Genomic DNA, 40414 nt, shown 5'->3' on the forward strand with positions numbered 1-40414 from the left:
GAGGAGTGACACTCCCCCTCGATGGACGATCCGTCCGGTAGTACCTGCGCCGCCTCGCTTCCCGATCCCGGAAGGCAGGCGGCACTGTGATCACCGCTTGGCTGCTGTTGCTCGCGGCCGTTCTCCTGATCCTCGCCAACGGCCTCTTCGTCGCCGCCGAGTTCGCCTTCGTGACCGTGGAGCGCGGGGAGGTCGACCGGTCCGCCGAGGCGGGCGACGCCAAGTCCCGCCGCGTCGCCGGGGCCCTGCGGCACCTCTCCTTCGAACTCTCCGGTGCCCAGCTCGGCATCACCGTCACCTCGCTGGTGGTCGGCATGCTCGCCGAGCCGGCGCTGTCCACCCTGCTCGCACCCGTGATGTCCGCCATCGGCGTGCCCGACTCGGCCGCCCGCGGCGTCTCCGTGATCGTCGGCATGGTGCTGGCCACCGTCGTCCAGATGGTGATCGGCGAGCTGGTGCCGAAGAACTGGGCGATCTCCCGCCCGCTCCAGGTGGCCCGCGCGGTCGCCGCCCCGCACATGGCCTTCTCCTTCGCCTGCCGCCCGCTGATCAGCTTCCTGAACGGCGCCGCCGACCGGACCGTCCGGGCCTTCGGCATCGAGCCGCAGGAGGAGCTGGCGCACGCCCGCACCCCGGACGAGCTGGTCTCGCTGGCCCGCCACTCGGCCAGGGCCGGCGCCATAGACGAGGAGTCGGCGACCCTGTTCGTCCGGACCCTGGGCCTGCGCGAGCTGACCGCGGAGTCCGTGATGACCCCGCGCGTCGACGTGGCCGCGCTCCAGCGCGACGCCACCGCCTCCGACGTCATCAACCTGACCCGGGCCACCGGCCTGTCCCGCTTCCCGGTCTACACCGACAGCCTGGACGAGGTCACCGGCACCGTCACGCTCAAGGACGCCCTGGCCGTCCCGGCCGCCCGGCGCGGCCTGGTGCGGGTCGGCGAGCTGGCCTCGCCGCCGCTGCTGGTGCCCGAGACGCTGCCCGCCGAGCGGCTGCTCGACCAGCTGCGCCGCCTCCAGCCGATGGCCATCGTGGTCGACGAGTACGGCGGCACCGCCGGCGTCGTCACCGTCGAGGACATCGTCGAGGAGATCGTCGGCGAGGTGCAGGACGAGCACGACCCGGACGACCACCCCGAGCTGCTCCCGCTGCCGCCGGTCAACGGCCTGCCGGTCTGGGAGGCCGACGGCCGCGCCCGGACCGACCAGCTGGAGCGGATCGGCCTGAACGCCCCGGACGGCCCGTACGAGACCCTGGCCGGTCTGGTCTCCGACCTGCTCGGCAAGCTCCCCGAGGTGGGCGAGCAGGCCGAGCTGCCCGGCTGGCGGTTCACCGTCACCGGTGTCGACCGCCACCGCACCACCGAGGTCCGGGTGGAGCGCACCACCGCGCCCGCGCAGTTCGACGAGGACCGGGAGGAGGGCCGATGACCGCCCTGCAACTGGCCGTCGCGCTGCTGCTCCTGCTCGGCAACGCCTTCTTCGTCGGCGCCGAGTTCGCCGTGGTGTCGGTGCGCCGCAGCCAGATCGAACCGCTCGCCGAGGCCGGGCACAAGCGCGCCCGCACCGTGCTGCACGCGCTGTCCAACGTCTCCGCGATGCTGGCCGCCGCCCAGCTCGGCATCACGGTCTGCTCGCTGGGCCTCGGCGCCCTCGCCGAGCCGACCATCGCCTCCCTGCTGGAGGGCCCGTTCCACGCGATCGGCGTCCCGTCCACGCTGATGCACCCGCTCTCGTACGGGATCTCGCTCGCCGTCGTGGTCTTCCTGCACATGGTGATGGGCGAGATGGTGCCGAAGAACATGGCCATGGCCGGCCCGGAGCGGGCCGCGCTCTGGCTCGGCCCGCCGCTGGACCGGCTGGCCCGCTGGCTCGCCCCGGTGATCCGGGTGCTGAACGCCCTCGCCAACGGCATCCTCAAGCTGTTCCGGGTGGACGCCAAGGACGAGGTCGAGTCGGTCTTCACCACCGAGCAGCTGATGTACCTGCTGGCGGACTCCCGGGACGCCGGGCTGCTCGACGAGGGCCGCCAGGAGCGCCTGGAGGACGCGCTGGAGCTGGGCCACCGCCCGGTCACCGAGGTGCTGCTCAAGCCCGAGCAGCTGGTCACCGTGGACACCAAGGCGACCGCCGCCGAGGTTGAGGAGCTGGCGCTGCGCACCGGCTTCTCGCGCTTCCCGGTCACCGACGGCGACCCGGCCGGCCACGGCTACCTCGGCTACATCCACCTCAAGGACGTCCTCGACGTGGAGGACACCTCTGCGCCCGTCCCGGCCCGCCTGTGGCGGCCGATCACGGTGCTGCGCGGCAGCCTCCCGCTGGACGACGCCCTCGGCGCGATGCGCCGGGCCACCTGCCACCTGGCCGCCGTGCTGGACCAGGACGGGCGCACGCTCGGCGTGGTCATGCTGGAGGACGTGCTGGAGGAGCTGGTCGGCGAGGTGCACGACCCGGACCACCGCGCCACGGCCTGACGCCCGCCCGGCAGGTCCGGGCCCCGCTGACGGTGTGTTCGCTCCCGGCGATTTCGCCCAGAGCATGCAGCCGTTCCATGCCGGCCACCCTGGGAGCAGGGTGGTCGGCATGAGACTTCTCCTGCTGGGTGGAACCGAGTTCGTCGGACGGGTCGTCGCCGAAGAGGCGCTGGCCAGGGGATGGGAGGTGACGGCCCTCAACCGCGGCACGCGGCCCGCGCCCGAGGGCGTCCGCACACTGCTGGGCGACCGCACCGCCGAGGGCGGCCTCGCGGCGCTCGGCACCGGGGAGTGGGACGCCGTGGTGGACACCTGGTCCTGGGCCCCCGCGGCGGTGCGCGACAGCGCCCGCCTGCTGAACGGCCGGGTCGGCCACTACGCGTACGTCTCCAGCCGGTCGGTGTACGACTATCCGCTGCGGGCCGGGGCCGGCGAGGCCTCGCCGGTGGTCGCCTCCTCCCCGGACCTCACCGGCGAGGTGCCCTACGCCGAGGCCAAGCGCGGCGCCGAACTGGCGCTGGAGGCGGAGTTCGGCGGGCGGGCGCTGCTGGCCAGGGCCGGGCTGATCCTCGGCCCGCACGAGAACATCGGCCGGCTGCCGTGGTGGCTCAACCGGATCGCCGAGGGCGGCCCGGTGCTCGCCCCGGGGCCGCGCGGGCTGGCCCTGCAGTACATCGACGTCCGCGACCTCGCGGCCTGGACCCTGGACGCCGCGGCGGCCCGCCTCGCCGGCCCGTACAACCTGGTCGGCCCGTCCGGCCACGCCACCATGGGCGAGCTGCTGGAGGCCTGCGTACGGGCCACCGGTTCGGACGCCGAACTGCGCTGGACGGACCCGGAGCGGATCCTCGCGGCGGGCGTCGAGCCATGGACCGAGCTGCCGATCTGGCTGGCGCCCGGCGAGCTGTACGACTTCCTGCACACCGGCTCGGTCGAGCGCGCGCTCGGCGCGGGGCTGCGCTGCCGCCCGGTCGCCGAGACCGTGGCGGACACCTGGGCCTGGCTGCGGTCGATCGGCGGCAGCGCGCCGCGGCGGTCCGACCGGGTCAGGGTGGGGCTGGACCGGGAGCGGGAGGCGGCGCTCCTCAACGGCTGAACGGGCGGGCGGGCCGGTCCCCGGGCGGGCGGGGGCCGGCCCGCCCGGTCAGCTCCGGCCGTCGATCAGCTCCCCGTACGCCTGGACCAGGTCCGGCAGCCGCAGGGTGGCCAGGTCCTCCCGGCCCGGCGGCTCGCGCAGCAGCGACAGCCGCAGGTCCCGGTAGGCGCAGGACTTCTCGTACAGGGTGCGGATGAACCGGCCGTTGCCCAGCTCGTCGATCCAGCCCTCGCGGACAACGTGGGTGCAGATGCTGGCCAGCTCCTCGGCGGCGTCCTCGTCCCAGCCGTCGCCGTCCCGGCCGGCCAGCGAGGCGCCGATCGCGGTCAGTTCGCCCGGGCGGTAGCTGGGGAAGTCGACCCGGGTGGTGAAGCGGGAGTTGAGGCCGGGGTTGGTGGCGAGCAGCCGGTTCATGCCCTCGGGGTAGCCGGCGAGGATCACCACCAGCCGGTCGCGGTTGTCCTCGGCACGCTTGAGCAGGACCTGGAGCGCCTCGTCGCCGTACGCGTCGCCCTTGGTGTAGCCGGAGTTGGAGAGGCTGTACGCCTCGTCGATGAAGAGCACGCCGTCCAGCGCGGAGTCGATCAGCTCGTTCGCCTTCACGGCGGTCTGGCCGAGGAACTCGCCCACCAGGTCGGCGCGTTGGGCCTCCACCAGGTGGTCGCCGGAGAGCAGCCCGAGGGCGTGGAAGACCCGGCCGAGGATGCGGGCCACGGTGGTCTTCCCGGTGCCCGAGGGGCCGGAGAAGACGAAGTGGCGCTTCGGCGGCTGGACGGGCAGGCCCTGCTCGGCCCGCAGCCGAGACATCCTCAACTGCGCGGACAGTGCCCGCACCTGGCGCTTGACCGGCTCCAGGCCGACCATCAGCGAGAGTTCGGCCAGGGCCGCGTCCAGCTCCCGTTCGTCGCCGGCGGACCGGGGCTCGGGCACGGCGGCGGTCCGGGGCTGCGCCCGGCCGAGGGCGGGCAGCGGCGGGGGTGCGGCGGAGGCCGGCGGCGCGCCGGAGCCGGAGCGTTCCCCGGCGGCCTGCGCGGCGCCGTCGGCCGCACCGCCGTCCAGCAGGGCGCCGCCGGCGGTGAGGGCGCCGTCCGCCGGGGGCACGTCCACCAGTCCGGCGTCCACCAGTCCGGCGTCCACCAGCCCGGCGTCCACCGAGGGCCCGCCGCCCGACGGGAAGCCGCCGGGCAGGGCGCCGGTCGACACCCCGTCGCCGGAGACGGTCGGCCCGCTCGGCCCGCCCGCGTCCCCGAACTCCTCGCCGTACCCGGTCAGCTCGCCGTACCCGGGCAACCCGGCGAACCCGGCCTCGTCCGGGTACTCGGTGTCGAAGCCGGGGGCGTCCGGCAGGGCGGCGTCGGCCGCTCCCGGGCGCCCGCCGGCCGGCAGTCCGTCCGCGAGTCCGTCCGTGAGCCCGTCCGCGAGCGCGTCCTCGGCGGCGATGGCCGTCAGCCGGGTCGCGGTGTCCATGAACGCCGGGTCCGCCCGGTGCACCGCCCGGTAGAGCGGCAGCGCCGCGGCGCTGCGTCCGGCGCCCTCGTACGCCCGGGCCAGCCAGTACCGCAGCTCCTTGCGCTGGGGCTGTTCGGAGCGGCAGCGGGCCAGCGAGACGGCCAGCGGCGCCTGCGCCTGGGCGCACATGTCGAGGCGCACCCGCGCCATGCCGGCGAACAGCCCGGCCTCGATGCCGAGCAGCGGGTCGTCCAGCAGGCGGTCGGTGTCCCTGATCAGCTGCTCCCAGTCCTTGAGCAGGTAGGACCGGCAGGCGTACAGGAAGCGGGCGCAGGGGTCCTCGCCGGGTGCCGGGCACTGTTCCAGCGCCCGGTCCAGCTCGGCCAGGTGGCGGCCGTCCAGCCAGTGCGAGGCGTGCGCCAGCGCGAGGTCGCGGGCGTCCTCCAGCACCGGCTGCACCCACCAGCCCAGCCAGTACCAGGAACTGAGCGGCCGTCGGTGCAGCCGCCGCTGTTCGCCGAACCGCTTCTGGTGGCGGTACATGGCCAGCAGCGCGGCCGAGGTGTCGCTGCGCAGCGCGTGCAGTCCGAGCCAGGCGTCGGCCATGCCCGGGTCCAGCCGGACGGCGGCCCGGAACTCCTCCTCGGCCCGGGTGTACGCACCGGCCGTGTAGGCGTCCATGGCGCGCAGCCAGGCGCGGTCGGCGAGCCGGTCGGGCCCGCCCGCCGTGCTGTCGGAACTGTCCACCGTCGTCACTCACGCCCCCCGCGGTGCGGCCCGGGGCTCGGCCGGCGGGTTGCCTGCGCCTAGCCTGGCCGGTGGTCGTCGACCCCCTTGCGGCGCATCTGCGCCTGCCAGGAATCGTACCGGCGCGGCGCTGATCCGGAAGGGTGCCGAACAGGGTCAAATGCGATCGCGCGAGCGGCCGTTGAGCGGCCGGGCGACGAAACGGGCTGCCGGGGAGCGAGTTTCGGAAGGGGACCGGACGGCGTCCCCGGCTCACGGGGGAACAAGCCGGGGGCGCCGGGTCCGAGGCAACCGGAAGCTTTCGTTCCGGCGGCTGAGGAGAACCTAGATCCTGGCGATGTCGCAGGTCAAGGCGATGGTTGAAGTTTCACCGACGGTGCCCGGGGCGATCCGGCCGGTCACCCCGTCGACCCGCGTCGCGGCGTACGGACGGCTCGGATCGGCGGCGAAATGCGCCGATTCGGCCCGGGCCCAGCCCGCCCAGAACTCGGCCAGTTCCGGACCGTCCCGCTCCTCCCCGCGCCGCCGGGCCGAAGCGGCGTCCAGCTCCATCCAGATCACCCGGGCCAGCCACGGCCGCACCGCCCGCCGGCCCGCGCCGACCCCCTCGACCAGCACCACCGGGGCGGCCGGCACCGCGGCCGTGCCCGCGAAGCGGCGCAGCGTCCAGTCGTACACCCGGTACTCGGCGTCCCGCCCGGCCGCCAGCGGCTCCAGCACCTGCCCGCGCAGCCGTCCGGTCCACCCGAACGGCTCGCGGTGGGTGGCCAGGTCGTCGAGGTGGACCACCGGGGCCCCGCCGAGCGCCGCCGCCAGCCGTCCGGCGAAGGTGGTCTTGCCGGACCCCGCGTGCCCGTCCACCGCGACCAGCCGCACCGGCCCGCAGGAGGGCGGCAGCGCGCGCAGCTCCGCCGCGAGCGCGGCCGGAAGGTCGTCCGGAGCGGGCCGGAGCGGGGGCGGGAACGGTTCGGATGCAGCCACAACGTCAACCCTACGGTGCCGTAGCCCGCCACTGCGGACAGTTCATCTGTGCAGGTCGTGACGGCAGCGCGGGTTTCGGGCATACTCGCCTTCGCCACGACTGTGAACGGCCGTTCACCGCAACCCGGTGCCGGTCGGTCCGACAAGCCGCACCCCCGCCGGGTCAGCCGACACCTCGGTCCGGCGCCCGATCGAGGAGGCGACCACCGCCATGACCCCCTCCCCTGTGAAAGCCGTGGAGCGCCAGCTGCCGAGCGAGGAGGCCCGCGAGCTGCTGAGCCTCACCCGTGACCTGGTCCAGCGCGAGCTCCAGCCGCGTGCGGCGGAGGACGAGGCCGCCGACCGCTTCCCGCGCGACGTCTTCCGCACCCTCGGCGAGGCCGGCCTGCTCTCCCTCCCGTACGACGAGAAGTACGGCGGCGGCGAACAGCCCTACGAGGTGTACCTGCAGGTGCTGGAGGAGCTCGCGGCCGGCTGGCTGGCCATCGGCCTCGGTGTCAGCGTGCACACCCTCTCCTGCCACGCGCTGGCCACCTTCGGCACCGACGAGCAGCGCGACGCGTGGCTGCCCGCCATGCTCTCCGGCGAGCAGCTCGGCGCCTACTGCCTCTCCGAGCCGCAGTCCGGCTCGGACGCGGCCGCGCTGCGCACCCGCGCCGACCTCGACGGCGAGGCGTACGTGGTGAACGGCACCAAGGCCTGGATCACCCACGGCGGCCAGGCCGACTTCTACAGCGCCCTGGTGCGCACCGGCGTCGACGGCCCCAAGGGCATCAGCTGCCTGCTTGTCCCCGGCACCCAGCAGGGCCTGTCCGCGGCCCCGCCGGAGCACAAGATGGGCATGCGCTCCTCGCCGACCGCGCAGCTGCACTTCGACGGCGCGCGCGTCCCGCGCGAGCGGCTGATCGGCGAGGAGGGGCAGGGCTTCCAGATCGCGCTCGCCGCGCTGGACTCCGGCCGCCTCGGCATCGCCGCCTGCGCGATAGGCGTGGCCCAGGCCGCGCTCGACCTCGCGGTCGACTACGCCCGCACCCGGCGCCAGTTCGGCCGCCCGATCGCCGAGTTCCAGGGCCTGTCCTTCATGCTCGCCGACATGGCCACCCAGATCGAGGCCGGGCGCTCGCTCTACCTGTCCGCCGCCCGGCTGCGGGACGCCGGCCGGCCGTTCTCCAAGGAGGCGGCGATGGCGAAGCTGTTCTGCACCGACGCGGCGATGCGGGTGACCACCGACGCCGTCCAGGTGCTCGGCGGCTACGGCTACACCCAGGACTTCCCGGCCGAGCGCTACATGCGCGAGGCCAAGGTGCTGCAGATCGTCGAGGGCACCAACCAGATCCAGCGCCTGGTGATCGGCCGCCACCTCACCAAGGGCTGACGCCCGGGGGCCGTCCGGCGGGGGAGCCGCCGGACCGCCCCGGTCCCCCCGTACGGCCTCCGGCCGTCACTCCAGGGTGCGGAGTGACGGCCGGAGGCGTTCCCGGCGGAGCGTCAGCTCGCCTTGGCGGTGCGGCCGGTCAGCGCCGGACGACGGCGGCGCTGCTCCGGGATGGCGGCCCGCAGCGCCGCGACGGCCGGGACGGCGGGCGCCACCGGGGCGGCCCCGGGGACCGCGGCGAGCCGTACCGGGCAGTGCGCGACGGCGTGCGAGAACGGCTGGGTGCGCCAGTCCAGCCCGCTCGGAAGCTTGAACAGCGCGTCGAAGCCGGCCGGTTCGGCGTCCTCCTGGGCCTCGACCTCGGCCAGGTCGTCCGTCGGCGTGCCCGAACCCGGGCAGATCGCGGGGGAGAAGGGGTTCCAGGCGGTCGGCAGCAGCGCGTGTTGCGGCAGCCGCTCCTCGTCCGCCACCAGGGCGATCGGGCGGCGGCACTCGGGGCAGTCGACCCGGAAGATGTCCCAGGTCTCCGCCTCGCCGGGGTCGGTGCCCGGCAGGTGGCCGACCGCGAGGTCCTCGCGGTCGGCCATATCGTCGGTCTCGTCGGAGCCCAGCACACGCTGGTCGGTAGCAGGCATGAGGATCCCCCTAGGATCGGGCCCGGCGTGGTCGTCCAGGGCCACAACCAGCACTTCCCTGTGATCCGGACTCATAATCCTGCGGTCCCGTGCACCGTGATGCACCGGGTGTGTCCTTGGCCACACCGGATGCCACATTCGCCCGGCATGTGCCCGCCCGGCACCTGCGAACCCGTCCTGTGCCACCGCGTGCGCCCCCCGTGCTCCCGACCGGGTAGGTTTGCGCACTGTGGAGGATCTCGACCAACGCATCGTCCAGCTGCTCCTCGAAGACGGCCGGATGAGCTACACGGACCTGGGCAAGGCCACCGGCCTGTCCACCTCGGCGGTGCACCAGCGGGTGCGCCGCCTCGAACAGCGCGGGGTGATCCGCGGCTACACCGCGATCATCGACCCCGACTCCGTCGACCTGGCGCTGACCGCGTTCATCTCGGTCAAACCCTTCGACCCGAGCGCCCCGGACGACACCCCCGAGCGGCTGGCCGGCCTGCCCGAGATCGAGGCCTGCCACAGCGTCGCCGGCGACGAGAACTACATCCTCAAGGTCCGCGTCGGCGCCCCCGGCGACCTGGAGGACCTGCTCGCGCGCATCCGCAGCGCCGCCGGCGTCTCCACCCGCACCACCGTCGTCCTGTCCACCCCGTACGAGGCACGCCCCCCGAAGCTCTGACCGCGAACCGGTGGGGTGCAGACTTGGCGGCATGACCGAACGCACCTCCTGGACCGTCCTGCTGCGCGGCGGCGCCGTCTACAGCCCCGCCGACCCCTTCGCCACCGCGATGCTCGTGGAAGGCGGGCACGTCGCCTGGGTCGGCAGCGACGGCGCCGCCGAGGCGTACACCGCGACCGTCGACGAGATCGTCGAGCTGGACGGCGCCCTGGTCACCCCCGCCTTCGTGGACGCCCACGTGCACGCCACCGCCACCGGCCTGGCGCTCACCGGCCTCGACCTCACCGGCAGCCCCTCGCTCGCCGCCGCCCTGGCCGCCGTCACCGCCTTCGTCGACGCCCGGCCCGAGCCCGGCGGGGTGCTGATCGGCCACGGCTGGGACGAGACCGGCTGGCCCGAGCGCCGCCCGCCCACGCTCGCCGAACTCGACGCCGCCGCCCGTGGCGCCGCGCTCTACCTCTCCCGCACCGACGTGCACTCCGCGCTCGCCACCACCGCGCTGCGCACCCTCACCGAGGGCCTGGCCGAGGCGCCCGGCTTCGACCCCGAGGGCCCGCTCACCAAGGACGCCCACCACGCCGTGCGGCAGACCGCGCTGGCCCGCCTCACCCCCGAGCAGCGCCGCCGGGCCCAGCGCGCCACCCTGGCCCGCGCCGCCGAACTCGGCATCGGCGCCCTGCACGAGTGCGCCGGCCCGGAGATCTCCTCGGAGGCCGACCTGGCCGCCCTGCTGGCCCTGGCCGCCGAGGGGGACGGGCCCGAAGTATTCGGCTACTGGGGCGAGTTGGGCGGTGTCGAGACCGCCCGCAGGCTCGGTGCGGTGGGCGCCGGAGGCGACCTCTTCGTGGACGGCGCGCTCGGCTCGCACACCGCCTGCCTGCACGCCCCGTACGACGACGCGGAGCACACCGGCACCGCCTACCTGACCGCCGAGCAGGTCGCCGACCACGTCGCCGCCTGCACCGAGGCCGGGATCCAGGCCGGGTTCCACGCCATCGGCGACGCGGCGGTCACGGCGGTCCTCGACGGCGTCCGGGAGGCCGGCGCCCGGGTCGGCGCCGCCCGGGTCAAGGCCCTGCGCCACCGCGTCGAGCACGCCGAGGCCCTGGACGACAAGGCCGTCGCCGCCTTCGCCGAACTCGGCCTGACCGCCTCCGTCCAGCCCGCCTTCGACGCCGCCTGGGGCGGCCCGGAGGGCATGTACGTCCAGCGCCTGGGCGCCGAGCGGGCGGCCGCCCTCAACCCCTTCGCCGCGCTGCTGCGGGCCGGCGTCCCGCTGGCCTTCGGCTCGGACGCCCCGGTCACCCCGCTCGACCCCTGGGGCACCGTCCGCGCGGCCGCCTTCCACCGGACCCCGGAACACCGGATCTCGGTCCGCGCGGCCTTCACCGCCCACACCCGCGGCGGCTGGCGCGCGATCGGCCGCGACCAGGACGGCGTGCTCGTCCCCGGCGCCGTCGCCAGCTACGCGATCTGGGCGGCCGGCGAGCTGGTCGTCCAGGCCCCCGACTCCCGGGTGGCGGGCTGGTCCACCGACCCGCGCTCCGGCACCCCCGGGCTGCCCGACCTCACCCCGGGCCACCCGCTGCCGACCTGCCTGCGCACCGTGGTCCGCGGCCGCACGGTGCACCAGCGGTAAACCCCGTGGAACGTCGGGCGGGCACGCCCTAGGTTGATCGGCATGATCGAACTGGTGCCCGCCGACTTCACCGTCCCGCGCGAGCTGCTCGCCCCGGAGTTCCGACTGGAGCCCCTGGGCGAGCGGCACAACGCCTCCGACCACGCCGCCTGGACGAGCAGCATCGACCACATCCGCGCCACCCCCGGCTGGGCCGGCCGCGGCTGGCCGCCCGCCGACGGGATGCCCCCGGAGCGCAACCTCGACGACCTGCGCCGCCACGCCGCCGACTTCGAGGCCCGCACCGGCTTCACCTACACCGTCCTGGAGCCGGACCGCGACGAGGTGATCGGCTGCGTCTACATCTACCCGGACCGCGAGGACCCCTCGGTGGTCTCGGTCAGCTCCTGGGTCCGGGCCGACCGCGCCCACCTGGACGAGCCGCTGCACCGCGCCGTCTCCGACTGGCTCACCGCGCACTGGCCGCTGCGGGATTTCCGCTACGCCCCGCGCTGACCCCGCCGTCACCCCTCACCTCACGGGCCACCGACGTTCCGGGGTACCTTCTTCGCACAGCGTCCGAACAGCAAGCCCCAGGAAGATGGTGCGCCGGTGGCCACTCCCGTCACCCAGGAACGGCCCGAGGCCGTACCCGAGCCGCAGGAGCCGGCGCCCCGACCGAGCCGCGGAGCCCGCGCGCTCGCCAGGATCCGCGCCGGGCTCCCCCGCACCGGCCTCGCCGTCCTGGCCGGCCTGCTGCTGGCCCTCGCCTTCCCGCCGTACGACCTGTGGCCGCTGTCGCTGCTCGGCGTCGCCGCGCTCTCGCTGCTGACCCGGGGCCGCACCTTCCGTCAGGGCCTCTGGACCGGCTTCGCGTTCGGCCTGCCGTTCTTCCTGATGCTGCTCAGCTGGCTGCGGGTGGTCGGCTGGGACGCCACGGTCGGCCTGTCCGTCGTGGAGGCGCTGTTCCTGGCCCTGCTGGGCGGCGCCCTGGCCGTCACCTCCCGGCTGCCGGGGTGGGCGCTCTGGGCGGCCTGCCTGTGGGTCACCCAGGAGTGGGCCCGCGACCGGCTGCCGCTCGGCGGTTTCCCCTGGGGCCGGCTCGCCTTCGCCAACACCGCCAGCCCGTTCACCCCGCTGGCCGCGCTCGGCGGCGCACCGCTGGTGACCTTCGCGGTCGCCCTCTGCGGCGCCCTGCTGGGCTGGGCCGCGCTGCGGGTGCGCGGGCCCGGCAGGGCTCCGAGGGCGGCCGCGCTGGCGGCGCTCGGCGCGGTGGCCGCGCTGCTGGCCGGCTACCTCGTCCCGGTGCCCACGGCCGCGGACGACACCGTCAAGGTCGCCATCGTCCAGGGCAACGTGCCCAACCCGGGCATGGACTTCCTGGGCCGCCCGATGATGGTCCTCAACAACCACGCCTCGGCCACCGAGCGGCTCGCCGCCGACATCAGGGCCGGCAAGGTCGAGCGCCCCGACATCGTGATCTGGCCGGAGAACTCCTCCGACCTCGACCCGTTCAGCGATCCGCTGGCCCGCCAGCGGATCGACCAGGCGGTCAAGGCGGTCGGGGTGCCGACCCTGGTCGGCACCCTGGTGGACGGCCCGGACGCGCAGCACGTCCAGAACGAGGGCATCGTCTGGGACCCGGTCACCGGCCCCGGCGCCTCCTACACCAAGCAGCACCCCGTCCCGTTCGGCGAGTACGTGCCCTTCCGCGCCCAGCTGATGACGGTGATCACCCGCCTCCAGCGGGTCGCCCGGGACTTCTACCCCGGCGACCACAACGGCGTGATGCAGCTCGGCCCGGCCAGGATCGGCGACGTGATCTGCTTCGAGGTCGCGTACGACGAGATCGTCCGCGACACCGTGGACAGCGGCGCCCGGGTCCTGGTCGTCCAGACCAACAACGCGACCTACGCGAAGACCGGGCAGCCCGAGCAGCAGCTGGCGATGAGCCGGCTGCGGGCCGTCGAGCACGGCCGGGCGGTGCTGATCGCCGCCACCAGCGGCATCAGCGCGGTGATCGCCCCGGACGGCAGCGTCCAGCAGCGCACCGAGGAGCTGACCGCGGCCGAGCTGTCGGCGACGGTCCCGCTGCGCGACGGCACCACCGTCGCCGACCGGGTCGGCGCCGCCCCGGAGTGGACGCTGGCCGTCGGCGGCCTGCTGGCCTGCGGCGCGGCCCTGCTGGTCGGACGGCGCCGGAAGGCGTAGGGCGCGGCAGCCGAGCCCGGCCGCCGGAACACCGGCGGCGCGGGAATCGTTGGAGCAGGTGGTGCCGTAGCCGGCCCGGACCTCCCGTGCGGCGCGCAGAGCACCGCTTGGAGTGGATTCGTACCGTGACCCAGCAAGCTACCCCCACCCGTCCGGCCCCGCGCAGCAGGCTCCGCCGGGTGCTGCCGCTGCTGATCACCGCCTGGCTGGTGCTGGAGATCTGGCTGCTGGTCCAGGTCGGCTCCTGGCTGGGCGGCTTCACCGTCGTGCTGCTGCTCGTCGCGGGCGCCCTGATCGGCGGCTCGCTGATCAAGCGGGCCGGGCTGAAGGCGCTGTCGGCGGCGATCGAGCAGAGCAAGAACCCGCAGTCCCAGCAGCCGCAGACCGGCACCAGCATGACCGTGCTGGGCGGCCTGCTGCTGATCGTCCCCGGCTTCCTGTCCGACCTGCTGGCGCTGACCCTGCTCCTCCCGCCCACCCGGGCCCTGTGGCGGGTGCTCGGCCGCCGCGTCGCGGACAAGGCGCTGCGCAGTGCCTCCGTGGCCGGCGCCGACCCGTTCGCGGACGCGATGCGGCTGCAGGAGCAGCTGCGCATCCACCGCCCGGACGGCAAGGTGATCCAGGGCGAGGTCGTGGACCCGGAGGCCGGCCCGCGCGGCCCGCAGGGCCCGGACACCACCTACCGCCCGCCGATCGCCGGCTGACCCGCCCGTTCCGACGGGAGCCCCCGGGGGCGCGGAGAACCCGCCCCCGGGGGCTCCTCGCGTGCACGGCACGGTCCGGCGGACGGCGCCGGGAAGGCGGACGGCGCCGGACAACGCGAAAGGGACCCTGGTGACCAGGGTCCCTTTTCGCGTCCTCCCGCTCGGGGCGGGAGCGAGGTGTCAGGCGCTCTTGCGGGTGTCTCGCGGGTGCACCGCGAGGTTCATCCCACCGGAGCGGAGCACGGCCAGCCGTTCGGCCAGCACCTCCTCCAACTCCTCGCGCGTCCGGCGCTCCATCAGCATGTCCCAATGGGTGCGCGTCGGCTTGATCTTCTTCTCCTCCGGCTCGTCGCCGTCGAGAAGTGCCGCCTCCTGGCCGCAGAAGCGGCATTCCCAGGTCGCGGGGATCTCCGCCTCGACCGAGAAAGGAACCTCGAAACGGTGTCCGTTCTGACATGCGTACTCGACGGTCTGGCGGGGAGCCAGATCGATACCACGGTCGGTCTCGTAGCTAGTGGCCCCGAGTCGCGTGCCGCGGAGAGCTCGCTCGCTCATGAATCGTGCCTCCCGGGCTTATGGCCCACAGGACTAGTGGTCGCTGTTCTTCGTCGTTCGGTCAACGCTCGGCTTCCGACGAAGATTCCCGTCCCGGGACATGCGTCGTCTTGTAGTGCCGCCCCTGTTTGTACCCACCCGCGCCCGATTTGTCACATCTGGCCGGTGATATCACCCCAGGTGTCACCTATTTCACATCTGGTGATCGTGCGGACTTTCTGTGACGAGCGTACCGGGACGGGATTCGGCGCCGGGCGCCGACCCCTGCCGGGAGCCGAGAACCGGCCGGGGGAGGCGGCCCGGGGAGGCGGCCCGGCCCTGCCGTCAGGAGATCGGCCGTGAACGGATCATCGGCTCACCCTTGGCCAGGTCGACCGGACGGGCCGGATCGGCCGCGGGTACCACCGGCGGGCGGTCCGGGCGGGGCGGCTCGGCGGCGGCCGCCTCGGTGCGGGTGTCCCGGTGCGGCAGCAGGGCGATCACCGCGTCCCGCAGCGCGGCCGGGGCCTCGTCGTCCAGCGGATCGACGGTGGCCGGCACCTGGAGCCGGAGCGGGGCGCCGTTGCCGATCCGGGCGTAGCCGCGCCCGATCGGGGCCTGGGCGGCGGGCACGATGTCCAGCGGCGCGCCGAGCGCTTCGCGCCCCTCGTCCGGGCCGGCCGGGCCGAGCACCACGCGGGCCCGGGTGGTGGCGCGGACGGTGGCGGTGATCCGGTCCCGGGCCTCCAGGTCGTCGGCGACCACCACGGTGACCCGGGCGGCCCGGCCGTGGCGCAGCGGGAGCTCCAGGAGGTCCTGCGGGTCGGGGCGGCCCTCGGCCCGGGCGAGCTCGCTCAGCTCGGTCGGGTGGTCCAGCAGCAGCCACAGCGGCCGGGTGACGTCCTCGGGCGGGGCGGTTCCGGCGTGCCGGGCGGCGTTGAGCGCGGCGAGCCTGCGCTCGGTCTCGCCGACGGCCCAGTCCAGGGCGGCCAGCGCGCCGTGCAGGCTGGTCTCCACGGTGTGCACGCCGGGCCGGTTCACCAGGCAGGCGTGCTCGCCGGTGCCCGCACCGTCGACCACCACCAGGTCGGCGTACGGGAGGGCCTGGAGCGCCACCGAGCGCAGCAGGCTGGAGGTGCCGTAGCCGGTGACGCCGAGCACCAGCAGGTGCGGCTCGGCGGAGCGCGGGCCGGTGCGCCAGACCACCGGCGGCTGCTGGACGGTGGTGCCGCCCCGGACGACCGGGATGGTCCGGGCGGTGCCGCCCTCGTCGGTGAAGCCCAGCACGATCTCGCCGGGGGCCGCCACGAAGCGCTGGGCGGCGATGTCGGCGGCCAGCGGGGCGAGGGCGGTGATCCGCAGCCGGTTGGACTCCTCGTCCCAGTCGAAGCGGTACTCGCGGGCCCGGCCGGCCTTGCCCTGGACGACCTGCTCGATCCGGGCCCGGGCGGCGGGCTCGGTGTCGGTGAAGTAGGCGGGGTAGGTCATCTCCAGCCGGGAGAGCCGGCCCTCGCCGTCGAAGTCCCACGCACTGAAGGCGTTCTTGTGGCTGCCCTCGAAGTGGTACAGCGGGTTGGCGTCCTCGGGTCCGCACAGGTACGGGGTGAGCGCCGCGTAGAGGGCCGCGAGCTTGACGTCGGCGACGTCCGGTGCGGGCGGTGCGGGCGTCGCCCGGGGGGCCCGGCCGGCCCAGGCGGCGCTGGCCATCAGGGTGATCAGGGCGAACAGCAGGCCGTGCGGCAGCAGGTAGACGCCGATCAGCAGGGCGGCGGTCAGGAACAGCGTCGGCCCGCGGCGGTCCTTGGGGGTGGCCTGCCAGCGGGACTTCGCCCAGTCCGCGTGGTGGCGCAGGCCGCGGCCGATCACGGAGAGCGGGGCGAACATGTCCGAGGCGTGGTCCCCGGCGGTCCGGGCGATCGCGCGGCCCTTGGTGAGGTGGCGGTGGAGCGGCATTCCTTGACTCCCCAAACGGTGGGACGGGTGGGGTGGCGCGGGTGGGCAACGACGGGGCCCGGGGCGGTGGGATCCGCGCCCGGGCCGGTACGGAGGAGATCTGGACGCGGTCAGAACTTGATGCCGCTGAGCAGGCTGGCGAGGCTCGCGCCGCCCGCGGTGATGCTCGGTGCGATCGAGGAGCCTGCGATGTAGAAGCCGAAGAGGGCGCAGACGATGGCGTGGGAGACCTTTAGTCCGTCCCGGCGGAAGAAGAGAAAGGCGATGGTGCCGAACAGGACGATGCCGGAAATCGAGAGGATCACGTTCCGCTCCTCAGGAAGGGGGGACAAGCGGGGGTGTTACGGAAAGTGCACCAATCGTGACAAAAAGTAATAGATGATGGAACGGTGCAAATGGGTGGTTCTGCCGTCCAATACCGTTCCGGTGGCCGGGTGGCGGTATGCGACCCGGCCGGGGTGGGGCCGGGTGCCGAGGGGATTCGATGCGCCGAGGCATTCCCGGGCGGAGGGCGGGAAGTTTCCGGGGGGTCCGGGAAGTTCGCTCGAATGGCTGCGCAACGCGCGCGGCCGTGTGTCGTGGCGGGCGCGGGCCGTCATCCGGATTCCGGACGCCCGCTGGCCCGTTCCGGCGCCGGCCGCTACCGTGCCCTGGGCGCAGCCCCGAGACCGCCCGACGACCCGACCGGAAAGGCCGCCCGTCATGACCGACGCCGCCAGCCAGCAGCCCGCCGACGCCCCCGACGCCGAGGTGATCGCGCTCGCCGGGAAGCTCTTCGACGCCGCCCGGACCGGGGAGACCGAGACCCTGTCCGCCTACCTGGACGCCGGGGCCCCGGCCGACCTCACCAACGGCCGCGGCGACACCCTGGTGATGCTCGCCGCCTACCACGGCCACGCCGCGACGGTGGCGGAGCTGCTCCGGTACGGCGCCGACCCGAACCTCGCCAACGACCACGGGCAGACCCCGCTGGCCGGGGCCGTCTTCAAGGGCGCCACGGACGTGCTGGACGTCCTGCTGGCCGGCGGCGCCGACCCGCAGGCCGGCGCCCCGAGCGCCGTGGACACCGCCCGGATGTTCGGCAAGGACGACCTGGTCGCCCGGTTCGAGGCCCGCTGAGCGGGGATCGTAGGCTTTTCGGCATGAGCACCAGCACCGCCCGGGACACCGGCACCGTCGAGTTCCGCATCACCGGCTACGCCCACCCCGACGCCCAGACCCTGTCGGCCGAGGTGCAGCAGGAGTACGTGCGCCGCTACGGCGACCCGGACGAGACCGTCATGCGCCCCGAGGACTTCGAGGCGCCGGCCGGCCTGTTCATGATCGCCTACCTGGACGGCCGTCCGGTCGCCTGCGGCGGCTGGCGGGCCAAGCAGGCCGGTCCGGACGGCCTGCGCGACGGCGACGCGGAGCTGAAGCGGATGTTCGTGATCCCCGCGGCCCGCGGCCGCGGCCTGGCCCGCGCGGTGCTGGGCCGCCTGGAGCGGACCGCGATCGAGGCCGGGCGGACCCGCTTCATCCTGGAGACCGGCACCGAGCAGCCCGAGGCCGTCGCGCTGTACCGGTCCGAGGGCTACGACGCGATCCGGAAGTTCGGCATCTACAAGGAGCACGCGCAGAGCATCTGCCTCGGCAAGGAGCTGGCCGCGGCGGTCTGAGCGACCGCTGCGCGGGGAAGGCTCCCGTCGGCCCGAAGGGGGAGACGGATGAGTCACCGAGCACCCGGAGCCGACCGGCTCCCCGACCCGGCCGCGCCCGGCGGGGAGCTGGACCGGCTGGTCGGGGAGGGCGCGCGCACCGTCGGGGCGGGCGCCGTCTGGGCCGTCGGCGACGCCGGCGGCACACTCGGCGGCGGCAGCCACGGCGTGCTCGGGCAGGGGCCGTACGCGCGGCTGCGGCCCGGGCCCGACACGCTGTACGACCTCGCCAGCCTCACCAAGGTCGTCGCGCTCTGGCCCTGCGCGGGGGTGCTGCGGCAATCCGGGCGGCTTCCGCTGGACGAGCCGCTCGGCCGCTGGTGGCCACCGGCCGCCGGGCACCCCGCCGGCGAGGTGACGGTCCGTCAACTCCTCGCCCACACCGCGGGGATGCTCCCGTACACCCGCTTCGAGCAGCTCTACGGACGCGACCCCGCGGCGATCCGGGCCGGGGTGCTCGCCGCCCCGCTGCACCGCCCGCCGGGCACGGCCGTCGAGTACACCGACCGCGCCGCCGTCCTGCTCGCCCACCTGGTCGAGGACCTCGGCGGCGCGCCGCTGGACGAGCTCGCCGCACGCTGGGTCTGGGGGCCGCTCGGCATGACCGACACCCGGTACGGCCCGCTCGACGGCGCGCTCGCCGCCCGCACCGCGCCCACCGAGTACGAGGAGGGCGCCGGCACCCACCTGTGCGGCGTCGTCCACGACCCCTCCGCCCGGCTGCTCGGCGGGGTCTCCGGCAACGCCGGGGCCTTCTCCACCGCCCGCGACCTGGCCCGCTTCCTCACCGCGCTGCTCGCCCCGCCGCCCGGGGCGCCCTGGGGCGAGCCGTGGATCGACGAATCGCTGCGCGAGCACACCGGCGGCCTCGCCCCCGCCCGCGGCCTGTCCTGGCTGCACGCTCCCGGCACCGACCCGGCCGAGGGCACCTTCGTCCACTACGGCTTCACCGGCACCGGCTTCTGGGTCTCCCGCAGGCTCGGCCGCTGGGCCCTGCTGCTCACCAACAAGGTGCACTACGACCGGGGGATCCAGCAGCTCACCGACCTGCGCAACGCCTTCCGGCGGGCCGTGTTCGGGCAGGCGGGGCCACCGGCACTCATTCGGGTGGATTAGGGGCCGATCGGCTCTCCCGGGGCCGTGATCGCGGCAGAGTGGCCGCGAGGACGGGAACCCGGCGGAGGAGGCGCGATGACGGACACCTGGGCACTCTCGGAGGAGGAGTGGCTCGCCGGGATGGTGCGCGCCTACGTCGGCTGCAGCGTCCTGCTCACCGACGAAGCGGGCCGGGTCCTGCTGCTGAAGGCCAGCTACCGCGACCAGTGGCAGTTCCCCGGCGGCGGGATGGACCGGGGGGAGGGGCCCGCCGAGTGCGCGGCCCGCGAACTGTACGAGGAGACCGGGCTGTTGGCCGGGCCGCTGCGGCTGCTCGTCGTGGAGTGGCGCGACTCGATCCCCGACCAGGGCGAACACGCCCACCCCGCCGTGCAGTTCATGTTCGACGGCGGGACGGTCGCGGACGGCACGGCGGTCCGGGCGCAGGCCGAGGAGGTCGCCGACCACGGCTGGTTCACCCCGGCCCGGGCGGCCGTCCTGCTGCAGCCCGGTGCGGCGCGCCGGCTCACCGCGGCCCTGGAGGCCCGGCGGACCGGCGCCGCCGCACTGCTGCACTCGGACGGGTACGTGGGGTGACGGACGGTCAGAGCAGCGTGCTCCAGTAGGACCAGAACCGGTTGAGGACCAGCAGCGCGATCACCGCCGCCCACAGCACCGGCAGCGCCCAGTGGTAGCGTGCCGCCTCCCGGACGACCACCGCCGACCGCGGGCCCGCCGGAATCACGCCCGTGCGCAGGTTGTGCAGCGTCGTGTACCAGAACAGCACCACCACCGTGGCCCACACCACCATGCAGTACGGGCACAGCGCGCCGATGTCGTACAGCGCCTGGTGGATCAGCCAGTGCGCGAACACCACGCCCAGCGCGGTGCCCGCGTTCAGGCCCAGCCAGAACCAGCGCCGGTACCCGGCACCGGCGAGCAGCCCCGCGCCGATCGCCGTCAGCGCGCCGAAGGCGGCCAGCCCGAGCAGCGGGTTCGGGAAGCCGAAGACCTCCGCCTGCTCGGTGCGCATCACCGAACCGCAGCTGATGATCGGGTTGATGTTGCAGCTGGGGACGTAGGAGGGGTTCTCCAGGATGCGGAGCTTGTCGAAGGTCAGGACGGCCGAGGCGGCCAGCCCGACCAGCCCGCCCAGGAACAGCAGGAGGGCGTAGGCCCGGCTCGCGCCGATCGGGGCCCGGGCGGCGGCGTCGGGAGCGGAGCGGGACGGGTGCACGGTGGTAGCGGCGGTCATGACAGCACACTCCGGTGGCTGGCTGGGAGGAGCCGGCCCGGCCGGGAGTTCGGCCGGGCCGGGTGGTGCCGTACGGTGCGGGGAGGGTGCGGCCTACTGGAGGCCGGCGGCCTGCTTCACCTGCGCGGCGAACTGCTCGGCCGGGACCACGGCGTTGCCGGCGAACAGGGTGATCTGCTTGCCGTCCACCTTGACGGTCGGAGTGCCGGTCACCCCGCTGCCGTTGAACGCGTCGGAGACCTTGGCCGCCCACGGGGCGTAGGTCTTGTCGGTCACCGCCTTCACGAAGGCGTCCGTCTTCAGCCCGGGCACCTGGCCGGCCAGGTTCAGGATGTGGTCGACGTCGCCGAAGCCGTCCTCGCGCTCGTCCGGCTGGTTGGCGTACAGCACGTCGTGGAACGCCTTGAACTGGTCCACGCCCTCGTTCAGCGCGGCGCCGGCCGCGGCCAGCGCGGTGCGCGAGCCCTTGCCGCCGAGGTTCTTGTCCAGGAACGCCGCCAGGTGGAACTCCACCTTGATCCGGCCGTCCTCGGTGAGCTTCTTGACGGTCTCGCCGTTGGCCGCCTCGAAGTGCTTGCAGACCGGGCAGCGGAAGTCCTCGTAGATCTCCATGGTGTGCGGGGCGTCCGCCTTGCCGTAGGTGATCACCGTGCCGTCCGGGCCGGAGGCGTTGGCGGGCACGACCAGCGGCGCCGACGCGGCGGCGGAGGACTTGTCGTTCTTGTCCGAGGCCGAGTTGATCGCGACGGCGACACCGCCCGCGAGGGCCAGCACGACGACCGCGGAGACCGTCACGACGATCCGCTGACGGCGCTTGGCGGCCTGCTGCTCGCGGCGCTGCGCCTCCTGGATCCGCTCACGGGCACTGATGCGCTTGGCCTGCTGCTTGCTGGGGGCCTGAGCCATGGGGAAGTCAACTCCTGTACGCGGCGCGCGGGTGCGCGCGGGGAGCCGCAGCTGCTGCGGCGGGGTCGGTGAACGCGGGAGTCGTGCGCACTGCCTGCGGGCGTACCGGGGCCGTCCGGCCGGGTACGGGGGTGATCAGGTCGGGACGGTGATCAGGTCGGGACGGTGATCAGCAGGCAGGCGCGAAGGCGGGCGGGCCGCGCCGGGGCGCCGGGCTCAGCACCACGTCCTCGCGGCGCGGCCGGGCACGGTCCGACACCGGCAGCGGCACCCGCAGCACCGGACGCACCGGCGCGGGGAGCAGCAGGACGACCAGGGCGCGCAGCGGGCCGGCCAGCGACTGCCGCAGCGCGCACAGCGCCCGGGCCAGGCCGGACAGGGCGGCGTCGCCCATCCGCAGCCAGGCCGAGGCGGCGAGGGCGATCACCACGTGCACCAGCAGGAGCAGCAGCTGGGTCGCGGCGGGGGCCAACTGCCCGGCGTGGCCCAGCGGGCCGCTCAGCAGCGAGCCGTCCACCGAACCGCCGCCGCAGACCAGCAGGTTCACCCCGCGGGCGGGCACCTGACCGGCCAGCACCGGCGAACAGCCGGCCTGGCCCAGGTTGAACGTGGTGTTGAGCAGCAGCTCGACCGGCACCATCACGCCGGAGATGTGCAGCATCCGCCGTTCCCCGCCGGCCAGGACGGCCGCGACCAGGAAGACGACGGCACCGGCCGAGGCCACCAGCGACAGCGGCAGCGGGCGGCCCGTGATGACGACCTGGCCCAACGCGGCCATCGGCACGGCGAGCGCGGTGAACACCGCGGCCCGCAGGGCCCTGGTCGCACGGGAGGAGGTCGTCACGCTCCGGAGTATGTCATGGCGCTCGCATCCGGCACGAGGGCCCGTAGGTCCCTGTTCCGGCTGACGTGCGATCAGTAGCCTGCGGGGTTCGACAGCGGGCCCGACAGCGGGCCCGGCCGCCCGCGGGGTCGCCCGCCCGGCTGCCGCGCGGTCGACAGCGGCCCGACGCGGATTAGCCTGGAAGGCGTTCCCGCTGACCCGACGAGGGGGCGAGCGTCCATGGCGAGACCCGACACCACGGTGGGGCAGGTGCTGCTGGCCCGCCTGGAGACGCAGGCGGCCGTGCTGGCCGGCCTGGACGACGCCGTCCGGGCGGACGAGCCGGACGCCGTGCACCGGATGCGGGTCGCCTGCCGGCGGCTGCGCAGCGCCCTGCAGACCTTCCGGCGGCTGGTCGCCCCCGGAGCGGCCGACGAGCTGGTCGCGGAGCTGCGCTGGCTCGGCGGCGTCCTGGGCCGGGCGCGGGACCGCGAGGTGCTGGCCGAACGGCTGGTCGCCGAGGCCCGCGAGCTGCCCGCCGGGTGCGGCCCGCAGCGGGTCGCCGCAGCACTGGACCGGTGGGGCGAGGCCGAGTACCGCGCCATCTGGCCCGAGGTGGTCGCCGCCCTGGACAGCCCCCGCCGCCGGGCGCTCGGCGAGGCTCTCGCCGCCTTCCTCGCGGATCCGCCGCTGCGCCGGCGTGCCGCCCGCAGCGCCGTCCCGGAGCTCTCCCGCATCGCCGCCCGCGAGCAGCGGCGTACGGCCGGGCGGGTCGGGGCGGCCCTCGCCGCCGCCCCCGACGAGCGGACCCGCGCGCTCCACGAGGCCCGCAAGGCGGCCAAGCGAGCCCGCTACGCCGGTGAGGCCGCCGCCCCGGCGGCCGGCGCCCGGGCCGAGCGCTACGCGCAGCGGATGAAGGCCGTCCAGGAGGTGCTGGGCGAGCACCAGGACGCCGTGGTGGCCGCGACCGCCCTCGCGACCCACGCGGTCACCGGTGGCGAGCCGTTCGGGTACGGCGCCCTGTACGGGCGTCAGCTGGCGTCGGCCGAGGCCGCCCGGCGGCGCCTGCCGGACGTCTGGCGGCGGGCGGGCAAGCGGAAGCTGGCCCGGTTCGGGTAGGGCGTGTCCGGCGGATCTCCGCCGGGTGCGCGAAGACCCGCAGGACAAGCCCCGGGGCCGCCGCCCGCGCGCCACCGACCGGGCCGCGGTCGCGTGCGGTGCGCGCGGCGGCTACCCCGGGGCGGTGGCGGTCCGGAGCAGGTCCCCGCCGGCCGCCGCGAAGGCGTGCCGGGTGGGGCTGTCGGGCGGGGCGAGGAAGGCGAAGAGGTGGCGGCCGTCCTCGGGGAGGGGCAGGACGGTGTAGTCGAGGACGGTGGCGGCGAGGGCCGGGTGGCGGACGTGGAGGCGGCCGGGGCGGGGCGGCGCGGCGCGGTGGCGGTCCCAGAGCTCGGCGAAGACGGGGCTGTCGGCCGACAGCCGGTGGACCAGGGCGAGCAGGGCGCGGTCGCGGGGACGGTCGGCGTGCTGGGCGCGCAGTGAGGCGACCAGGTCGGCGCCGATCGAGCCCTCGGCGGCCGTGTTGCCCTGCGAGCGGTCCCGGTACGGGCAGCAGAACACCTGCCAGAGCAGGTTCCGCTCAGGGGCCGGCCGTCGTTCCGGCCCGGCCAGCAGCAGGGCGGCGGGCCGGTTCCAGGCCAGCAGGTCGAAGGTGGGGCCGGTGACGAAGGCGGGCGCGGCGTCCAGGGTGTCCAGCAGGGCGAGGGTGGTCGGAGGGAGCGCCGGGGCTTCGGCGGGCGGCGGGGCCGGGCGGTGCGGGCGGGCGGCCAGCCGGTGCAGGTAGCCGCGCTCGGCGGCGGTCAGTTGCAGGGCCTCGGCGAGACCGTCGAGGACCGGGCCGGTCGGCACCCGTTGGCGGCCCTGTTCCAGGCGGGCGTAGTAGTCGGCCGAGATCCCGGCGCGGGCGGCGACCTCCTCGCGGCGCAGTCCGGGCGTACGGCGGCGTCCGGAGGCGGGCAGGCCGGCGTCGGCGGGCGCGAGTCGGGCGCGGCGGGCGCGGAGGAAGGCGCCCAGCGGGGTCTCGGGCATGCGCGTCAGGCTGCCACAGCTCGCCCGGGACAGCCAGGACCTGGCTGTCCCAGGAAGCCGGTTCCCGGGGAGCGTCCGGCCGCTGGTGGGCCGGCGGGCACGGCGGCAGGCTCGCCGCATGGGACTTCTCGACGACAAGGTCACGATCGTCACCGGCGCCGGGCGGGGCATCGGCGCGGCCGCCGCCCGGCTGTTCGCCCGGGAGGGCGCGCTGCTGGTGCTCGCCGCCCGCTCCGGCGCCGAGGTGGAGGAACTGGCCACCGAGCTGCGCGCCACCGGGGCCGGGGCGGTGGCGGTCGCCGCCGATCTGACCACGGCCGCCGGTGCGCAGCGGACGGTGGACACCGCGCTGGAGGCCTTCGGCCGGCTGGACGCGGCCTTCGACAACGCGGGCAACGGCCTGCCGCCGGCCCCGCTCACCGAGCGTTCGGAGTCGGAGTGGGACGACACCCACGCGCTCAACCTGCGCGGCACCTGGCTCTGTCTGCGGGCCCAGCTGCGGGCGATGACGGCGGCCGGGCGCGGCGGCGCGGTGGTGCTCAACACCGGTGTGGGGGCGCTGGTCGGGGGCTTCGGCGACGGCGCCCAGCAGGCCGCCAAGCACGGCCTGAGCGGTCTGGTGAAGGCGGCCACCGCCGATCACGCCCGGCACGGCATCAGGGTCAACGCCGTCGCGCCCGGGGTGGTGCGCACGCCGGGCACCGAGCCGTTCTTCGGGTCCGGGCCGGAGTTCGCCGCGCTGGTGGAGCGTTCCACGCCGCTGGGCCGGCCGGGTACGGACGAGGAGGTGGCGCAGGCGGCCGCCTGGCTGCTGAGCGACCGGGCCTCGTACGTCGCGGGCGTGACGCTGCCGGTGGACGGCGGGATCACGGCCACCCGGCGGTTCGACTGACCGGCCCGCGCCGGGAGCGGTTGCCCGCGGGCCGTGCCGGCGTGGGCGAGCGAGCGGGGTCGCGCGAGCGAGGCCGCCGGCGGGGGCGGGCTACCGGGGGTCGAGCCCCGCCGAGCGGGCCGCCTCGCGCAGCAGGTCCCGGAGCATCGCGGTGGTCAGCCGGCCGGTGTTCGTGTTGCGCGGGCTCACGTGGTAGCAGCCGTACATCCGCAGGTCCGGGCCGCCGTCGCGGGCCGGGAAGACGGCCAGGGCGGCGTGGCCGAAGGCCGGGCGGGGGCGGGGGACCCGCCAGCCGGCGTCCGCGATCACCGGCAGCATCGCCTGCCAGGCGAAGCCGCCGAGGGCGACCACGGTGCGCACGGTGGGGCGCATCAGCTCCAGCTCCCGGGTGATCCAGGGCCGGCAGGTGTCGCGTTCGGCCGTGCTGGGCTTGTTGTCCGGCGGGGCGCAGCGGACCGGGTCGGTGATCCGGACGCCGGACAGTTCCAGGCCGTCGCCGTGGCGGACGGACTCGGGGCGGTTGGCGAGCCCGAGTTCGTAGAGGGCGGCGTAGAGCAGGTCGCCGGAGGGGTCGCCGGTGAAGATCCGGCCGGTGCGGTTGGCGCCGTGGGCGGCGGGGGCGAGGCCGACCAGGACGAGCGGGGCGTCCGGCGGCCCGAAGCCCGGGACGGGGCGGGCCCAGTAGTCCCAGTCCCGGTAGGCGCGGCGCTTGGTCCGGGCGGTCTCCTCGCGCCACCGGACCAGCCGCGGGCAGGCCCGGCAGCCGGTGACGACGCGGTCCAGCTCGGCGAGTCCGCCGGCCCGGACGGCCGCCTCGGCGGGATGGCGGGGGTCGTCGGGATCGTCGGCGGGGTCGTCGGCGGGCGAGGAGGACGCGGCCACGGTCGGCATGGCCAGGATCCTAGAGGCTCCGGGACGTTCGTTCCGGCGCGGACCGGGCAGGCGTAGCGTGGAATCAGTTGCTCCCGGCGGTCCCCGGCCGGTCATGGCCGGCGGCGGCCGGGCGCGCCGGTGCGCGCGCAGGCCGCGAGGAGGCCGCGATGATCGTCGATGCGGTGCTGGGTGTCCTCGGAGGGCTCGCCGGACTGGGTGTGATCTGGGCGGGCCTGAGCATCAGGGTCGTCCAGCAGTTCCAGAAGGGCGTGGTGTTCCGCTTCGGGAAGGTGCGCGACGAGGTGCGCGATCCCGGGCTGGTGGCGCTGATGCCGATCGCGGACCGGCTGCGCAGGGTGAACGTGCAGATCGTGACGATGCCGATCCCGGCGCAGGAGGGCATCACCCGGGACAACGTGACCGTGCGGGTGGACGCGGTGGTCTACTTCCGGGTGGAGGACCCGGTGAAGGCCACCGTCAACGTGCAGGACTACAACTTCGCGATCTCCCAGGTCGCGCAGACCTCGCTGCGCTCGATCATCGGCAAGAGCGAGCTGGACGACCTGCTGGCCAACCGGGAACCGATCAACCAGGGGCTGGAGTTGATGATCGACAGTCCGGCCCTGGGCTGGGGCATCGAGATCGACCGGGTGGAGATCAAGGACGTCGCGCTGCCGGAGTCGATGAAGCGCTCGATCGCCCGGCAGGCGGAGGCCGAGCGGGAGCGGCGGGCCCGGATCATCACGGCGGACGGCGAGTACCAGGCCTCGGAGCGGCTGTCGGACGCCGCGGCGGTGATGAGCAAGACTCCGGCCGCGCTCCAACTGCGGCTGTTGCAGACCGTGGTGGAGGTGGCCGCGGAGAAGAACTCGACGCTGGTGCTGCCCTTCCCGGTGGAGCTGCTGCGCTTCCTGGACAGCGCGACGGAGGTCCAGCAGCGGAACCTGCTGACGGCTGCCGCGGTCGCGGCCGGGGCGAAGGCCGTGGAGGAGGCGGTGGAGAGCGGCGAGGTGTCGGAGGAGGAGCTCGAACCGGAACAGCCCAGGCACGAACCCCCGCCCCTGGAGGAGGTGTTGGAGAAGTCGCCGCTGGTCGGTCCGGAGTCGCCGGACGGCCGGGTCGGGCAGGGCGACGGGGTCGAGCAGGGCGGTCGTACGGGCCCGGCCGGGGGCGGCTGAGCGCGCCGGCCCCGGTGGCGTCGGCCACCGGCCCGGACCACGATGGACGGGGGAAGGGAAGCCAGGCCAGGAGGCGGACCATGACCATAGCCAGCGACATCATGCACCCGGGCGCCGAGTGCATCCGCGAGCACGAGACGCTCGCGGCCGCCGCCCGGATCATGCGGGAACGCCATGTGGGCGCCCTGCCCATCTGCGGGCCGGGCGACAAGCTGCTGGGGATCGTGACCGACCGCGACATCGTGCTGCGCTGCGTCGCCGAGGGCCGTGACCCGGCGTCCGTGACGGCGGGCGAGCTGGCGCAGGGGCGCCCGATGACGGTGGAGGCGGACGAGGACTGCGAACAGGTGCTGCGGGTGATGGAGCAGTACCAGGTGCGCCGGCTGCCGGTGATCAACCACCCCGAGCACAAGCTGGTCGGCATGATCAGCGAGGCGGACATCGCGCGCGGTCTGCCGCGGGCGCGGGTCGCCGAGTTCGTCTCGGCGGTCTGCGCGGAGCAGGAGCCCGCGGGGGCCGCCCAGGGCTGACGCCGCCGAGCGCCCGCGGGCGGCGGGGCCCGCCCCCGTGAACGCCGGTGAGGGGCGGGGCCGCCGTCGTGCCGGTCAGACGGCCGGGGCGGTGGGGCCGTGCGCCTCCGCCGAGAGCCGGGCCCATGCGTCCCAGGTGGTGAGCCGGTCGGCGTAGGCCTGCCGCACCATGGGGTGGCCCCCGGTGCCGAAGAACACCCGCAGCGGCGGCTGATCGGCGTCGACGAGCCGCAGCAGGGCCCGGCCGGCCGCGGCCGGGTCGCCGACGTCGAGCGCCGCGGCCCGACCGGCGGAGGCTGCGCGCAGCCCGTCGTACCGGGGGTCGGCCTCGGCGTGCACGGCGGAGGCGACCGCGTCGGTGGCGTAGCTGCCGGGCTCGACGACGGTCACCTTGACGCCGAACCCGGCGACCTCCTGGGCGAGCGCCTCGCTCAGGCCCTCCAGGGCCCACTTGGAGGCGCAGTACCCGCCGCCGAGCGGGAACGCGGCGACGCCGGCGACCGAGGAGATCTGGACGATGTGCCCGGAGCCCTGGGCGCGCAGCAGCGGCAGCACGGCTTGGACGACCCGCAGCGGGCCGAACAGATTGGTGTCCAGCTGGTCGCGCAGCTGCCGCTCGGAGAGTTCCTCGACGGCTCCGGACAGGCCGTAGCCGGCGTTGTTGACGACGACGTCGAGCCGGCCGAAGTGCTGGTGGGCCCGGAGGACGGCGCGGTGCACGGCCGCGCGGTCGGTGACGTCCAGCGGGAGCGGGAGCACCGCGTCCCCGTGGGCGGCGGCCAGTTCGGCGAGCCGGCCGGTGTCCCGGGCGGTCGCGGCCACCCGGTCGCCGCGGGACAGGGCCGCCTCGACGAAGGCGCGGCCGAGGCCGCGGGACGAACCGGTGACGAACCAGACCTTGCTCATGATTTCCGCTCCACTCTGTCCGAGGACCTGGTGACATCAGGACACCGTGGGGCGGGCCGGTGTGACATCCGGGCGCGGAAGCCGGGTGCCGGTCGGTCAGCCCAGGGCGTAGACGGCGGTGGCGTGGGCGGCGGGGTCCTCGGTGCCCCTGGTGCCTTCGGTGCCCCTGGTTCCCTCGGTGCCCTCGGGGAGGAGGGTGATGTCGAGGAAGGCGAGCCGGCGGCCGAGCCTGGTGATCCGGGCGTGCACCAGCACGTCCCGGGCGAGGACCGCGCGCTGGAAGGTGGTGGACTGCTGGACGGTGGTCATCGGGCCGAATCCGCCGCGGGCCGCGCACAGCGCGATCACGCAGGCCGTGTCGGCGGCGGCCATCAGTACCTGGCCGGACAGCGCGCCGCCCTCGCGGGCGAGCCGGTCGGACCAGGGCAGCCGCAGGACGGCGTGCTGCTCGCCGGCCTCGACGGTCGACAGGCCCAGGTCCCGCACCCAGGGCGCGAAGTGGTCGGCCAGAATCCTGTCCGCCTCGGCGGTGGTGAGGGTCATCGCGCCATTGTGCCGGGGGTGTTGGCGCGGTGTCAGGAGGCCGGAGCGGCCAGGGTGTCGAGGTGGCGGCGCAGCACCGCGCGCAGCTCGTCCGGGCCGACCAGGTCGGGGTGCTGGACGGCCTGGAGGGTGAGGCCGTCCAGCAGGGCGGAGAGCCGGCGGGTCTCGACGCCGAGGTCGAGGCCGGGGGCCAGGCCGCCCGAGCGCTCGGACTCGGTGAGGACGCGGCGGACCAGGTCGTCGAGTCCGGCCTGCATCTCGGCGGCGCGGGGCCGCAGGTCGGGCCGGGTCCGGGCGGCGGTGACGAAGGAGAGCCAGAGCGCGGACTCCTCCCGGCGTCCGGCGTCCAGCGGGAGGGTCTCGGCGAGCAGCCGGACGGTCCGCTCGCGCCGGTCGGTGCCGGCGGTGGCTGGGTCGAGCAGGACGGCGGCGTGGGTCCGGACGCGGGCCTCGATCCGGTGGGCCAGCTCGCCCATCGCGAAGATCATCAGCTCCGAGCCGCCGGCGAAGTAGTGCCGTACCGAGCCGACGGCCAGTCCGGCCTCCTCGGCGACGTTGCGCAGGGAGGCGTGCTCCAGCCCTTCCCGGGCCGCGACGCGCAGGACGGCGTCGGCGACGGCCTGGCGGCGCTCGGCGGGGTCGACGATCTTCGGCATGTTGCCGTTATAGCACGGGCGAGCTAAATTGCTGATTTAGCACGGTCGAGCTACAAAACTCCGGGGGAGTGGGAATGGACAACTGGGTGCACGTGGGGCTGGTCGCCGCCGTGGTCGTGGTGGTGGTGATCAGGCGGCTGCGCGGCGAGCCGCTCAACGCCCGGGACCTCTTCGCGGCGCCGGTGATCCTCACCGGCCTCGGCGCTTGGGCGCTCGCCCAGCGGCACGGCCTCGGTGCGGCCGACTACGGCTGGATCGCGGCGGGTGCCGCGCTCGGCCTCGCGCTGGGGGCGGTGCGCGGCGCCACCGTCCAGGTCTACGAGCGGGAGGGCGTGCTGTGGCAGCGCTACACCGGGCGGACCTTCCTGGTCGCGGCGCTCTCGCTCGCGGTGGTGGCCTGTTTCGCCGCGCTCGCCGGGCACTTCGGCCTGGCCCCTGATGCCAGGCCGGTCCAGCTGTCGATCGGCGTGGGCTTCCTGGGGGAGGCCCTGGTGGTGGGCCGGCGCGGGGTCTCCTCGGGCACTCCGTTCGCGCCCGAGCGGCGGGGTTCGAGCCCCCTCGACCGGCTCCGCCGGTAACTTTGGTTGTCAGAGCTGGATTTGGTAACTAGGGTTGTCGGCATGACGATCGCGGAGATCACCCATGAGGAACAGGCCGAGCTGGCCAAGGCCCTTCTCGACGCCCTCGGCCCCCTTGCCGCCGCCGTGCGCGCCCGCGCGACCGGCCTGCCCGCGGAGCGGATGTGGGACGCCGAGCCGGTCGAGGCCGCCCTCTCGGTGCTGTCCGTCTGGAAGCTGGTGGACGCCGAGGTCAAGCGGCTCACCGCGGGCGCGGCCGCCACCGCGGGCTCCTACGGCGCCGGGTACGAACAGCTCGGCGCCGCCTGGGGCATCACCCGGCAGGGTGCCCGGAAGAAGTGGCCGGAGGCCGTCAGCCGTCCGGTGGCGCGCCCGGGATCGCTTCGACTGTTCGGCGGAACGGTCGAGTTGATCGAGGACGCGGCCGCCGGGGGCTGGCGCTGGACGGGCACCGGCGCCGACGGCACGACCGGCGGGGCCGCCGTCGGCCACCGGACCCGGGAGGAGGCCGCGGCGCACGCCGGGGCCTTCCTCGCGGCGCACGCATCCGGCAAGGAGCCGCAGGGCACCCGGTAGGGCGTGTCGGACACGCCCTCGTCACCTCGCGGACCGCAGCTCCCGGGCGATCAGCTCCGCCAGGTGCAGGGCCTGCCGCCCGTCGGCGAGTTGGGCGATCTGGGTGCGGCAGCTGAAGCCGTCCGCGAGGACCACCGTCCGCGGCCCGGCGGCCCGCACCTCGGGCAGCAGCACCCGCTCCGCGATGGCCTCGGACACCTCGAAGTGGCCCCGCGCGAAGCCGAAGTCGCCCGCCAGGCCGCAGCAGCCGGAGTCCAGCACCCGGTTGTTCAGGCCGAGCCGGGCCTCCACCCGGCGGTCGGCGGCGCTGCCGAGCACCGCGTGCTGGTGGCAGTGCGTCTGGGTGAGGGCGTCCAGCGGGATCCGGGGGAGCGGGGCGTCCGGGGCGTACTCGTCGAGGAACTCGGCGAAGGTGCGGGTGCGGTCGGCGAGCGGGCGGCCCTGTGCGCCGAGCAGCCGGGGCAGGTCCTCGCGCAGCGTCGCGGTGCAGCTGGGGTCCAGGCCGACCACGGGGGTGTCGGCCTGGATCCCGGCTCCCGTCAGCGCCCGCAGGCTGCGCCGCAACACCCGGCGGGCGGTTCCGAGTTGGCCGGTGGAGTACCAGGTGAGGCCGCAGCAGACCGGTCCAGCGGGCAGCCGGACGTCGAAGCCCAGGTGCTCCAGCACCTCGACGGCCGAGCGCGGCACGTTCGGCTGGAGGTGGTCGGAGAAGGTGTCCGGCCACAGCAGCACCGGCCGGGCGCCCGCCGGGGCCGGGTGGGCGGCGCGGTGCCGCCGGTACCAGGCGGTGAAGGTCTCCGGCGGGAGGACGGGCAGCACCCGGCGCGGGTCGATCCCGCCGAGCCGCTTGATCAGCCCGCCGGCCCGGGAGCGGGCGATCGTGTTGGCCGCCCCGGGGGCGAGCGCGACGGCCCGCAGCCAGAGCGGCAGCCAGCCCATCGAGTAGTGCGCGAGCGGCCGCGGCCGGTGCCGGTAGTGCTGGTACAGGAACTCGGACTTGTAGGTCGCCATGTCGACGTGGACCGGGCAGTCGCTCGCGCAGCCCTTGCAGCTCAGGCAGAGGTCCAGTGCCTCCCGGACCTCCTCCGAACGCCAGCCGTCCGGGACGGCGTCCCCGCGCAGCATCTCGGCGAGCAGCCGGGCCCGCCCCCGGGTGGAGTGCCGCTCCTCGCCGGTGGCCAGGTAGCTCGGGCACATCACCCCGCTGCCCGGGGCCACGCACTTGGCGACGCCCACGCAGCGGTGCACCGCCCTGACCAGGCTGCCGCCGTCCTGTTCGTACGGGAGGGCCAGCGGCAGCGTGCGGCGCGGGGCGGTGACGAAGCGCAGGTCGGCGTCGAGCGGGCGGGGATCGACCAGGGCGCCCGGGTTGAGCAGGTTCTCCGGGTCCCAGATCCGCTTGAACTCGCCGAAGAGGCCGATGACTTCGGGTGGGTACATGCGTGGCAGCAGCTCGGCCCGGGCCTGGCCGTCGCCGTGCTCGCCGGAGAGCGAACCGCCGTACGAGACCGCCAGATCGGCCGCCTGCTCCAGGAACTCCCGGAAGACCAGCACCCCTTGGGGTTCGTCCAGCGGGAAGTCGATCCGCAGGTGCACGCAGCCGTCGCCGAAGTGCCCGTACGGGACGCCGCGCAGGCTGTGCCGCCGCAGCAGGGCGCGCAGGTCCCGCAGGTAGTCGCCGAGCCGCTCGGGCGGGACGGCGGAGTCCTCCCAGCCGGGCCAGGCCTCGCCGCCCCCGGGCAGCAGGGTGACGATTCCCGCGCCGGCCTCCCGGACGGCCCACAACTGGCGCTGCTCGACCGGGTCGGTGACCAGGGCGACGGAGGCCGAGCGCTCGCGGCGCACCGCGTCGCCCAGCCTGCGGGCGGCCTGGTAGGCGGCCAACGGGGTGTCGCCGCCGGTCTCCAGGAACAGCCAGCACTCGCCGGCGGGCAGCCGGTCCAGTGCGGGCGGACGCGGGCCGGCGGCGAGCAGCGCGGCGATCAGGTCGGCCGCCATGCCCTCGGCGGTCAGCGGACCGTACGGGAGCAGTGCCGGGACGGCGTCGGCGGCGGCGCCCTCGTCGGGGTAGCCGGCCACCACCAGGGCCCGCGCGGGCGGGTCCTCGACCAGGCGGACGGTGGCGCCGAGCAGCAGTGCGCAGGTGCCCTCGGTGCCGGTGAGCGCCCGGGCCAGGTCGTGGCCGTGCTCGGGCAGCAGCGCGTCCAGCGGGTAGCCGGAGGTGCGGCGGGGCAGTTGCGGCATGCCCTGCCGGATGACGGCGAGGTTGCGGTCGGTGAACTCCTGCAGCTCGGTGTGGAGTTCGCCGACCCGTCCGGGCCGTGCGGCGAGCGCGGCGCGCTCCGCGGCGGTGAGCCGCCCGCCGACGGTCAGCTCGGTGCCGTCCGCGAGCAGCAGCTCCAGCCGCTCGACGTTGTCGGCGGTGCGGCCCCAGGCCAGCGAGTGCGAGCCGCAGGAGTCGTTGCCGATCATGCCGCCGAGGGTGCAGCGGCTGTGCGTGGACGGGTCGGGGCCGAAGCGCAGCCCGTGGGGCCGGGCGGCGCGCTGGAGGTCGTCCAGCACGGTGCCGGGCTGGACGCGCGCGGTGCGGGCCCGCGGGTCGAGCTCCAGCACCGCGCCGAGGTGGCGGCGGAAGTCCAGCACCACCGCCCCCGGGCCGATCGCCTGCCCGCCGATGCTGGTCCCGGCCCCGCGCGCCACCACCGGCACCCGGTGCTCGCGGCAGAGCGCCAGCGCGGTGCGCACGTCGTCGAGGTCGGCGGGTTTGACCACGCCGAGCGGCAACTGCCGGTAGTTGGAGGCGTCCTGACTGTAGACGGTGCGTTCGGCGGCGCCGAAGCGGACCTCGCCGCGCAGCACGGCGGACAGCGCGCGGGCCAGCTCGGCCCCGGGGTCGGCGGACGGACGGCTCACCAGGGACCTCCCAGGAGTACGGCTCCGCCGATGATCGCAGCCGTACCGCCGCACCGGTACCGGGCACGACGGGGGTACCGCCGACAGGGTGTCCTGTGGCACGCTCGGCGGTCATGATCGAAGAATCCGCGGCCGCGGACCCGGCCGGCCCCGACGCCTACCTCGCCCGCCTCCCGATCGGCGAGCCGCTGCCCTTCCCGGCGGACGGCGCGCCCTCCTGGGAGATCTTCCCGTACGAGGGCGAGCTGACCGTCCGGGAACTCCGGGCGCCGGAGCTGCCCGAACCGCCCCGGAACGGCGAGGACGGCCCGGAGAGCTGCCCGGACTGCGCCCGGCCGGACGCCGACTTCCTGTGGACGGACGAGCACTGGCGGCTCGGCACCACCGAGGAGCCGGACGGACTGCCCGCCACGCTGCTCCTGTGGCCGCGCGCCCACCACGACCTGCTGGACCTGCCGGCCGAACTCTCCGCGGGGCTGGGCCCGATGCTCCAGAGGGTGGAGCGGGCCGTACGGTCGCTCGGCGGCATCGGCCGGGTCCATGTGAACCGCTGGGGCGACGGTTCCGCGCACCTGCACCTGTGGCTGCTCGCCCGGCCCGAGGGGATGGCGCAGCTGCGCGGCTCGACCCTGCCGCTGTGGATGGACGTGCTGCCGCCGATGCCCGTCGGGGTCCGGGCCGAGCGGGCCCGCCGGATCGCCGCCGCGATGGCCGCCGGGGGCGGCGTGGCGCAGGTCTGAGCGGGGTCATTTCCGCCCGGTGAGCGTGCCCCGCGCGATGTGGGAGAGCTTGGCCACCTCGAAGGCCGGGTAGGCGCCGCCCGCCAGCAGCGAGAACTTGATCCCCTCGCGGCCGCCCGGCCGGCGGTGGCCGGGCGGCTGGAAGCGGCGGTGGTGCTCGGCGGCGCGGTGGAAGAACTGCGGCCGCTCGGCACGGGTGACGCAGCCGGCCAGGTCGAAGACGAACAGGTAGTGCCGGATCATCCGGACGAACAGCGCGTCGCGCACCGCGTACAGGTGCGGCTGCTCCTCCAGCAGGGCGAAGCTGCGCTCGTACTGCTCGAACAGGTCGAAGACGCTGCTGCCCGGGCCGCCCGCCGGGTGGACGGTCTCCCGGCGGCGCAGCTGCACGCACTCGCGTGCCAGCACGGCGGCCTTCCGGGCGCCGAGCAGCGCGGCGTGCGCGACCGGGACCTCCTCGTAGCGGCCGGGCGGGAAGGCCAGGCCCAGTTCGGCCCAGTGGCCGCGGCGGATCAGCCGGTCCCAGATCAGCGGCGGCGCGCCGAACAGGGCGGGCCGGTCGAAGGGGGCGAACGGTTCGGGGCCGGCCTCGGCGAGCAGGGCCTCGGCCCCGCCGGGCCAGTCCCGGTCCTGGTGCCGGCGGGAGTGGCCGAACAGCAGCACGTCCACCGGGCCGGTCTGCCGGAGCCGGTCGGCGAGCGTCCGGAGCGCGTCCCGGGGCAGCAGGTGGTCGGCGTCCAGGAACAGCAGGTACTCGCCGCTCGCCCGTGCCGCGCCCGCGTTCCGGGCGGCCCCGACCCCGACCGCCGCGGTCAGGTGCAGAGTCGACACCCGCGGGTGCCGGGCCGCGTACGCGTCGGCGAGCCCGCCGGCCGTCCCGGGGGACCGGTCGGCGACGACGATCACCTCGACGTCGGCCAGGGACTGTGCGAGCAGCGAGTCCAGGCAGTCGGCGAGCTGTTCGTGCTGGTCGTAGGCGGGGAGCACGACGCTGATCAGGGGTGAGGGCATGACGCCGGAGCGTAAGAGGGCCTGCGGACCGTGGCAAAGGTCTGACGGTCCGTAATTCCGATCAATCAGTGGCAAATCGTACGAGTGCGCGCCATATCTTCACGCCGCCTTCCGGACGTGTCCACGCCCGTACCGGGCTCCCGGCCTGCGGGAACGTGCGCCGGGGCCCGCGACGCGGGTGCGTCACGGGCCCCGGGGAGCCGAACCGCTGGTTCGGCCTAGTACCAGTGGTGGGCCTGCCAGAACGACCAGGCGGCGCAGGGGCTGCCGTAGCGGGTGTTCATGTAGTTCAGGCCCCACTTGATCTGGGTGGCCGGGTTGGTGCGCCAGTCGGCGCCCGCGGAGGCCATCTTGGAGCCGGGCAGGGCCTGGACCAGGCCGTAGGCGCCGGAGGAGGCGTTGACCGCGAGCGGGTTCCAGCTGCTCTCGCGGAACACGATGTTGCTGAAGCACTGGAGCTGGCCGGCGGGGACGATCTGCGCGGCGATCTGCTGCGGGGTGCCGGAGTAGGCGGCCGGGGCGCTGGTGAGGTTCTGGCGCTCCTGGGAGCGGGAGGCGGCGGCGTCGGCGTCGGCCTTGGCCTTGGCGTCCGCCTGGGCCTGCGCCTCGGCCTGGGCGGCGGCGTCCGCCGCGGCCTTGGCCTGGGCCTCCTGGGCGGCCTGTTCGGCGGCGGCAGTGGCGGCGGCGTCGGCCCGGCCCTGGTCGGCGACCGGCTCGCTGTCCACCGAGACGGCGGCCACGGGGGCGGCCCCGGTCGCGTTCCCGGCCTGCGGGATGGCGAGGGCGGCGGTGGCGGCGCTCGCGACCACGAGGGTGGCGACACCGGTGATCAGGGAGTTGCGGCGGGCATGGCTGAGCTGCATGGGGCGGGCGGTCCTTCTCCGTCGGGGGCCGTGCCGGTGGCACGGGGGGCGGGGCGTCGCACGGGCTCCGGGCGGGCGGGGCTCGTGCGGCCGCCCTGGGCGGCCGTGGCGCCCCGGCGGTAGCGGCGGGGGCGGGCGGGCCGTGCGGCGGCGGAGGTGGTCGGCTGCGCTGCCTGGCGACGGGCCATTCTTGGCAGGGCCGAGGACGGGTGGCAAAGGCGTTCGCTACTACGCGGCATCGTGGTTGCGGGGTGGCCGCGGCGGGCTTCGGCGATGGCTTTGGTGGTATTTGTCCGAAATGCACACTCTGAGGTGGAGGCCGGGTCGGCGGCGACGGATCGCAGGGGCGGCAGCCGTGGTGGCCTGTGTTCTTCAGGCGGGGCGGGGCCGTGGGCGGTCCGGCCCGGGTGCCTCGGCGGCGCCGGGCGGGGCGTTCGAGGGGGCCCGTCCACTATCGGGGATCGTGGATGGCGATCCCCCTGTGGGCGGGCTCACACGCGGGCGGGGGCGAGGTCGGCGCAGCGTGACCGGCCGGTGACGGCCTCAGGGGGTCGCGTACGGGTTGCCCGGCACGGGCCGCGCGGTGGCGGTGGGGAAGTCGGGGGCCGGGCCCGGCTGCTGCTCCTCCTTCTCCTCCTCCGGTGCGGTCGGGACGAGGTCGCGGGCCAGCAGGGTGGCCCCGGCGACGGCCCCCGGCATGGCGAGCACGGTGACCAGCGGCACCAGGAATGCCAGCACCAGCGGCGTGCCGAAGCCCAGTGCCAGCCCGAGCCGGGCGCGCAGCAGTCGGATCCGCTCCGGCTGCGGCACCCGGCGCCGCTGCAGGGCGACGGCCGTCAGCTCGACGGTCAGGAAGAAGCCGGACACCAGGAAGCCGAGCGCGGGGACCACCGTCTGCCCGACCAGCGGGATGAATCCGCAGGCGAACAGCGCCACGCCGAACGCGGCCACCCGCACCAGCACGTACACGCTGTCGCGCACCGCGATCAGCAGCTCCCGCCAGAGCGCGGTGTCCGGCGGGGTGGGCGCGCCGCCCTCGGTCTCGTCGACCGCGGCGCAGAGCGCCTCGTAGAAGGGCTGTCCGACCAGCAGGGTGACGGCGGTGAAGGTGAGCAGGGAGAACAGCAGGCCGCCGCCGAAGACGACCGCCGCGAGCGCGTCGCGCAGCAGGCCCCGCCAGGGAGCGCCCCAGTGGTCGGCGAACGGGGTGGCCCAGTCCGCGAGGTCCCGGGACCAGGCGCCGAGGGAGGCGAGCGCGACGACGTAGCCGACCAGCGCGAGCAGGGCCGGCAGCATGCCGAAGCCCCACCAGCGGCCGTGCCGGCCCACCCACTTCTGGCCCTCGACCAGGTACTTCATCCCCGCCGCAAGATCTCGCATGGGCGATCACCTTAGGGCTTCCGCACCCGGAACCACGCATTGCCGTGTTCCTGCCAGTTCTGACCGGCAAGGACCGCCCCCTCCTGCCGCGCCGCCCGCCGGGCCACTCTCGGTCTTCCCCCACCTGCAAGGAGGATCTGATGAAGCGTCAATTCGGCAGAGTGGTCGGCCTGCTGGCCGGCCTGGTGCTCGGCGCCGGCATGCTCGTGCTGCCCGCCGCCGCCTCGCCCGCGCCGTCGCCGAGCGTGGTCGGCGGCACGCGGGCGACGCAGGGCGAGTTCCCGTTCATGGTGCGGCTCTCGATGGGCTGCGGCGGCGCGCTGTACACCTCGCAGATCGTGCTCACCGCCGCCCACTGCGTCGACGGCACCGGTGCCGACAGCAGCATCACCGTCACCGCCGGAGCGGTCGACCTGAACAGCGGCAGTGCGATCAAGGTCCGCTCCTCGTACGTGTACCAGTCGCCCTCCTTCACCGGCGCCGAGAACGGCGACGACTGGGCGCTGATCAAGCTGGCCTCGCCGGTGAACAGCAGCCTGGTCAGCACCCTGCCGATCGCCACCTCCACCGCCTACGACACGGGCACCTTCACCATCATGGGGTGGGGTGCCGCGCGCGAGGGCGGCGGCCAGCAGCGGTACCTGCTCAAGGCCACCGTGCCGTTCGTCGACGACGCCACCTGCGCCCGCGCCTATCCGGGCCTGAACACCGCCGGCTCGCTCTGCGCGGGCTACGTCGCCCAGGGTGGCGTCGACACCTGCCAGGGTGACTCCGGCGGCCCGATGGTCCGCAAGGACGCGGCGGGCCGCTGGGTCCAGGTCGGCATCGTCAGCTGGGGCAACGGCTGCGCCCGCGCGGGCTACCCGGGCGTCTACAGCCAGGTGAGCACGTACGCGGCCGACATCGCCGCGGCGGCGGCCGGCCTCTGAGCCCACCCGCCGGGCCCGGTCCGACCGGTGCGGCAGGGCCGGCCACCACTCCCGCAGGTGGTGGCCGGTCCTGCTGTTCCGTGGCGGACCGGGCGCCGCCGTGCCCGGGCGGTCGCCGCCGTGCCCCGGCAGCGGCCGTCGCGTCCGGGCCGGGGGGCTCGGCGCGGGCGTTCACCGGCGCAGCCATTCCCCGGCCCGCCGCTGCTCGCGGGCGATGCGTCCGGTGGTGGTCGGAGGCAGCCGGGCGAGCAGGGCGAGGGCGGCATCGGCGTGACCGGCGAGGGCGTGGGCGCCGGCGAGGCGGGCGGTGACCAGGGCGTGGTCGCGCGGGTGGGCGGCCCGGTCGAGGAGCCGCAGGGCCGCCTCCAGCCGGGCCGCCGCGGTGCGGGCGTGGGCGGTGCGGCCGGTGCGGAGGGCGAGGTCCCGGTGGCAGGTGCCGTGGGCGACGGCCAGGACCAGCTCGGCGCGCGCCGTCCAGGGCGTCGGCACGCCGGTGAGCAGTGCGGCGTCGGTCAGCCGCCGGGCGTCGGCCAGCGTCCGGTCGGCCTGCGCCGCCCGGCCGGCCAGTGCGTGGGCGTGGGCCTGGACGAGGGCGGCCCAGGCCCACAGCCCCGGCAGGGGAGGGGCTGTGGTCCGGGCGGCCTCGGCCAGGGCGAGTGCGGTGGCCGGGTCGCCGAGCCACCAGTACAGGGCGCTCTGGCGGACGAGCAGGGAGGCCGCGGTGGCCCGGTCGCCGGTCGCGCGGGCCCACTCCAGCCCGGTGGCGTACCAGCCGAGCGCGCGGGCGGGGCGGTCGCCCTCGAAGTGGGCCCAGCCGGCGAGCTCGGCGTACTGGGCGGCGAGCGAGCGGTCGGCGCCGGGGGCCTCGCGGGGGCCGGGGTGCCGCCCGCCGAGCAGGGTGTGGGCGTGGTGCTCCAGGACGGCGGCCAGCTCCTCGCCGCCGATCCGGCCCGCGGCGGCGCGGTAGGCGGCGAGCAGGTGGGCGAGCACCTCGACGGTGGCGGCGTCCGGTGGTGCGGCGCGGGCGGCGGGCGGTGTCCGGGCGGCGGCGCGTTCGCCGAGGCGTTCGCGCTCCTGCCGTACGGTCTGCCAGAGTTCGGCCAGCTCGCCGCCGGCGAGCAGGAGTTCGTCGGCCCGGGCGGGCATCCCCGGCGGCGGCCAGCGGCGGGCGTTCTCCACCCGGCTGATCAGCGAGTCGTGGTAGCCGAGCAGCCGGCCGAACTCGGCCTGGCTGAGGCCGCGGGCCTCGCGCCAGTGGCGCAGCCGGCGGCCGAAGCGCAGGCGGGCGGACTCGGGTTCCGTACGGGGCGGCGGGGGTGGCGGGGCCGGGGGCGGTGGGGGCGGTGCGGGAGTGGGCAAGGGCGGCACGGGGTCTCCCGGAGGGGGCGGGGGAGCGCTCGTGGGGGAGCGTCATGCCCTGGTATCCCCGTTGACGTGCCTTGGTCAAACGAGAGGGGCGGGTGGCGGGCCGAGAGCGAGGCCGGGGGACCGGAACCTCTCCCACCCGTCCACCACCCAATACCTTTACTCGGGGTCCAA

At 75.3% G+C, this 40414-nt stretch carries 40 protein-coding genes; 21 read left to right on the forward strand and 19 right to left on the reverse strand.

The annotated features are described in order from the left end of the window. Positions 1-86 precede the first annotated feature (86 nt). The 3 genes from ACFVGO_RS05270 to ACFVGO_RS05280 all read left to right on the forward strand — a co-directional run bounded on the left by ACFVGO_RS05270 (position 87) and on the right by ACFVGO_RS05280 (position 3569). Complete coding sequence (locus ACFVGO_RS05270) at positions 87-1430, forward strand: hemolysin family protein (protein WP_359898673.1); 1344 nt, start codon at positions 87-89, stop codon at positions 1428-1430. Continuing rightward, the gene (locus ACFVGO_RS05275) at positions 1427-2473 is read left to right on the forward strand and encodes a hemolysin family protein (RefSeq protein ID WP_359898672.1); all 1047 of its coding nucleotides are present in this window, start codon (positions 1427-1429) and stop codon (positions 2471-2473) included. The genes ACFVGO_RS05270 and ACFVGO_RS05275 overlap by 4 nt, the downstream gene beginning before the upstream one ends. Positions 2474-2582: 109 nt before the next feature. Continuing rightward, the gene (locus tag ACFVGO_RS05280; protein ID WP_359898670.1) at positions 2583-3569 is read left to right on the forward strand and encodes an NAD-dependent epimerase/dehydratase family protein; all 987 of its coding nucleotides are present in this window, start codon (positions 2583-2585) and stop codon (positions 3567-3569) included. 48 nt (positions 3570-3617) lie between these two features. On the opposite strand, the gene ACFVGO_RS05285 is transcribed toward ACFVGO_RS05280, so the two are convergent. Both ACFVGO_RS05285 and ACFVGO_RS05290 read right to left on the reverse strand, forming a co-directional pair. Further along, positions 3618-5699, reverse strand: coding sequence for an AAA family ATPase (locus ACFVGO_RS05285; protein ID WP_380630914.1), 2082 nt, complete (start codon positions 5697-5699; stop codon positions 3618-3620). A gap of 390 nt (positions 5700-6089) precedes the next feature. After that, positions 6090-6746 carry a uridine kinase gene (locus ACFVGO_RS05290; RefSeq protein ID WP_380630899.1) on the reverse strand — a complete coding sequence of 219 codons (657 nt, stop codon included), beginning with the start codon at positions 6744-6746 and terminating at the stop codon, positions 6090-6092. Between the two features lie 211 nt (positions 6747-6957). Here ACFVGO_RS05290 and ACFVGO_RS05295 point away from each other — a divergent pair, with 211 nt between their 5' ends. Next, on the forward strand, positions 6958-8121 hold the full coding sequence (locus ACFVGO_RS05295) for an acyl-CoA dehydrogenase family protein (RefSeq protein ID WP_359898668.1): 1164 nt from the start codon (positions 6958-6960) through the stop codon (positions 8119-8121). Between the two features lie 113 nt (positions 8122-8234). Here the strand turns inward: ACFVGO_RS05295 and ACFVGO_RS05300 are convergent, their stop codons facing one another. Beyond that, the gene (locus tag ACFVGO_RS05300; protein WP_359909013.1) at positions 8235-8756 is read right to left on the reverse strand and encodes a hypothetical protein; all 522 of its coding nucleotides are present in this window, start codon (positions 8754-8756) and stop codon (positions 8235-8237) included. A 229-nt stretch (positions 8757-8985) separates the two neighbouring features. On the opposite strand from ACFVGO_RS05300, the gene ACFVGO_RS05305 reads away from it, so the two are divergent. The 5 genes from ACFVGO_RS05305 (at position 8986) to fxsA (ending at position 13959) form a co-directional block, all read left to right on the forward strand. Next, positions 8986-9426 carry an Lrp/AsnC family transcriptional regulator gene (locus ACFVGO_RS05305; RefSeq protein WP_030243361.1) on the forward strand — a complete coding sequence of 147 codons (441 nt, stop codon included), beginning with the start codon at positions 8986-8988 and terminating at the stop codon, positions 9424-9426. 31 nt (positions 9427-9457) lie between these two features. After that, entirely contained in the window at positions 9458-11065 is a 1608-nt protein-coding gene (locus tag ACFVGO_RS05310) for an amidohydrolase (RefSeq protein WP_380630900.1), read from the forward strand. A gap of 42 nt (positions 11066-11107) precedes the next feature. Next, positions 11108-11560: an N-acetyltransferase gene (locus tag ACFVGO_RS05315; protein ID WP_359909019.1), complete on the forward strand. Its 453-nt coding sequence runs from the start codon at positions 11108-11110 to the stop codon at positions 11558-11560. A 96-nt stretch (positions 11561-11656) separates the two neighbouring features. Next, positions 11657-13255: an apolipoprotein N-acyltransferase gene (gene lnt / locus ACFVGO_RS05320; protein ID WP_380349685.1), complete on the forward strand. Its 1599-nt coding sequence runs from the start codon at positions 11657-11659 to the stop codon at positions 13253-13255. Positions 13256-13380: 125 nt separating this feature from the next. After that, positions 13381-13959: an FxsA family membrane protein gene (gene fxsA, locus ACFVGO_RS05325; protein WP_380630901.1), complete on the forward strand. Its 579-nt coding sequence runs from the start codon at positions 13381-13383 to the stop codon at positions 13957-13959. A gap of 180 nt (positions 13960-14139) precedes the next feature. Here the strand turns inward: fxsA and ACFVGO_RS05330 are convergent, their stop codons facing one another. From ACFVGO_RS05330 to ACFVGO_RS05340, 3 genes are all read right to left on the reverse strand, one after another. After that, a complete protein-coding gene (locus tag ACFVGO_RS05330) occupies positions 14140-14514 on the reverse strand; it encodes an RNA polymerase-binding protein RbpA (protein ID WP_049655293.1) in 375 nt (124 codons plus the stop codon). A 324-nt stretch (positions 14515-14838) separates the two neighbouring features. Next, on the reverse strand, positions 14839-16446 hold the full coding sequence (locus ACFVGO_RS05335; RefSeq protein WP_380349691.1) for a hypothetical protein: 1608 nt from the start codon (positions 16444-16446) through the stop codon (positions 14839-14841). Positions 16447-16556: 110 nt separating this feature from the next. Then, positions 16557-16751 (reverse strand): hypothetical protein, encoded by a 195-nt coding sequence (locus ACFVGO_RS05340; protein WP_359827363.1) that lies wholly within the window; start codon positions 16749-16751, stop codon positions 16557-16559. A gap of 397 nt (positions 16752-17148) precedes the next feature. On the opposite strand from ACFVGO_RS05340, the gene ACFVGO_RS05345 reads away from it, so the two are divergent. The 4 genes from ACFVGO_RS05345 to ACFVGO_RS05360 all read left to right on the forward strand — a co-directional run bounded on the left by ACFVGO_RS05345 (position 17149) and on the right by ACFVGO_RS05360 (position 19835). Then, entirely contained in the window at positions 17149-17565 is a 417-nt protein-coding gene (locus ACFVGO_RS05345; RefSeq protein ID WP_359909030.1) for an ankyrin repeat domain-containing protein, read from the forward strand. A 23-nt stretch (positions 17566-17588) separates the two neighbouring features. After that, entirely contained in the window at positions 17589-18104 is a 516-nt protein-coding gene (locus ACFVGO_RS05350) for a GNAT family N-acetyltransferase (protein WP_380349694.1), read from the forward strand. Between the two features lie 48 nt (positions 18105-18152). Then, positions 18153-19259: a serine hydrolase domain-containing protein gene (locus ACFVGO_RS05355; RefSeq protein WP_380349697.1), complete on the forward strand. Its 1107-nt coding sequence runs from the start codon at positions 18153-18155 to the stop codon at positions 19257-19259. Between the two features lie 75 nt (positions 19260-19334). Then, positions 19335-19835, forward strand: a complete 501-nt coding sequence (locus ACFVGO_RS05360; protein ID WP_380349699.1) for an NUDIX domain-containing protein — start codon at positions 19335-19337, stop codon at positions 19833-19835. 7 nt (positions 19836-19842) lie between these two features. Here ACFVGO_RS05360 and ACFVGO_RS05365 read toward each other — a convergent pair whose 3' ends face one another. From ACFVGO_RS05365 to ACFVGO_RS05375, 3 genes are all read right to left on the reverse strand, one after another. Beyond that, a complete protein-coding gene (locus tag ACFVGO_RS05365) occupies positions 19843-20493 on the reverse strand; it encodes a vitamin K epoxide reductase family protein (RefSeq protein ID WP_359909042.1) in 651 nt (216 codons plus the stop codon). A 93-nt stretch (positions 20494-20586) separates the two neighbouring features. Beyond that, entirely contained in the window at positions 20587-21399 is an 813-nt protein-coding gene (locus tag ACFVGO_RS05370; RefSeq protein ID WP_359909045.1) for a thioredoxin domain-containing protein, read from the reverse strand. A 169-nt stretch (positions 21400-21568) separates the two neighbouring features. Then, the gene (locus ACFVGO_RS05375) at positions 21569-22243 is read right to left on the reverse strand and encodes a hypothetical protein (RefSeq protein ID WP_359909048.1); all 675 of its coding nucleotides are present in this window, start codon (positions 22241-22243) and stop codon (positions 21569-21571) included. Between the two features lie 219 nt (positions 22244-22462). On the opposite strand from ACFVGO_RS05375, the gene ACFVGO_RS05380 reads away from it, so the two are divergent. Continuing rightward, positions 22463-23341, forward strand: coding sequence for a CHAD domain-containing protein (locus tag ACFVGO_RS05380; protein WP_380349707.1), 879 nt, complete (start codon positions 22463-22465; stop codon positions 23339-23341). 111 nt (positions 23342-23452) lie between these two features. On the opposite strand, the gene ACFVGO_RS05385 is transcribed toward ACFVGO_RS05380, so the two are convergent. Beyond that, positions 23453-24307, reverse strand: a complete 855-nt coding sequence (locus ACFVGO_RS05385) for a helix-turn-helix transcriptional regulator (RefSeq protein ID WP_359909054.1) — start codon at positions 24305-24307, stop codon at positions 23453-23455. Between the two features lie 118 nt (positions 24308-24425). Between ACFVGO_RS05385 and ACFVGO_RS05390 the strand changes: the two genes are divergently transcribed. Then, positions 24426-25199 (forward strand): SDR family NAD(P)-dependent oxidoreductase, encoded by a 774-nt coding sequence (locus ACFVGO_RS05390; RefSeq protein WP_380349713.1) that lies wholly within the window; start codon positions 24426-24428, stop codon positions 25197-25199. A 90-nt stretch (positions 25200-25289) separates the two neighbouring features. On the opposite strand, the gene ACFVGO_RS05395 is transcribed toward ACFVGO_RS05390, so the two are convergent. Beyond that, on the reverse strand, positions 25290-26090 hold the full coding sequence (locus ACFVGO_RS05395) for a uracil-DNA glycosylase (protein WP_359909060.1): 801 nt from the start codon (positions 26088-26090) through the stop codon (positions 25290-25292). A gap of 152 nt (positions 26091-26242) precedes the next feature. On the opposite strand from ACFVGO_RS05395, the gene ACFVGO_RS05400 reads away from it, so the two are divergent. Then, positions 26243-27250 (forward strand): slipin family protein, encoded by a 1008-nt coding sequence (locus ACFVGO_RS05400; protein WP_380349773.1) that lies wholly within the window; start codon positions 26243-26245, stop codon positions 27248-27250. Between the two features lie 80 nt (positions 27251-27330). Then, positions 27331-27780: a CBS domain-containing protein gene (locus ACFVGO_RS05405; protein ID WP_359909066.1), complete on the forward strand. Its 450-nt coding sequence runs from the start codon at positions 27331-27333 to the stop codon at positions 27778-27780. Positions 27781-27855: 75 nt separating this feature from the next. Here ACFVGO_RS05405 and ACFVGO_RS05410 read toward each other — a convergent pair whose 3' ends face one another. From ACFVGO_RS05410 to ACFVGO_RS05420, 3 genes are all read right to left on the reverse strand, one after another. Further along, entirely contained in the window at positions 27856-28686 is an 831-nt protein-coding gene (locus ACFVGO_RS05410; protein ID WP_359909069.1) for an SDR family NAD(P)-dependent oxidoreductase, read from the reverse strand. A gap of 96 nt (positions 28687-28782) precedes the next feature. Next, positions 28783-29229, reverse strand: a complete 447-nt coding sequence (locus ACFVGO_RS05415) for a PaaI family thioesterase (RefSeq protein WP_380630902.1) — start codon at positions 29227-29229, stop codon at positions 28783-28785. Between the two features lie 32 nt (positions 29230-29261). After that, complete coding sequence (locus tag ACFVGO_RS05420; RefSeq protein ID WP_380349723.1) at positions 29262-29885, reverse strand: TetR/AcrR family transcriptional regulator; 624 nt, start codon at positions 29883-29885, stop codon at positions 29262-29264. 74 nt (positions 29886-29959) lie between these two features. Here ACFVGO_RS05420 and ACFVGO_RS05425 point away from each other — a divergent pair, with 74 nt between their 5' ends. Both ACFVGO_RS05425 and ACFVGO_RS05430 read left to right on the forward strand, forming a co-directional pair. Then, a complete protein-coding gene (locus ACFVGO_RS05425) occupies positions 29960-30463 on the forward strand; it encodes a DUF1453 domain-containing protein (RefSeq protein ID WP_380630903.1) in 504 nt (167 codons plus the stop codon). A 42-nt stretch (positions 30464-30505) separates the two neighbouring features. Then, entirely contained in the window at positions 30506-31039 is a 534-nt protein-coding gene (locus ACFVGO_RS05430) for a hypothetical protein (protein WP_380630904.1), read from the forward strand. A gap of 21 nt (positions 31040-31060) precedes the next feature. Here ACFVGO_RS05430 and ACFVGO_RS05435 read toward each other — a convergent pair whose 3' ends face one another. Then, positions 31061-33952: an FAD-binding and (Fe-S)-binding domain-containing protein gene (locus ACFVGO_RS05435; protein WP_380630905.1), complete on the reverse strand. Its 2892-nt coding sequence runs from the start codon at positions 33950-33952 to the stop codon at positions 31061-31063. A 113-nt stretch (positions 33953-34065) separates the two neighbouring features. Here ACFVGO_RS05435 and ACFVGO_RS05440 point away from each other — a divergent pair, with 113 nt between their 5' ends. Then, a complete protein-coding gene (locus tag ACFVGO_RS05440; RefSeq protein WP_380349734.1) occupies positions 34066-34692 on the forward strand; it encodes a hypothetical protein in 627 nt (208 codons plus the stop codon). Positions 34693-34698: 6 nt separating this feature from the next. Here the strand turns inward: ACFVGO_RS05440 and ACFVGO_RS05445 are convergent, their stop codons facing one another. From ACFVGO_RS05445 to ACFVGO_RS05455, 3 genes are all read right to left on the reverse strand, one after another. Next, the gene (locus tag ACFVGO_RS05445) at positions 34699-35703 is read right to left on the reverse strand and encodes a glycosyltransferase family 2 protein (protein ID WP_380630906.1); all 1005 of its coding nucleotides are present in this window, start codon (positions 35701-35703) and stop codon (positions 34699-34701) included. Between the two features lie 218 nt (positions 35704-35921). Continuing rightward, positions 35922-36566 (reverse strand): transglycosylase SLT domain-containing protein, encoded by a 645-nt coding sequence (locus tag ACFVGO_RS05450; RefSeq protein ID WP_380630907.1) that lies wholly within the window; start codon positions 36564-36566, stop codon positions 35922-35924. A 543-nt stretch (positions 36567-37109) separates the two neighbouring features. After that, positions 37110-37946, reverse strand: a complete 837-nt coding sequence (locus tag ACFVGO_RS05455) for an EI24 domain-containing protein (protein ID WP_380630908.1) — start codon at positions 37944-37946, stop codon at positions 37110-37112. Positions 37947-38086: 140 nt separating this feature from the next. On the opposite strand from ACFVGO_RS05455, the gene ACFVGO_RS05460 reads away from it, so the two are divergent. Next, positions 38087-38875, forward strand: coding sequence for a serine protease (locus ACFVGO_RS05460; protein ID WP_359909099.1), 789 nt, complete (start codon positions 38087-38089; stop codon positions 38873-38875). A gap of 171 nt (positions 38876-39046) precedes the next feature. On the opposite strand, the gene ACFVGO_RS05465 is transcribed toward ACFVGO_RS05460, so the two are convergent. Further along, positions 39047-40234: a helix-turn-helix domain-containing protein gene (locus ACFVGO_RS05465; protein ID WP_380349744.1), complete on the reverse strand. Its 1188-nt coding sequence runs from the start codon at positions 40232-40234 to the stop codon at positions 39047-39049. Positions 40235-40414 lie beyond the last annotated feature (180 nt).

The sequence above is a fragment of the Kitasatospora sp. NPDC057738 genome (assembly GCF_042798815.1).
GTDB lineage: Bacteria > Actinomycetota > Actinomycetes > Streptomycetales > Streptomycetaceae > Kitasatospora > Kitasatospora lactacystinica.

Excerpts from the sequence above, each read along its gene's own strand:
- ACFVGO_RS05275 (WP_359898672.1), top strand. The coding sequence starts at position 1,427 with ATGACCGCCCTGCAACTGGCCGTCGCGCTGCTGCTCCTGCTCGGCAAC.
- ACFVGO_RS05280 (WP_359898670.1), top strand. The coding sequence starts at position 2,583 with ATGAGACTTCTCCTGCTGGGTGGAACCGAGTTCGTCGGACGGGTCGTC.
- ACFVGO_RS05285 (WP_380630914.1), bottom strand. The coding sequence starts at position 5,699 with ATGGACGCCTACACGGCCGGTGCGTACACCCGGGCCGAGGAGGAGTTC.
- ACFVGO_RS05295 (WP_359898668.1), top strand. The coding sequence starts at position 6,958 with ATGACCCCCTCCCCTGTGAAAGCCGTGGAGCGCCAGCTGCCGAGCGAG.
- ACFVGO_RS05300 (WP_359909013.1), bottom strand. The coding sequence starts at position 8,756 with ATGCCTGCTACCGACCAGCGTGTGCTGGGCTCCGACGAGACCGACGAT.
- ACFVGO_RS05310 (WP_380630900.1), top strand. The coding sequence starts at position 9,458 with ATGACCGAACGCACCTCCTGGACCGTCCTGCTGCGCGGCGGCGCCGTC.
- ACFVGO_RS05315 (WP_359909019.1), top strand. The coding sequence starts at position 11,108 with ATGATCGAACTGGTGCCCGCCGACTTCACCGTCCCGCGCGAGCTGCTC.
- ACFVGO_RS05330 (WP_049655293.1), bottom strand. The coding sequence starts at position 14,514 with ATGAGCGAGCGAGCTCTCCGCGGCACGCGACTCGGGGCCACTAGCTAC.
- ACFVGO_RS05335 (WP_380349691.1), bottom strand. The coding sequence starts at position 16,446 with ATGCCGCTCCACCGCCACCTCACCAAGGGCCGCGCGATCGCCCGGACC.
- ACFVGO_RS05345 (WP_359909030.1), top strand. The coding sequence starts at position 17,149 with ATGACCGACGCCGCCAGCCAGCAGCCCGCCGACGCCCCCGACGCCGAG.
- ACFVGO_RS05350 (WP_380349694.1), top strand. The coding sequence starts at position 17,589 with ATGAGCACCAGCACCGCCCGGGACACCGGCACCGTCGAGTTCCGCATC.
- ACFVGO_RS05355 (WP_380349697.1), top strand. The coding sequence starts at position 18,153 with ATGAGTCACCGAGCACCCGGAGCCGACCGGCTCCCCGACCCGGCCGCG.
- ACFVGO_RS05360 (WP_380349699.1), top strand. The coding sequence starts at position 19,335 with ATGACGGACACCTGGGCACTCTCGGAGGAGGAGTGGCTCGCCGGGATG.
- ACFVGO_RS05365 (WP_359909042.1), bottom strand. The coding sequence starts at position 20,493 with ATGACCGCCGCTACCACCGTGCACCCGTCCCGCTCCGCTCCCGACGCC.
- ACFVGO_RS05370 (WP_359909045.1), bottom strand. The coding sequence starts at position 21,399 with ATGGCTCAGGCCCCCAGCAAGCAGCAGGCCAAGCGCATCAGTGCCCGT.
- ACFVGO_RS05380 (WP_380349707.1), top strand. The coding sequence starts at position 22,463 with ATGGCGAGACCCGACACCACGGTGGGGCAGGTGCTGCTGGCCCGCCTG.
- ACFVGO_RS05385 (WP_359909054.1), bottom strand. The coding sequence starts at position 24,307 with ATGCCCGAGACCCCGCTGGGCGCCTTCCTCCGCGCCCGCCGCGCCCGA.
- ACFVGO_RS05390 (WP_380349713.1), top strand. The coding sequence starts at position 24,426 with ATGGGACTTCTCGACGACAAGGTCACGATCGTCACCGGCGCCGGGCGG.
- ACFVGO_RS05395 (WP_359909060.1), bottom strand. The coding sequence starts at position 26,090 with ATGCCGACCGTGGCCGCGTCCTCCTCGCCCGCCGACGACCCCGCCGAC.
- ACFVGO_RS05405 (WP_359909066.1), top strand. The coding sequence starts at position 27,331 with ATGACCATAGCCAGCGACATCATGCACCCGGGCGCCGAGTGCATCCGC.
- ACFVGO_RS05410 (WP_359909069.1), bottom strand. The coding sequence starts at position 28,686 with ATGAGCAAGGTCTGGTTCGTCACCGGTTCGTCCCGCGGCCTCGGCCGC.
- ACFVGO_RS05415 (WP_380630902.1), bottom strand. The coding sequence starts at position 29,229 with ATGACCCTCACCACCGCCGAGGCGGACAGGATTCTGGCCGACCACTTC.
- ACFVGO_RS05420 (WP_380349723.1), bottom strand. The coding sequence starts at position 29,885 with ATGCCGAAGATCGTCGACCCCGCCGAGCGCCGCCAGGCCGTCGCCGAC.
- ACFVGO_RS05425 (WP_380630903.1), top strand. The coding sequence starts at position 29,960 with ATGGACAACTGGGTGCACGTGGGGCTGGTCGCCGCCGTGGTCGTGGTG.
- ACFVGO_RS05430 (WP_380630904.1), top strand. The coding sequence starts at position 30,506 with ATGACGATCGCGGAGATCACCCATGAGGAACAGGCCGAGCTGGCCAAG.
- ACFVGO_RS05440 (WP_380349734.1), top strand. The coding sequence starts at position 34,066 with ATGATCGAAGAATCCGCGGCCGCGGACCCGGCCGGCCCCGACGCCTAC.
- ACFVGO_RS05445 (WP_380630906.1), bottom strand. The coding sequence starts at position 35,703 with ATGCCCTCACCCCTGATCAGCGTCGTGCTCCCCGCCTACGACCAGCAC.
- ACFVGO_RS05450 (WP_380630907.1), bottom strand. The coding sequence starts at position 36,566 with ATGCAGCTCAGCCATGCCCGCCGCAACTCCCTGATCACCGGTGTCGCC.
- ACFVGO_RS05455 (WP_380630908.1), bottom strand. The coding sequence starts at position 37,946 with ATGCGAGATCTTGCGGCGGGGATGAAGTACCTGGTCGAGGGCCAGAAG.
- ACFVGO_RS05460 (WP_359909099.1), top strand. The coding sequence starts at position 38,087 with ATGAAGCGTCAATTCGGCAGAGTGGTCGGCCTGCTGGCCGGCCTGGTG.